Here is a 48,516-nt window from a genome sequence, read left to right as displayed (position 1 = left end):
AATGTCCGCGCAGCGCGCCGCTTCCAGCAGTGCTGCCGCATCCGCTGCATCGGTTTTATTGCGCACCCGATATCGGCGGACATAGTGCGCCGGCAGCAACCGCACCTCGATCCCCTGGGCGCTAATCTGTCTGGCCCAATGATGCGCGCTGCCACACGCCTCCATGACTACTAACGACGTCGCGCTGTTGTCGAAGCAGTGAGAAAACCGAGCTCGTGTCAGACGCTGCGTGCCACAGGGCTTCCAATCCGCATCGGCAAACGCCAGCTGGAACACGTTCTTTGCGAGATCCACAGCACAGGTTGTAGCATGCATGGCGGACTCCTCTTGGCGTACTGACCCTCAACATCAGTTGGCACAATGATGCCGAAGACCAGGGGGAGTCCATCCCATCATTTCCGCGGAAAAACGCTCGTTTCCGCAAAATCTTCTGAAGCTCATCAATGCGCCCCTCCGCCGCCGCGCCGTCGATCCACCGCGACGCTGCGTGAGCAACCTCGGCGTGCATGACACCGTCATCGTCATCCGAGGTACTGCAGTACCTCGGACAAGCAGCGGAGCATCGCGCGGACCTCCAGCAGGAGGGTGCGTACGCGTTCGATGGCCTCCTTCTAGAGTCGATGGCCTCTTCTAGAGTCTGTGGTGGTGGCAACGGCGGTGGCGCGGGGCCCAGTACCGCCTCGGCTGCGCGCATCTCTGCCGTGGGATTGGGTTGGTTGCGCCGTCTGCGCGCCACGACGCGCGGACTTGTTTTGAGCCAAGATGGAAATATCCTGCATGCCTTCCAAGCAGGACGTACGCACGTGAATGCACAGGTCGAAAGACGAGAGTCGTTGCCGGAGAACATGCTTGATGTTTCGGTCGCTCGCCGGGCCTGGAACGGCTTGAGCCTCGATGTCACCAAATTCCATTGTGCGGACGTGTCATTCACAAGCTGAGCGACGATACAGAGCCGAAACTCAGCGTCGTCCTCGAGCATGTGGGCGATGTCGAGCCGCGACTGCGCGAAGACCAGCCCTGCCCTATCGGCTACGTCCCCAAGCACATTGTGTACATCCCACCCGGTATGGAGGTGTGGGGCTTTGGTGGCGATGTTCGCTATGTGAAGGACGCGATGCTGACATTCGATATCGCAGACATGAGTGAGCGAATGGCGGCCAATTTCGACGCCACGATCATCTCTACTCCCAGGTTGCGATTCGCGGAGGACAGCGTATGGACGCTGGTCAAGCTGCTTGCGGAAGCGGTAAACAATCCAGATCCCTCGATGCAACTTTATGGCGATGGGTTGTCGGCAGCGATAGCGGCAAGGCTCTTCTCTCGCCGCGTGGAGGCAGCCAATGACGCAAAGGGTCTGGCTCCGTCGCAACTGCATCAGGTGGCGTGTCGCCGGAGGCTCACGACATGGCTGTGCGACGCATGGTTCTGCCTGCCGGCGCCAATCCGCATTGGCTACTGCCTGTCACTGACGGGCGGCCTATTGGGCCGCCCCGTCGAGCCGATCATCATCGAGCGGCAAGCAAGTGCGACCCCAGCAATCACGAAGAGGCCGCCGTGCTCGCCGCCTCTTCTGCACCCTGCTTCATGGCAGCTTCGATGCCTTGAATAAGCGCCGCTTCGCGCGGCGCGATTTCCCCGTCAGCTTCGGCTAGTGCCTTCAGGCAGGCGATCACCGTTTCGCGGTTCTCAACTGTCACGGAAGCACCGAATGCCCTCGCGAGCGGCATTGGATCGTAGTCTTCCGGCTGATGCGTGCAGACGTCACGAAGGTCGAGCGAGCGGAATCGACTGCCGAGCATCCGCTCGCAAATCTTCTCAGCTGCGAGTACTTCACTCGCTTCGATCTTGCCGTCCGCACGAATGACACATGCAATGAGATCGTAAACAGCGCGCGCTGTGTGATCTTTCTGCGACTCGTCTGGAATGACGACGTGACCGAATGCGACAAGGACTCGGTGGTGCAGCTCCGTGAGCGAGCATTCCAGCTCCTCACCACCGCTCTCGAACAGCTCGATCGCCGGCTGTGCAGGTAGAGACAAGCCGGCATCACGGACCTGAGCGACGGATACTTGAAGCGCATCGAGCCGCTGCGACACCGGCGGATGCGAATCGGTCGGGTGTGCCACCCGCACGTCCAGCACTTCCTCGAGTAGCTTATCCGCAGACGCGGCCTCGACGTCGTAGCGCGCACTGTCGGCGAATGCGCGACTCAGATTCCGGGTGATCTGCCCTTCCGCCAGCGCCGCGACGTTCTGACTTTGCACCTTGCCCCAGAGCTCCGAGTACACACAAATCTTGCATAGAGCGCTGGCAAGCGCGAGCGCAGAGCCCGCCTTCGCCCCAGACTGATCGGCCGCAAGCTCGCGCTCACGACTGACTCCGGCCTCACTTTCCTGAAAGAGACCATGCACGTATCCGAGCAGTGCAAGTGCCGGAAGTTTCGCCAGCCCCAGCGCCCCCTCGTCATCGGCGGTCGATACCGCCTGAAGCGAAGATCCCAGCCCGGCGTACACCGGTGCGAATCGCAAACTGTATGCGGTGTCCCGACCGCTGAAGTGACCGAGCTCGTGACCGATGACGGATGCCAGCTCCTCGCGATTCAAAATTCTGGCGAGCGGCGCTGAAATAAAGAGCGTCTCTCCCTGAAGAGGCACTTGCTCGCCGATCAGGTGAACCGTCGCGCTTGTCGCGAAGAAGGTGGTGTCGAGGCCTACCACCACGTTGTCTGGAATCCGAGCGCCGATCTGCCGAGCCGTGGCCTCGATCTCAGCAAACATCTGCGGCGCTTGATCCTGTGTAACGCGCTTTCCAAGGACCGGAAACGACACCGGCTTGGCGAAGGAAAATGCACTGGCAGCCAGCTGGAAAGCACCCAGAAGGCCGCCCAGCGCCACACAGCCAATGATGAAGAAATGCACGCGCCCGATGAGATAGCTTTCGCCCTCATAGGCTGCGAAAGCGAGCACGCCGGCCTCGACGAGCACCAGCCCCGCGAGAACCGCGACTGTGACCGCCACGAGTGGCCGAAACACGCTCGCCAGGCGGTCCCGGTTGTTTCCAGCGTACCTGGCTCCCAAGAACGCGAGCAGCGGCAAGGCGACACCTATGAGCGCACACCAGAGGCTCACTGTTCTGAGCATCTGGACCGAGGCTATTTCGTCACACGCCGAATTCAGATCGGCGTTGTTGATTTCGGCTCGCACCTCACAGAGCGCCTCGAACGTCTGCCCGCTGGCCCTCTGCGCATCGCCGTTCAAGTCCCACAAGATGCCTGCCGCAACAAGATATCCCACGACCGGAATCGCCAGCAGAAAGGCTAGCGTACGCACCAGATTCGACATGACTCACTCCCTTGTCGTGCCTGTTATGGTTACTATCGCGGGTGCTTCTCGAGGCCGCTTTGGCAGCTAGCCGGGAGCGTACTGCGGTAGCGTCGGCTAGACAACAAGAGATAAATAGAAGTTATTAAACAAACATGCCGCGCCAGGAAAGCCGAAACCTAATAATATAGCGGCGGCCCCTGCTCAGACGGACGCTACACATGGACCACGCAGGCAGGATTGAACGATCCCAAGTTGGGCGCACAGATGCATAGCTCGATTCGGCTGAAGGATCTCCGAGCGGAGCAGGAGCTCTTTGAGCAGCGGGCGATGATCGCCGCGATCATCATGACGCTCGCGCTCGGCGCGGTCATCGCGCGCTTGGTCTGGTTGCAGGTGGTCCGCTACGACTACTACGTCGGTGAGTCTCAGGGCAATCGGATCCGAGTGGAACCCATACCTGCGAACCGAGGCTTGATTCTGGACCGCAACGGTCTGCCACTGGCGACCAACACGCCCTCGTTCCAGCTCGAGGTGACACGAGAGCAGGTGCCGGATCTCGATGCCACGCTCGCGGGATTGGCTGAGATGAACTTGATCGATGGCGCCGACATTGCGCGCATTCGCAAGGACATTCGCGGCCGCCGCTCGTTCGACTCGGTACCAATCAAGCTACAGCTGACGGAGGTTGAACTGGCGCGTTTTGCCGCACGTCGGCACCACTTTCCGGGCGTCGAAATCGTGCCCCGCTTGACCCGCTACTACCCATTGGGCAGTAGCAGTGTTCACGCCCTCGGTTATGTGGCGGCGATAAGCGAAGAGGACGAGAAGAATCTGGACATGGCTCGCTATGCGGGCACGGCACTGACTGGCAAAAGCGGCGTCGAGCGCGCTTATGAGAGCGAATTGCACGGCTATCCGGGCGTCAGGCAGTTACTGGTCAACGCCCAGGGACGTCGCGTCGAGCGGATCGGGCGAGCCGACGCACCGCTAGAAACACGGCAACCCATTGCAGGGAACGATCTGATCCTGACACTGGATCTACGTGTCCAGCAAGCCGCCGAGGAGGCCTTGCGCGGACAGCGAGGCGCCGCCGTAGCTATTGATCCCACCAATGGCGATGTCTTGGCATTTGTGAGTACGCCGGCCTTCGATCCGAATCTGTTTGCGCGGGGTTTGACTCGCCCCCAGTATCTGGCACTGACGGAAGATCCTGCCCGACCGATGTATGACCGGGCGCTGCGGGGCGTTTACCCGCCAGGCTCAACGATCAAGCCGTTGTTCGCACTCGCGGCGCTCGAGTATGGAGTCGTCACGCCACATGACACTCGCTACTGCCGAGGAATGTGGTCGGCGCCGGGCTATGGCCGTGCGCGCCGTGACTGGAAAAAAGGCGGGCATGGCAGCGTCGATCTGGAGAAAGCCATCGCGACTTCGTGTGATGTGTACTTCTTCGATATCGCCAGATCGATGGGCATCGATCGGATGGCTGCATTCCTATCTCGATTTGGCGTGGGCAGTGCCACAGGCATCGACATCGAAGGCGAGCGATTGGGGATTTTGCCCTCGACCGAATGGAAAAAGCGCGCGTACAAGCGACCGGAGCTGCAGGTCTGGTTTCCAGGCGACACCATCAGTGTCGGAATCGGTCAAGGACAAATGTTGCTGACGCCGCTGCAGCTGGCCCATGCGACCGCAACCCTGTCCGCTCGAGGCGCAAGCTATAAGCCGCGAATGGTCCGAGCCATTCGGGACGTCCGCACGGGACAGAGCCGTGAGTTGCCGCCGGTTGCCTTGCCGCCGGTCGTAACAACAGATCCCGCGGCATGGGATTTCGCGATCGCCGGCATGGTTGATGTAGTCAATGCGCCCTTCGGCACCGCCCGGAACGCGCTCTCCCCCTTGCCTACCTACAAAATGGCGGGCAAGAGCGGCACCGCGCAGGTCTTCACGGTCGCGATCACCGAGCGCATGCGCAAGGTGCATGAGCTGGCAGAGCATCTGCGCGATCACGCACTTTTTGTGGCGTTCGCGCCGGCCGATGCGCCGAAGATTGCGGTTGCCGTCGTTGTCGAAAATGCGCCGGGCGCCGGCTCGGGGTTCGCTGGGCCCATCGCGCGCAGAATCTTAGATACATATTTGCTCACGCCAGCCCAGCTCGCCGAGCAAGATGCGAAGCGCAAGCCTTCCAAACCTGTCGCTCTTCCGGCCGAGCGGGAATAGGACGTTGGCGCGGTACCACCGTTATCTCCCCCTCCAACGCCGCAGCCCACGAGAAACCCGAGAAACGCGACACAACCCAAGATGTGACGAGTTCTTGCGATCTGCTACTTCCTAGCTTCTCGCATGCCTACGGCACCGTCACCCGACAAACGCCCGCGCCCGCCGTCCAGACAATATCCCGCGAGTTTGTTCCGAGCTGCGCAAACACCGTTTGACCAAAGCAACCAGTCACGGAGTACAGAGCACGCAGTTGATATGTCCGGGCATCGAAGACGCTCAACGTCTCGCGCGTCCTATTCAGCACGTACACAGTTGAACCATCCGGCGTCGGAATCTGCATTCCTTCGCCGGTGAAGCCCGCCAGCATCAAAGTTTGGGGATTCACGACGATGCCGCCGGAGAAATACATCAAGTCGTCGCCGGGGCCGAACATTCCGAACGTAGCGCCATCGAGCTCGTCATTGGCTCGTGTTCCGACGACGCGGGGAATTGGCTGCGTCAGATCGATGCGTTCGAGCCGCGATCCAGTCTGGTTGAGGAAGCCGTTCGTAATCGCCGTCGTTCGATCGGAAGAGATGAACAACTTCTGCCCTGGCGAGAAGCGCGCTGCACCGTCCGCGATACGCACCCCAGTACCCGTCAGAACGTCGAGGGTGGCCATCGTGACCAGCTCGCCGTTGCTTCGGGTCGTCATCAGCAGCTTGTCGTTCCCGATCCATTTTGCGTCCATCAGCCCGTAGCCCGTGCCGAACAGATCCGTTGGATACGCCAATGGCGCCAGCAGCGAATGGGTCAATGTGTTGACGACTTCGAGGCGATGGCCGTCGCCGTCCTGATTTACGTACAAACGATCGCCCGCGTCATTCAGGGCGAGACTCAGCGGTTCGCGAATCGACGGCAGCGGAATCGTCGCGATCGTCGACAGATCCGCGAGCGAGAGCACGGCCACTTCGCCCGCCATATTGCGTCTGCCGCCGAGATACAGCACGCCGCGTTGCCGATCGATTTCCGCCGCAAGGATCGTGGTGCCGCCCTGGTTCAGCGGCGTGAACACGACCTGCGTGGTCACCGGCAGGGAGACAGGCTGCAGTGGCACCGGCGGCGTAGGACTTCCTTCCTGGCCAGGCGGGTTGAGTCGATTGTTGATCGAGAGCGCGCAGATCTTGTTGTCGTACTTCGCGACCCACTGATCGTGTGCGGCCACATACACGATCTGCTTCGCCTGCGAGGACGATTGCACGCAGTCGGGCCAGAAGGTCCGCGTCGTGATGTACCTCTGGGCATCGTAAACGATCAGCGAATGACCGAAGAGCGCCACCATCTGCGAGCCGTCGTCGTTGAAGCCGATGGCGTCGTGGCCCTGCACGGTGGCCACCTGAGCGAAGTCGGTCGTGCGCAGCACCTCGCCGCTGGCAAGGACCAGCGTCTGGCCATCCGGGTTCAGTCTGAACTTCTCGTTGACCATGTACGTGAAGGTTCGCGAGGCGATGACTGGTGTGTTCGGCAGCGACATATCGCGCTTGACGAGCCGGGTGTCGTTGCCGTTGCGATCCAACGTAAAAACAGATAGCGACCGTCGATGGTCAACTCCATCGGCGCGCGCATTTCTGGCAACACTGACTCTGAAAGCCGCTCGACGACGTTCGTGTCGCGCGAGCCCCGCGCGTAGTAGCTCGGCGCCAGACCTTCACGGGTCCGCGAAGGAAATGAGGTCACGTACACCGTGTCGCCCGCCCCGAAAATGACTTCGGGAGCGCTGGAGTTGTTGGCGACCGCAGAGTCCATTCGATAGAAGTCGCCGGTCTCGGGATTCAAGCGCCCGACGGCACCGCCTCTATTCAATGTGACGAACAGCTCGGACCGGTCGGCGGGCAGATACAGCCCCTTCGGCGCCGAGCCGATCGGAATGCGATCAGTGACGTGATAGGTGGATGTTGAGACCGCTACGACTTCGTTGTCGAGCGGCGCACTGGCGTAGAGCATGTCGCGGCTCGAATCGACAACGATGTCCGCCAGCGGGTCGGTGTAGGGCTGCGATACCAGCGGGACTTCGCGGCCTCTCAGCACGTGAATGGTCGGCAGGTTCTCGGGCACCACGACACCCGGCCGGAAGCTGTCGAACAGGTCCATGTAGAAACCCGTGAGCCACAACAATGAGCCTCCCGCAGGCTCAAAAACACCATCGCCATCGAAATCGGCGACGATGCCCACCTCGGTCGATAAGGTTTCGCCGTTGACGCCCTCTTCCAGGCGCACGGCTGACTGGTCGCCGTAGAGGGTCCACGCGCCGGCTTCCGGATATCGGCCCAACTGACCAAGCAGCTCGCTGTCCGTATCGAAGCGGAATGTACCGCCAAGCCCTTCCGAAGCGACCTCGCCGCGCCAGCTGAGACGGTATTCGTAAGTCGTGTAGTCCTGCCTCAAATCGACCGTGAAGTTCTCGATCCGCTGCGGCTGCAGGGAGCCGCCCATCGCCAGGCGTGTGCCGGTGATGACGAAATGATCGGACCCCGGCGTGGCCGTCCAATGGTTATCGACACCGCCGGAGATCGTCGTCGTCTGCCCTCCGCCCTGCTGAGTGAACGACTCGATGGACAGTCGCAGGTCAATCAGCCTGCGTGCGCCTTCTATTCCCAGCGCCGGGATGTCGATATTGAAAACACCATTGGTCGTGAAGTCGCCCGAGAGGCAGTTCGAGTAGCGCATGACCAGCCGATCGCCCGAGCTGAGCTGCAGGTTGCCGTCATTGTCGACCAGGTCGATGCTGATCTGCCCGGACTCGCAATACGCCACGAACTGCGAATCGCGACTGTCCCGCACCTCGAATGCCACAGCGGCAAGCTGGCCTAGCCACATCGCCATATCGAGCAGCGAGCCGGCGGCCGCCACGGAGTACTGATACCCCTGGGGCAACAGCTTGATCGGCTGAAGAACGCCCGGTGGCGGCGGATCACCGCCGCCCGGCCCCGGAGGAGGTGGTGTCGATCCACCGCCTCCACCGCCTCCGCCTCCACCTCCACCCCCGCTTCCGCCGCCGCCCCCGCCGCACGCAGCAAGCAGGGCGGCGAGCAGCATCGCCGCTGCAACTCGGATTACATAGCTCATTATTTCTGTGCCCGCTTCACAGTCGCGAAGTTGGATGGGATTCGTATCGCGCCGCGCTGGTGGTGACGCTAACACACTGCCCGCTGCGTTCAAGAGCTCCCATTCGAGTAGTCGACGGGCGCCGTATACCTCCGTGCAGCAGCACGGTCCTACATCGCATCCGCCTCGGACGTCCTCACATTGCTGAAGGCGTGATTGTCCGACTCGAAAGCAGGTATAGACGTTCTGAATTCGATACGACTATAGGATCTCACGCCGAAGTAGATGTTTACGTAACTGCTGGGCAGACCAGCTCGAACGGCGCCGTGCGCAGAGATTAAACGTAGAACATCGCGACCGGTGATTGTGACGATGAGGCGGCCATCTTTGAAGAAACGCAGTTCGTTGTACTCATCGATCGTGCCCCAGTAGAGCCCGAAGTAATTGTAACTAACCCCAGGTTCCGCGACGAACGCAGCCGTAGTCGGCTTGACCGAGAAGTACGGCGTCTCGTCACCCTGAGGCTGCGTCGAACTGGGGAACGAACCCATCACAATTTGACCGGCACCCGCGTAGCGTTCGGCTCTGCGATCATCGAAAGTCACGACTCGCGCCCCCGAGATCGGCGTCGTCATTCCTTCACTCAGCTCGACACGTGGATCGGCGTAAGCGACAACCGAGCCGCACACCGCAACTGGAATCAGGAGAACCAGAGGTTTCATGTGGCGTCCAGATGTTCTCAGGCGCAAAAGACACGATCAAGCAATGCTTTCAGCACCTACTTGCCGAATGTCCGCTTCGGATCGAGAGCCGCTGTAGCCCTACTTCCCTTTCCGGCCTGGAGCTGACGGCAATGTTCACATTAGCAGCGCACAGCCAGGATACATCGGCGCCGCAACAGCAGGCGCGCGTCAACCAGGTTCCCACGCTGGTAGTTATCTTGGTCAAAGACTGTTAGGACAAAATCCTCGGCACAATTTAAGGTCAGCAATTTGCTACGCAGCCGCCGATGTCAAAACAGGACCGCCGCTTGCAGAAAGCTCTCCGGTCGACTTCTTGAAGTTCTTAGATTGCCTCCCAGTGCTGGCCATTCGAGCCCCGAGACACTTCCGCTGCTGAGCAGACAATGATTCGCATTGCGCGGCAAAGTTATACTCCTGGACCAAATTTAATTGGCGCGCACTATGGATCGCATAATTCTGGAGAAGGCATTTGGAGAGTTCCTTGATGAACGCGCACGCATTCCTACGCTACGCGACTTTCCGCTTCCCTACGATATCTGCGACAAAGTGCATATGGCGGAATGGCCGCACTTCATGGGGTTAGCCATTTCCGCCGACGTGCGAGAGACGATCAATTCCCTCAATGCATGGGGGCGGCACCTCACGGACTGGGCCGCCTGGTTGATCGTGTTTCCGAAGTATAAAGAGAATGATGCGATGACAATCCAGATGTACTGCGCCGAAGCGCCGGTGTTCTTCTGCATGGTGCAGCCGAGCGCGACGCGTGACCGCTTCATCAGAATCGCTACGACAGCCATCCACCAGATGAACATCCAGACGGACTCCGGCTACGCCGACAAACTCGATGAAGATAAAGAGTTTCTTACGCGCCGCAAGCGCGAGAAGCAGCTTGCGACCATTGGAACTCGATGGCAGAGCTACGCCGAATATCAACGTCGTTTCACTCTGATCGACGGTCATTCGTATCGCGAAACGACACGTGATTTCCGGAACCGCGCCAGCCACACTATTGCGCCGCGATTCGAACGCGGCATCACGAATCTTGTGACTCGCAAGATCGTATCGGCGACGGAGATGCAACTGCAAAGCGACGGGACATACAAGAGAGTCAAGATTCCCGGAAAGAAAGCTATTCAGTACGGTTTTGGTGGGACCGCTGCGTTGAAGCTCGAGGACATGCGCCAAGCCAATCTGAATGAATTTATGCTCGCGCAGAATACCATGCGCGCTTACGAAGCGCTTCTCGACGAACTGATCGCCGCATCACCAAAATCGAAATAGCCGTGGCCTGCGAAAAACGCCGCTATGCAGCGGCCGCCATTGGCTTCGCATGCAACCCGTGCAGATTGCCCACAGCACGTTGCACGTCCGCTTTGGGTCGAGGCCGTGTGAAAACTAGCGAACGGCGCGACGCGCGCTCGATGCAATGCGAGCCAGGCGGCTGTACGTTCAATTCTTTTCGTTCTCGGACCTCAAATCTAAAGCACCGCACGTACGCAAATCTCGCTTGGCGTATTCACACAGCCTCGGTCAGGAGCGGACATCGACCACGAAAAGAATCTCGACCGTCAATGATAAAGAGCACGCGCGCTGGATGACGAGCCCATCCACCTCGAAGCCGTCATAGGCTCAGATCGGCTTCAGTCCTTGCTATACGTCTTTACGCCGACAAAGACGCCCCAACCCAAGCGCGCGCCTTCGAATCTAAGAATTAGGGCTTCTCAGTTGCTTAACGGCCGCTGCGGCTACCTACTGCGCCGTCCGTGGCCGAAACCGTTCCTGAGCAAGGTTTGCCGTTCCAGTCCACTCAGGAGTTCACAAGCAAATGCGTAACATGAAAATGCCGGCGCATCTCCAAGTCCCCATCCTCCCAGTGACCGTCCCAAAAGACGCGCAATTTCCGTTCATCAGAGTCAGCTTCATTACCTCGCGCCTGCACCGTCACAATCAAATCTACTGGCATAGTCTCGTCAACCGCGTAACGCCACTGCAGATCGTTAGGCCTTATCTTGACGTGAAGCGTTAGAGACTTGTCTCGCGCAACACTGCAGAGGTCGGACTCTGCCCAAGTTCCCACGATTTTCTTCTCGCCGTTGCTGTCGGGCAGCTCATTTCGCCATACCATCGGAACATCACCCTTCCAGGTGGAATGATACTGCCCATCCTGCCCCCTACGCTCCACATGGAGAAGTGTGACACTGACACCATTTACCGCATCAGCCTTACGCCGAGGATTACTCACCTTCAAATGGTAATAGCGCGATTTCTCCGGTGCGAGTTCGGCTGGTACCACTTGCCCTGGCGGAATCAAGTGCGCGGTGATCGGCAATCCATTCTCACGCGCCAATTCCACATGGAGTTTTGGTGGCCGAATTATCGCTCGCAACTCTCGCAGGAAGAGCGCCACGATAACTGCCCCCATCGTTCCCGTGGCAGCGACGATGCTGATCCAAACGCGTGGATCACTCCAAACTGCAATCGATTCCTGCACGCTCTTCGCCCCTTTATCGATATTTTGCTTGAGCGATGGCCGCAGCTACCCAGCCCGACATGCTAGAGGCAATCCCCCGGTACGCATCGTAACCTGGGTCATAGCATTGAATCACGCTCGACAGTTTTTGTTGGCCATTGTTGATCGTAAAATTATCGAATGGATTGGCCCCTCTTATCGATGCGCCGTTGCGCGGATCCTTTAAGTTGTGGATGTAGACCCCGAATAGCCCCTTGCCGGAGTCATACGCCTTCTTTATCTCGTATCTGACCCATTTTCGACTAGCCGTTTCAGACCCGACAAGCACCACCACACAACGGCGATATGCCATGTTCTCGTCAATCCATTTCTTAATATTCAAATCTCCCTTACGCTTTATCTCTTCCCATTCATTGACAGATACAGGCGAGTTATCCTCAATGACCCCCATGTTTCTAACTTGCTGGACCCGGAAGACGTCATTGGCGAAGTGAAAACTATAGAACACCGGAATTTTTGCCGTAGAAGGCATATTCAACCCTTTAGCAAAATCATCACAATCACCATCGTCGCGATTAACGCGCCGTAATATAGCCGCAGCGTCGTAGACCAGAACGCGTGCCAGAATCCGTTTCTCACTTCGTTCTTGTATGGCTCGGTATTCATTGAAAAATCAATATCATGCTCCTCCGTCACGCGAACGTGATCGTATAGAGACCGAAATCGTCGCTCCTGCGAAAGAAAGTACGCATCTAGAAGCCAGAACATAAACGCGGGGATGTAAGCGATTAGTGCATACACAGGCTTTGCGTCCTTAGAAGCCAGCGCGAACAGGGCAGCAATAAGCGTGACAGTCCATCCCTTTAGAAGGAACAGATTCGAAGCCAGCCGATTGATCGCCTGCTGAATATAATCTAAGTGCTTAAGCTTCTTATCCATGGGCTCCCCAGCCCTCCACTTGTTTTTTTGTATTGCAGCCCATGCCTCTTGTTTGTAACTAATCAGATCACATGCTCCGAGCGGAAACAACCAGCATTTTTGAACTGCTGTAGCCCCTACCGACACTCCGACCAGGTGCTCTCGCGAACGCCTAGGCAAGGCTCGAGGCTTTTGCAGAGATCCAGTTCGTACTAGCCGGGGCCTCGTGCCGCACGCGCGCCATCGAGCTCCGCAAGTCCCGTCGATTCGAAAACAGAGTCGCGACGGATAGACATGGGTACGAACTTGCTCTGTGACTATCTATTTCTTGAGCTGCCCCCAGCGGGGGCCGCTTGTGGATTTACCATAGTTGTTATGTCCGTTTTGGGTCGGGACGGCCATGGGGCGCGCCCTGGAGCTCTCGCAGATCATTCCACGCAGCCTCAAGGCACCACGACCACTTGGCCCAATTCCACTGGCATATGGCGGGACTCGAAAGAGCCTTGCGTGCACAATGCTTGAAGTGCAAAGCGCACGGGTGACCACCCCGCTCGCCCAACCGCCGAGGGGCACACGCCACCAGAGGCAGGACTGCGACGCCGGCCGGTCGACACTCAGATACAAACCGCCCGCGTTGAATCGAAATTTCCGCGGTGAATTGGTAGACTCTCTTAGCTTCGGACTTGCCGAAACCGGCGCACCTCGGTGCACTGCGCGGCCGCGAGATCCACGCCCTACTTAAGACGTACTGGTGCGCTTAATGAAACGCAGCTGGAGCAAAGGCCGGGTGAAATGGGATCTGTTCATCAGCTATGCCAGCGAAGACCGAACTCCCTTTGTGGACGCCCTTGCCAATGGATTGATGTCACAAGGCTATAAAGTTTGGTACGACGAGATCGCTCTTGCGCCCGGCAACAGCCTTCGACGCTCCATCGATGAGGGACTGGCTCGATCCGGTGCGGGAATCGTCGTCTTGAGCCCCTCATTCTTTGAAAAGAACTGGCCGCAGATGGAGCTTGCGGCACTGACGGGGCAGGAAGTGACGGATGGAAAGTTGATAGTTCCAATCTGGCATAACATCGATCGCGATGCAGTGGCGGCATATTCACCGCTTATTTCAGACAAGATAGCGATTTCGTCGGCCCGAGGGATTCCTCACGCGATTGAAAAGATAAAACAGGCTTTGAATGCTCGAAGCGACCAGGACGCGAGCGTGGCGATCCAACAGTTCTTTGAGGAACGCGCCGATGTAAGATCGCTCACGTATCGATCCTTGATGAATTTCAGTCAGATCGCCGCGTACTTCAAAGCATTCGATTTGAAGATCCAGGAAGAAGTCAAAACGGACCCCAACCAAGACGACGACGATTTTGATGACGCAGCGTTCGAGCAGCGCATGCAGGCTTGGGGAGGGAACGCAAGGAAGCGCTTCGGGATACCCCCAGACACCTATATCTCTGTCGAAGGCCCGCTCACTGGCGAAGAAATTCGGGACTTCGAACGCAGACTGAAGAAATGGTCCAATGGAACTCTGGGACAGTTCGGGAGTGCGGCCCTATTCTATGATCTTGATTTCTGGCTGGATGCGGACTATCTGTACATCCTGTACTCGATCCCCAACTTCAGCGTCAGTCCTAGTGAAAGAGAGCACCTGGAGCGTGCCATAGTCACCATTGGCGCCCGTAAGTGTCGCGAGAAAGCCATCCCATGGAAAACACTCCTTGCGCGAGTAGTGGCGTCTACTCGCCCCGTGAAACCTGCCGCCGAAGCGTGGCTTCAGAGTCGCTAGCCCGATAAACAAGACTTACATACACAAGGCGGTTGGCGCAACCGTACGCTCCAGCAACATGGTGAAGGAAGAGTTCGGTGGCGACTCGCCGCAACAGCGGTGCGCGTCCGTTGGGTCGCTTACCGGCCCGAGAGCAGACACCCGCCAGCCAAGACTTTGGTGATCTGCGACTTACCGAAGTGCAGTCATTCTTACGATCGCGGCAGCAACAGAAAATCTACGACCAGCACGGCTGGTTTACCGTTGGCATCGACTCCCCAATACGCAGGATACCTCCCATCTCCCCAACCGGAATCCGCGATTGTAGTGTCGTTCGGTTGGATCAGCGTGAGCATCATGGAGTTGGGGCATTGGTCGGCACGCGCATAAACTTCGAATGCGCGCTCCTTATCTCGGGACTTCAGTGTCATGAGGGCCGCAAGGTCCATTACGGCGACGTTACCTGCATCCACTCCAACGCCGTGCCCACCGTCCCCCATGTCGGCCGGATGCCAAGCCACCACTCGATGCTCCGAGAATCGGACGCGCAACGCTGCATTACGCTCGAAAGCAACCGCTACTTCTGTGAGGTAACGGCCTGGCGGTACCCGTTGGCCTACAGGGGAAAGTACGCGGGGACTGTAGCCGAAGTCTCCCACGACCAGAACTCCCGTAGTGACGTTCAGAAAACCTACTTCTCTTACATCGATGGAGCTGACTTTTCCATCGAGCTCGACTGACTTGCCGGAGGCAAAGATCCGGTTTCCGTCGAAATCAGCATCTTCGGCGGAAAGCCGCTGCAGTGGATGCACTTGCGGATGTTCGAATCGCGGCATTTCTCTCTCCGTCATGAACGGAGCGTCCGCCGGATCCAGGAATTCACGAAGCCTCAGAATCTTCCAGTTGCCGACATCCACCTCACACAACTCGTACTCGAAGAACCTGGTCAGGTACTTTTCTTCGAGACGAGTTTCAACGAACACGCGATCTGCAATACGCTTGACGCTGACGATCGGCTCGCCCGCGAGCGTGTGCGGAGATTTACCGTGGATCACGCCGGCGAGCTCGCGCCCCTCATGATCGAGAAAATGCGCCTCGTCCAATTTCTCGACCAGCCGCTCCCAGCGCTCAAATTGCTCCTTGACTTCCTTTGTGCCGAGAAGAGAGTGCGCCCGATGATAGTCCGCAATGAACGCTCTCACGCGCGCTTCTGGTTGCAACGGCGCCCGTTCGATCGTGTACGTTTGCTCGCTGGAGTCGATCTGTGCGCCGTGTGAGCTCGCGGGCACACCTAAAATCGACCCAACAAGTGCAACGATTCTTCTCAGCATTGCGGTGGCTCGGCCGCTCCAGATAGTGTGTGGCCTGCGGAATACTATCATCCCGTGCGCGCACTCGAGCGTCGGCCTGTGTCGGCCAGCGACGATGATGGCCCTCTCTACCAAACTTGAGTCGACGTCCGCTCCGGGCCGAAACCGCCGTAACTATTAAGTCTGCTCCTGGCCGGAAGCGGCCGCTTGATAGGCTAGCGGCCGCCTACGATCACGAGAACCTTTGCGCCCTCCACCGAGGTGCGCAAGCCTAATCAGGGATCTCGATCAGGCACTGGCCGCTGGCGCCGCCTAGCTTGCGCGCAACGCCGTTGTCACCGGCATGCGAGCCGCCTTCAACGCGGGCAGCAAGCCGCCGACGAGACCCATGCCGAGTGCCCATGCGATGCCAAGCCCGGCGATCGGCGCTGTGACCGCGAGTTGAAAGCTGAAGCCAAATGGACTGGCGGTGAAGCCGTTAAAGAGCAACCAGGCGAGCCCCACGCCGATGAAGGCGCCGGGCAATGCCAGAAGAATGGATTCGGCCAGGATAGATGTGATGATTGGCCCTGGCGTGAATCCCAGGGCACACAAGGTCGCCAGCTCACGGCGGCGGCTATCGACGATTGCATATAACGAATTGGCAGCGCCAATGGTCGCCGCCACGGCCATGATGGCGCCGATGAAGTAAGCGACGAAATTGAGCATGCCGTTGAAACGTTTCATGTTCCGTTCGGCTACTTCGGCTTCGCGCTTGGCTTCGACCCGCAGGGTCGGATCTGCCTCGAGCGCGTCGGTGAGTTGGCTGAATGCTTCGGGGGACTGCAGTAACACAATGACCTGGTTGTAAGCGGCTATCCGAAATGCCGACAGGAGGGTTTCCGCATCGGCGATGACGACACACGCTCCCTCGCTGCTACCCAGATCGAAGTTCCCGACTACCAGCCACTCAGTGCCACGCATTGCTCGCTTATCGCCCACCGCGAAGTTCGAGAACTGACGAGCGCATTTGTTGCTGGCAATGAGCTCATGAAGACCTGACTGAAACATGCGGCCAGCGGTCAGATGTAACTCCGGTTGTACGTCGGCATGTCCGGCAGTCACGCCGGTGAGTGCAAAACCCATCGGGCCGCCAGTCTCTTTCTTGCGCGCCTGCGTGAACAATAGTGCCTGTGCAGCCGCCATCGGCCGGCCTGCTGCATTTCGACGTATGCCCGGCAGATCATAGATCAACGGCAGGAGGTCCTTTCCTATGCTGCTCTGGAGTGCACTTGGGGCGCCGATGCTCGTGAGAATGACCCGATCGGATCGCACATTTCCCATCGCCTCCCGCCTGGCCCCGACCCCCATCGCCAACATCGACACCAGCACTCCAACGGCACATGCAACGCCAATCACAATAGTGAGCACCAACCCGAGGCGTTGCGGGATGGCCGTCAAGTTCATGCGCAGCAGCGCCGAAAACTGTCTGGTGAAGTTCATGAGAGTTATCGGCCGGCTAATGCATCGACGATTCTCAATTTCGATGCCTGGAACGCAGACACGGAAGCACTCAGCAATGCGACTACTACTGCGCCCAGCACACCGACTGCAACCACGACCATCGGCATCGAGAGCCCAGGCACGAACTTCGCGGCATAAGGGAATACGACCATTGCGAGCCCGAGACCTATGATTGCCCCGGCAATGCAGACCGTTACTGCTTCGCCTACCAGCAACAGCAGAACCGCCCGCTCCGAGAAGCCCAACGTTTTGAGGACGGCCAATTCGGGCGTTCGCTCGCGAGTCGTCTGCATCATGATCGTGGCCAGTGAGAACAGCAGCGCCACGAGTCCCGCGCTGACGATGGAGCGGATCGCAAAATCGAGATCGCCGATCGCCTGCATCTCCTGTTGTGCCAGCTCCTTGAACGAAGCTGTTCTGGTCTCGTGCGGCGAATTCATGAAGGCGTTGTCGATCGCCTCAGTGACTACCGCCGCCTGCTTCGGATCGGCGGCGACGGCGTAGAAGTTGCGCACGGTGCCCTTGTTGAGCGCTCGCCCTTCATCCAGGTACTCATAGTTTCCGACGATGTAACCGCCCTGGCTGAGCTCGCGAGCACTGAACATTCCCACAATGTCGAACACCCAGGCGCCGGATCCATCGGTCTGCAGAGTTGTCGACGTGAGAGGGATGCGGTCGCCGACGCGCCATCCGTATTTCTTGGCGATATCGGCATTGATTAGCACGCCGGTGCGCGTGGCACGAAGAGCGTCGAGATCCTTTGGGCCGATGTAGAAGACCTCCGGGATGAGCGTCAACCACACGTCACTGCTTTCGACCGCCAGCACGTACACCGGCTGAGTAGGCTTCTGATATGTCCCGAGCAATCCGTCGGCGAACGCAACGGTCTTCACGCCGGGAATCGACTTGAGGCGCTCGACATCAGCCCGGCGCAGAGGCGCTCCGCCGAAAGCCGCTGGAGCCACGAAAAGCACATCACCCCGCGCTCTGGCGACGGCCTCCGACACGCCCGTTTTCATTCCCTGCAAGACCCCGAACAGGGCGAAGGCCACGACCACTTGCAGGACAGTGAGAATGGTTCGGCCGGGTTTGCGCCAGATCCCAGACCAGATGAGTGGCAGGAATTTCATGCAGACGTTGCCAGCAGGCCGTCCGTGAGTCGTTCTTCGTCTGCGGTGCAGCTGAACAGTTGCATACCCGTCGAGCTTTAGAGTTCCGCAAGCCTGTGCCACAGCCCCCCGGCTTACCGGGGGTCTCAAGTTAGATAGTCTGCACGACGACGCCGTTCAGATCGACAGTGCCGACGCGATAAGCAACCCCGGACATTCGGTACGGGCGCCGGTCGATCAAGTGACGATCACATCGGCTTCGCCCTTGATCTATTCAAGAGGCACGTCGGCTGCGGTTCATCTCTCCAACAATCCGCTTGATCACAGTATTCAGGGATACCTCATGAAAAGTCGCGGACTCATCGATCTCAACACGAAAGCGGCCGCCACGGGCCGGCCGCCGCTTGCGCACTTCCCGCTCGTACGTACGGACGGCCTTTGACCAACTCGTCTTGCGAGTAACGTTGGCTTTGTAGAACTGGTCCTCGCCAAAGCAGCAGGTGTCGCGACGGTTCAGCACTTGCACCTGCGAGCGGCCGGGCTCGTAAGAGCCGAGCAGGTAGAGATCGAGATATCCGGCAATCGAGTAGAAGCCGGGGACCAACTGCTCTGCGTCGCCGCTGGCAGACGGCGAACTCAGATAGCGAGGCAGCGACCCCGCAATGGGAACGCTTACCCGGATGCTCGGGTCGATGGCGGCGTAGACCGTGGTCGCCCAGCCACCACCGGAGAGGCCGGCCATGCCGAAGTCGGTGTACTTTGGAAATCCGTCATTCTGCCAATGCTGCCGCAGGTAATTGAGCGACACCGCAACCGGTTCGAGGAAAAACTGCAGCACACTGCCGCTCGCCGGTGAGAGCTTGGCGAACATCTGGTCGTGGCTGAGAATGCTGGGATTATTACGGAAGACGGAGTTCGCAACGACTCCGAGCTCCTTGGACGTGAAATATGCCATGTGGGGCATGTAGACGAGCAGGACCGAGTAGCCGTTGCGCAGTATCTCGTCGATCATTCGACCATCATGCGTCCCCTCGAAGTTATCGTCATGTCCCTCAGAATAAATGATCAGCTTTTTGTTCGGACGTTTCGGAGTCAGGTGGTGCGCGTATCCCTTTTCGCCGAGCGCCATCGTTATTTCCAGAGTATCGGCGCGCGCAAGGTGATGCAGACCTGACGTCGGCGGATTGTCGTTGAGGACGACGCGCGACGGCGGACCAGCGGGAAGACTGCTGGTGCCCCAGATGTATCGAATGAGCTGCGAACGGCGGGCGGCGACTTCCGCTGGCGACGTGATCGTCACTTTATGATCATAGTCTCCCGCTTGGGCAGATACGGAGCATGGCAGACACGCTCCCGCCAGAAGCAGGATTGTCGACAGGGTCCCGAATAGTTTTTGCCGACACCGGAAACTCATCAAATCCTACCTCATCTGATGCCAGCAGCCTCAGGCACGCAGGCGACCGACCTGACCGATTCGCGCGCGAAAGCTTGAAGCCCTGAATACGAGCGCTCATGTGGAGCTTCGATTGAGCAACCGGACGGCTAGAATAGCACTCGATATGAGCGGTGCGTTGCGACCTCACCCAGACTGCAAGAACAACCAACCCCTGCCGAAGTCGCCATGATCAAGACACTACGGTTGGCTACTCGCTTCGTCACCAGGCTCGAAAATCTCCTCAATCGGCTTTCCGAAAACGGCAGCGATCTTGAACGCCAGCGGCAGACTCGGATCGTACTTCCCGGTCTCCAGAGCGTTGATCGTTTGCCGCGAAACCTCGGTACGTGCAGCAAGGTCTGCCTGAGACCACTGCCGCTCGGCCCGTAAGACGCGCAACCGATTCTTCATCGGTGCCGGTATGCGACGATGAAAGAACCAATTGCCCAGCCGATGCCGAGCGGCGCTGTCGCAAATATCATCGACAAGTGCGGAGCACCCGCGCGCTCGAGCACCTGATAGCCCATGCAAAAAACAAAGCCCGCAGCGAAGCCGATTGCTATGCCCTGGAGCTGCACCTTTCGCATGAATTCATCGGCTTCGCGAATGAACCGAATGTTTGCGAGCAGCGCGGGAATGCTGAGAGCGATAGGAATGATGGCCAACAACCCGCCGAGCCAGGCTGGCAGCCGCGGAAACGCTTCGAGCGCAGTCGTCACGGCGACAACGCCGGCCAACCAGACCAAACACCACATCCATACGGACCGAATGTTTCGTTGCTCGGCCTTGGTCTGGCCGCGAATCATCAAGGCCGCCTGCCACCAGGTCGCCGTGTCGGCACTGGAATCCATTGAGCCGCTCATTGGGTAATCGCCCTCCGTGCGTTGTCAAGGTTGCTTTACATGGATCACTGTATGGCCGGGCTGACAAATTGTCAAGCTTGCTTGACATCAGTGCCATGGTACGGCCGCACGATACTTAGAGCCGTTTCGAAAGAAACACCGAGCTCGCCGGGCACAACGACGAGAACTCAGCCGTCCCCTTGATCGCCACCGGGGCATGCTCGCGAGACGCGGTGACATAGCCGCGAGCACGAAAGAATCGCTCCGCGGTCGTCGTTAGGATGTAGATGGCGACCGCACCGTGATCACGAGCGTATGTCTCAGCGTGCTCCACCAACTGAGTGCCGGCACCGCGAGAGCGACTCTCAGGCGCAACGACCAGCGACCGCAACAAGGCGTCCGAATCGTGGAATTCGACACCGACCAGCCCTACCGGCACCTTCGGCGGGCCGAGATAAAAGAAGTGGCGCATGTGTGTCTCGGTCAGATCCGAGATCGGCAGATCAGCGCTCCGTAGTAATTGAAGCGTCGCTTCGAAATCTGGACTCTGGTGGATCGTAGCCGCCTCATCCGCAGTGCCCATGCCGCCACCCTCCTCGCCTTGGGAGTTTCCGGGGCGATCGTAGCCAACAAGAACCCCTTCCAGCCAGCACTCGACCCGATAACGGGCACAGCACAAGCGGGCGGCACTAACGCCGCCCGCACAATCGCTCGGACATCATGGGCTCAGGCGATACTAGAACTCCATGCCCAGGGTCACCCCATACGTGCGCGGCGCACCCGGAGTCCCGTTATCGCCGGAGTTCGTGGCGCTGAGCTGAGTCCGATAGAACTCCTCGCTCAGATTGTTCCCCCACAGCCGCACATACATCCGTTGACTCACATCGCGCCACGTGACGGATGCATCAATCAGACTGTAACTACCCTGCGCAACGCGCTCGTCGGCGGTGGCGACGAAGCCGTCGTTGTAATAGTAGTTGGCCGCTAGCGTGAACGTGCCAATGCCCGTTGGAATCTCAAGGCTGCCGCCAAGGTTGGCGGTCAGCTCCGGCGTGTTCTGCAGCTTGTTTCCCGAGCCATCGCCGCGTATGAGACAGTTGCCGCCGAGCTGTGCGGCCGGACTTCCAAACGTGCCGAGGCAAGTTTGCCCTGGCGGAATCACGAAGCCGGCCGGCAATGGGTACGGAACCGAGATGATCGCATTGGTGAAGTTCGTGTAAGTGGCATCCGTCCAGCCGACGCCACCAAACAGGCGGAAGCGATGGGTGACCGACAGGATGAAGTCTGCGTCGGCGCCGTAGATCTCCGCACCGTCGGCATTGTAGACGCTGTTGACGCCCGCAATGACCTGCTGGACTTGCACATTGGTCTGGTCGTAGTAGTAGCCCGAGACGTTGAGGCGCAAGCGCTGATCGAGCAGATCGGATTTCAAACCGATCTCGTAGCCGTCGATCTGCTCTGGCTCGAGCGCGATCACGGGCGACGCCTGAGGCACGAACGTGCCGCTGCGGAAGCCGCGGTTGTAGCTGGCGTAGACCATCAGCTCGGGCGAGAAGCGGTGATCGATCGACAGCTTCCAGCTCGGATCGCCGAATGTTCGACCGTCACGAATGGTCGGGCTGATCGCCAGGACGTTGGTGTTGCCGTTGAAGGTCACCGTCTTCGCTTCGAACTCGCGCTCGTCGTTGGTGTAGCGAATGCCCGCTGTCAGATTGGTTGCATCGGTCAACGCATACGTGCCCTCGGCGAAGCCGGAAATGGACTTGAGCCGAACGTCGGTGATGGTATCGCTGTAGCCATTGCCGCCGAAGGTTGTGAGGCCGGTGGTTCGGCCCGGATCCTGGCCGGCGGAGTTCCACATATAGAACGCGCCGATGGTCCATTTGAACGGGCCATCGTCGGCGGAGATCAGATCGATCTCCTGCGTGAACTGTTCGTCGAAGTTGTCGTTGAAGATCCTGAGGCGCGCCTGCGTCGTGCCATCGGGATCGAAGTAAGTGCTCAGGCTCGTGTCGCGATACGCAGTGACGCTCTTGAGCGAGAAGCCGCCGAAGTCGTGCTCGAACACCACACTCGCACCGCTCTGGCGAGCGCGCAGCTCGGGATCGACGTCGCTAAAGATATCGTAGTTGGGATCGCCGCCCGCATCCCTGATGAGCGTGTTGACGTTCTGCCCGAGCGCGTTGAGCTCGAAATTGCGGAAGCTTGGATCGGCACCGTCGCGACCATTGGTGTCGACGGAAACCCGCAGGTTCGTGTCCTCGCCGATTTTCCACAGCAGTTTGACGCGGCCTGCCCAGCTCTCCGAGGTCATCACCTCGTTGCCAGTGAAGCGATTGACGCCGTAGCCCTTGTCGCGATTGTCGTACTGTGCCGAGACGCTCATCGCGACCGAATCGCTCAGGCCGCCGGTCAAAAAGAAACCGCCATTGGCGGTGTCGTAGTTGCCATAGCCGACCTGCACCTTGCCCGCCAGATCGAACTCGGGATCACGCGTGCGGATCTGAATCAGACCGCCCGTGGTGTTCCGACCGTACAGCGTGCCCTGCGGACCTTTGGAAACGACGACCTGCGCGGTATCGAACAGCGACTGCATGTTGCCAAAGGTGGCGCCGTAATAGACATCGTCAATGTAGACCGCCACCGGATTCTCGATGCCGGGTCCCTGCCCCGAGGCGCCGATGCCGCGAAGACGAGGCATACCGAAGCCGGCGACGCCGGTCGTAATGTTGAGAGAAGGAACGACCGATTTCAGATCGACCGTGCTCGTCGTGCCGGCCGCGGCGAGATCGCCGGCGCTGAGCGCGGTAATCGCAATTGGCACGTCCTGTGCGTTCTGCTCGCGCTTCTGCGCAGTGACGATGACTTCCTCGAGACCGCCTTCCGGCTGAGTCGATGCTTGCTGTGCCTGCGCGAACGTCGTCACAAGAAACGAGCTGGCAAGCATCGCCGCACCGTGGCGTGCTGCATTCCAAGTCTTCATTGTGCCCCCCTGATTTTTGGCTATCGCCTAATAGTCTTCACATGCTATGTGCTGTGCTTGCGGACACAACGGCGTGCACGGAAAACTGATCGGGCGCGACCGATTTCTTTTCACTGCCCTGACGTTGACTTATTTTCTCGGCGTCAGGAACTTCGCCGGAATGTATAGCGGCATCGAATCTTCCCACGGGCTGTCGGTCAGCGCGCGCTTGCCGGTGCCGTCGGCATTCATCGCCCAGTTCTGACCGTACGGTTGGAATGTGCGATCGTAGAGCGACGCTTCATCTCGGAAGCCGTACTCACCGGTGTTCCACAGGATCTGTTTGCCAGCCGCGGTCCACACCGCGTGCCCGTCGTTGGCGCCTGAAGTCGTCAACCGTTTCAGGTCGGTGCCATCCGGTCGGATGGTGAAGACATCGAAGTTCACCGCATCCACCCGACGCGTGAACACAATGGCACTGCCATCTGGCGACCAGCCCGGCAGATTGTCAGGCTCGTTCGTCAGCACGCGGACCTTGCGAGTGTCCAGATCGAGAATGCGCAGGCCCATCTCTTTCTCGCTGTACACGCGGAACACGACCTGCTTGCCATCGCTGGAGTAGCTCGGAAAACCGGAGTGAACCGTACCGTCAGTGAGCTCTTCGAGGCCCGTGCCATCGCGGCGCACGCGCATGATCTTCGCGGTGCCATGGCGACGCTCCTGGAACCACTGCCCCAGGCCAAACACGATCCACTGACCATCCGGCGACCACGCCGGCTGGAACGCACCAGCCAGACCGCGCGAGGTCTGCGTCGAATCCAGACCGCTCGTCGACACTTCGAAAACGACCTTGCGATTCGAGCCGTCTGGATCGGTGACCACGATCGATGAGTTGCGATGCTTCTCGCTGTACACCAGCTTGCCGTCGTTCGACAGCGCGGGGAACACATCGGTGTACTGATACTCCCACTCCGGATCCCAGCTGTAGAGCGGCAGGTTCTGCGCGCGCGGCTTGAAGTCCACCTTCTCATAAAGAACCTGCGAGCCATTCGCCGACCACACCGGCGAGCGCAACTGCGCCTTCACCGTCGCCGAGCCAGACGTGTTGTACAGCCCCTCCAGCGGACCGCCCTTGATGTGATACGCGACGTCTTTGTTGTTCACGAACTGCGGCGCGACTTTGAAGCCGGGGCCCGACGTATGTTCGATGCGCTTGCCGGTCTTGATATCGACCGACACGATCTGCGACGACACCTTCGCAATCCCTTCCGGCCGACGCGCACCCCAGGTTTCCTCGGTGGTCGTTTCATAGAACACCACGCGCTTGCTGTCCGGCGACCACTTCGGCGAGCCGAGGGCATAGCCGGGCTTTGTCGCCAGCTTGCGCAGGCCTTTGCCGTCCGCGCCTACCACGTAGATGCTCAACTCTTGCGTGTGCTCCCAACCGTGAGGCGCATCGTGTCCACGCCACTCAGTGCCGCGATCCGACGAGAACGCAATCCACTTGCCATCGGGCGACCAGGACGGCCGGAAGAAGCCATCCGGCTTGCCCGAGTCCTGTTGAGTCCGCGCGGTCGCCGTGAGATTGCGCAGTTGCCCCGACTTGATGTCGAGCGTCCAGATGTTGGCTTTCAGACTGCCGCGAGTGGACATGAAAGCGATGCGCGAGCCATCGGGCGACAGTGTTGCCTGGTCATCGACAGCGGGATCCTTCGTCAACTGCTCGAGGCCCGTGCCGTCGGCACGCACGCGATAAATGTCAGCCTGCCCGAGGCCGCCGCGCTCGGACGTGAACACGATCCACTTGCCGTCCGCAGAGTACGACGGGTGATAGTCAAATACGGAATCCTGCAGCAGCTTGCGCTCGCCGGTACCGTCGGCGCTGGCGATGTAGAGCTCGGACGAGGTCGGCCCGATTCGATTCATCAACATGACGCCCTGTTTCGCAACGTCGGCCTGGGCGGTGGCGGGGACAGCACAGTGCAGGGACAAGATCGCGGCGGCGATGCCAGTCGTCAGGAGTCTTCGCTTCATTGCTCTCGCTCTGGATTCTGCGGTCCAGTTGACCACTCCTGATTCTTGCATCGGGTGGTAGCCAGCGAGTATTGGATTCGCGCCGGCGGCTATAGATTTGGAGCGTAGCGCTACGCCTTCCGGTAACTGACCAGCGCCGGCTCGATCACTGCCGCCTCCAGGCCGCCGGTCTTCGCAAACAATGCCCACAAGGCCCGGACTTTCTGAGCACTGGCGTGCACCTCAGGCCACTCGAGACCTGCGATCAAGTCCGCGTCCTGCCAGATCTGCTCGTCACCGAACAGCAGCGGCAGATCGATGGCATGGGTCGCACCCAGCTGGTTCGTCTTGGATCCCCAGTGGATTTTATAAGTGTAGGCACGGCCGCCCGCTTGGGCGTGACGCTTCGCGAAGCGATCGGCCGCAGTCGCGTAGACCTTGCGCGTGATCGTGCTGACAACCAAGCGGCGGACTGCACTGCCGAGCACCGGCACGGTCGCGAGATTTTTCAGCGGCTCCATGAGCGGAATGAAGAACGAGCCCTCTTCCGCCGTCCAACCAATGAGCACGTCGAATCGACTCGCACATCGCGACCAAGCGGAGTCGACGTGTTCCTCGGGCGGCAATGGATGATGTCCGTACTGCGTGCCGAATGGCATGCTCGCCGGCCAGCCAAATCCTTGCGAGGCCGTGACGACCGACGCCTGCGCGGCGATCACGTCGTCGGCGGACGCATCGTGAGCAACCTGCGCGGCGATCTTCATCATCGCTTCGGACATCTTGCGACGACCGAGGCTGATACCCAGCGGCGCGCTTTGAATAATGGCGCGCCGGAACAGATCCTGTGCGCCGTCCGCGATCATCAAGTGAGCGATCGCATCACCGCCTGCGGACTGACCGAACAAAGTGACGTTGTCCGCATCGCCACCGAATGCCGCGATGTTTGCCTGCACCCAACGGAGTGCTTCGATGATGTCGAGCAGCCCCACGTTCGCGGCGCGGCCGCCGGCACCCCCGAGAAATCCGAGCAATCCCAGACGATAGGTAACCGAAACGACAATGACGTTTTGCTCCTCCACCAGGGCACGAGCGTCGTAGATCGCCGCGTCACCGGCGCCGAACACATAAGAGCCGCCGTGGATCCACACCATCACGGGGCGACGATCGCCGGGCGCAATGGAGTCCGGCAGCGTGATAGATAGGCGTAGACAATCTTCGGTCGATGCGAGGGTGCGTACCGATGATTTCATCAGCCCCATGCCGAACGGATGGTCGGCTTGCGCGCAAGCAGGCGCCCACTCGGTCGCTTGAATACTGGTCGTCGAAGCGGGCTCCGGTGTCGGCGGCTGAAAGCGCGTGGCACGTGCATAACGGATACCCGTCGCACGGATCACACGCCCATCGCGCCAGCCGATGATTCGACCTGCCGGTGCGTCGAAAGAGGGAGAAGTCATCGCGGCACTATAGCCGATGTGGTTGGGTCAGCTGGATGGCCTCAGGGGCAAGAGCTGGTCGTAAACGTATCCCTTGGCGCGTTGACAAGCGGATTCCAGGGTTGCCCCCGCCGCCATCAGCGCTGCAATGGCCGAACTGAGGGCGCATCCGGTGCCGCGCATGGTTACGTTCAGGCGCGGAGCTCGCAGGAAAACCGGCGGCCCGGCTTGCGTTAAGAGCACGTCCACAGAATCGGCATCTGTTCCGTGTCCGCCCTTGAGAAGAACGCCCTCCGAGCCGAAGCGAAGTAAGGCTTGCGCCTGTTCGGCCTGCTCAGCGTTGGTTCGCGCAATCGGCTCACCCAGCAACGCACCGGCTTCAAAAAAGTTCGGAGTCATCAGCGTGCATCGCGACAGCAGCTGATCTCGGACCAGCTGCACGCCCTCCGGATCGAGCAGTGCCGCGCCAGAGGAGGAACACAGCACGGGGTCTACGATGATCGGGGCGCGAGATCGGTCAGGCAACTCATCGAGTACCGCACGCACGATGGCGCCGTTGCCAAGCATGCCGATCTTGATCGCGCGGATGTCGTGCGAACGCAGAGCCGCGCTCAGCTGTTGCCTCACCAACTCTGGCGAAAGCACGCATGAGGCCTCAACGCGGAGATTTGTTTGCGCCGTTACGGCAGTGACCACACACGATACGCGAGCGCCAAGTTCGGTGATGACCTGAACGTCTCGGACCAAGCCGGCGCCGCCGCTAGAGTCGGTACCAGCGATGACGAGCACGTGCGGCGCATCGCTCAAAGCGCTGCCTCGCGCGTGGCCGCAATCCATTCACTGGCCCTGACTTCCGGCGTCGCGTGCCGCAGAACATCCGAAACCACGGCGGCACTATCAGCCCCGGCTTTGAAAACACCCGGCAGCCGCTCGACCGTAACCCCACCGATGGCGACCAGCGGGATCGGCGCGATCCGACGTTTCCACTCCGCGATCCGCTCGAGGCCCTGCGGCGCCCAGGGCATCACTTTCAATGTCGTCGGATAGATCGGCCCGAGCGCTATGTAGTCAGGACTGAACGTGAGCGCCCGCTCCAGCTCCTCGTGACTATGAGTGCTGATGCCGATGCGCACCCCTGCCCGCTTCAATGCCGGCACATCAGCCTCATCCAGATCCGCCTGCCCGAGATGCACGAAATCACACCCCTCATCGAGCGCGATCCGCCAGTAGTCATTGACGATCAAGCACGCCCCTGCCCGCGCGCACAGCCCCTTGGCCGTGACCACTTGCTCTCGAATGTCCTCGTCCGACCGATCTTTGATCCGCAGTTGAACCAGCTTCACGCCCACGGGCAGCAATCGACTCAGCCACGACACATCGTCGACGATCAGATAGAACGGATGAAGCTTCATACGAGGTGCGCCAAGCCAATCTCCGGCGTCGAAGGAACTGCAACGTCACTTGGCAGCATGGGCTGAGCGACGAACGCCGCATGGCCCGCTTTGACGGCATCTGCAAATGCTCGCGCCATCTCGACCGGATCGCCTGCTCTCGCAACGGCCGTGTTGATCAGTACACCATCCATACCCAACTCCAGCGCCCGCGCCGCATGCGATGGCACACCGATGCCGGCATCCACGATCAACGGCACATCGGAAAATCGGGCGCGCATCGCGCGCAAGCCAGGAACGTTGTTCAATCCCTGCCCCGACCCGATAGGCGCACCCCACGGCATCAGTACGCGACAGCCCGCATCGAGCAGCTTGTCTGCAACCACCAAATCTTCGGTTGTGTACGGAAAGACTTGGAAGCCGTCATCGCACAGAATTTTCGCCGCCTCCACCAGCCCGAATACATCGGGCTGCAGCGTGGTGCGATCGCCGATGACTTCGAGTTTGATCCAGGCGGTTCCGAACATTTCGCGCGCCATGTGCGCCGTCGTCACGGCCTCTTTCACGGAGTGACAGCCAGCCGTGTTCGGCAGCACGCGCACCCCAAGTGAGCGAATGATCGAAAAGAATCCTTGCCCGGAACGCTCGCTGCTCGACTCGCGTCGCAAAGACACAGTGACGACTTCGGTGCCCGACGCTTTGACCGCCTCGGTCAGTACGGCCGGCGACGGATATCTCGACGTTCCGAGCAACAATCTCGATCGCAACTGCGTGTCGTAAACAAGCACGTCACCCTCCTTGCATCGGGGCCACGACCTCGATGCGATCGCCCTCATTGAGGACGATGCCTACCCGCTGAGTCTTTGGAATGAACTCGCCGTTCACCGCGGTCGCGATGGGGCCAGCGCAATAGCCCAGCTCCACCAGCGCCTCCACCAGGCTGCTTTCGGTAATTTCGCGTTCGACGCCGTTAAGCGTGATCTTCATGAGCCACCTGCGGACAGGATTCGCCGGTCAATACGGCGTCCGCTGCCATCTGCGCAAACGCGGGCGCGAGCAGGAATCCATGCCGGAAGAAACCATTGATATAAATTCGATCGCGTCGCCAGACGATGCGAGGCATGTTGTCCGGAAAAGCCGGACGCACTTGCGTCCCCATCTCCAGCACCTCCGCCTCCGCGAACGCGGGATGTAACGAACACGCCGCGCTCAGCAACTCCAATACCGAGCGTGCAGTGATGCGAGTGGCATCATCGCTCTCGATCATGGTGGCACCGATCATGAACACGCCGTTCTGACGCGGCACGATGTACGCGGGGGTTCGAGGATCGAGCAGTCGCACGGGGCGATGGAGCGTGAGCTCGCTCGATCGCAGCACCAGCATTTCCCCTTTGACCCCGCGAAGCTCCCGCAGAGCCTCCCTAGCAGCGAGTCCGCTGCAGTCGATGACGAGATGATCGCCATCGGATTGGGCGGTACTCGCGACGCCGAAGTGAATTCGACCACCGAGCGAGACGAACCTGTCCGCGAGACAGCGCAGTGCCTCGCGCGGATCGAGGTGAGCTTCGTCCTTGAAGAACAATCCCTTGGGGAAACGATGCGCAAGCGCTGGCTCTAACTCAGCGATGCCGCTCGCGTCCAACCATTCATAGCGAGTCGTTCGGCGACCGAGCGCGACCAGTTCGGAAATGTGGCGGCCGTGCGCAACCAACAAACTGCCCCGCTGCACCAACGTCGGCATCCGCTTCGTCCACCAAGCAAGGCTTTGCTCGCCAAACGCCGATACGAGATCGGCCGAGTGATCGCATTCACACCACGGCGCGAGCATGCCGCCCGCAAACCATGAGCAGCTTTGCGAACCAAAGCTGTCCCCCTGCTCAAAGACTTCCGTGGGAACACCCCGCTCGGCGAATTCGACGGCGCAGGTCAGCCCTGCGACGCCGGCACCAATGATCGACACACGCATCTGCTCAGCCCGTGGTCGGTCGAACGTAGATCTCGCCTTGCTCGCGAAACTTCAATGCCATCTCGTTCATGCCCGACTCACGCGCCGCCGCTTGAACTTCGTGCGAGATGCGCATGGAACAGAACTTCGGCCCGCACATCGAGCAGAAATGTGCGAGCTTGTGCGCCTCGCGCGGCATGGTCTCGTCGTGGAATGAGCACGCGGTGTCCGGGTCCAGCGAGAGATTGAACTGATCTTCCCAGCGGAAATCGAAGCGCGCGCGTGACAGGGCATCGTCACGATCACGCGCCCCTGGATGACCTTTGGCCAGATCGGCCGCATGCGCCGCGATTTTGTAGGTGATGACGCCGGTTTTGACGTCGTCGCGATTGGGCAAACCCAAATGTTCCTTCGGCGTCACGTAGCAAAGCATGGCGGTCCCGAACCAGCCGATCATCGCTGCACCGATTGCGGAGGTGATGTGATCGTAGCCCGGTGCGATGTCGGTCGCGAGCGGTCCGAGCGTGTAGAACGGCGCTTCGGCACAATGCTTCAGCTGCTCGTCCATGTTCTCTTTGATCTTGTGCATCGGGACGTGGCCCGGCCCCTCGATCATCACCTGGCAGTCATGCTTCCAGGCAATGCGAGTCAGCTCGCCGAGGGTTCGCAGCTCCGCGAACTGCGCGGCATCGTTTGCGTCCGCAATCGAGCCGGGGCGCAAGCCGTCGCCGAGCGAGAAGCTCACGTCGTAGGCCCGGCAGATCTCGCAAATCTCTTCGAAGTGCTCGTACAGGAAGCTCTCGCGGTGATGGGCGAGACACCACTTCGCCATGATGGAGCCGCCGCGCGACACGATGCCGGTGACCCTGTTCGCCGTCAGCGGGATGTACTGCAGCCTCACTCCCGCATGGATTGTGAAGTAGTCGACGCCTTGCTCGGCCTGTTCGATGAGCGTGTCTCGGAAGATCTCCCAAGTCAGCGCTTCAGCGACGCCGTCGACTTTCTCCAGCGCCTGATAGATCGGCACAGTGCCAATGGGCACGGGTGAATTGCGCAGAATCCATTCGCGGATGTTGTGAATGTTCTTGCCGGTGGACAGATCCATGACGGTGTCCGCGCCCCAGCGGATCGCCCATACCATCTTGTCGACCTCCTCCGACATGCTGGACGTCACCGCGGAATTGCCGATGTTTGCATTGATCTTCACCAGAAAATTGCGGCCGATGATCATCGGCTCGGACTCGGGGTGATTGATGTTTGCAGGGATGATTGCGCGACCCGCCGCAATTTCGTCGCGCACGAACTCAGGCGTCACGTATTCGGGAAGGTTGGCCCCCCATGAATTGCCGTCGCGGTTACTCGCTGCTCTGAGCCTGGCGCGGCCGACGTTTTCGCGAATCGCCACGTATTCCATCTCGGGCGTGATGATGCCCGCGCGTGCGTATGCGAGCTGAGTGACGGCCGCACCGCCTTTGGCACGCAACGGCAGTTGCTTGAGCGGAAAGTCATTGGTGAGCGTACCAATGTGGCGATCCACATCGTTACGAGCAAGGATCCAAGGCTCGCGGATGCGTGTCAGTCCCCGCTCGATTTGAATATTGGCGCGCGGATCGGTGTAGGGCCCGGAGGAATCGTAGACGAATACGTCGGGCTCGTTGGCCGACGGATGCAGCTTGATGGCTCGCATCGGCACCTGGATGTGCGGATGTAAGACGCCGGATTCGTAGACCTTGCGAGAGGCAGGCAGCGCGGCTGTACTGACGGGGACGGTGGTGGCGTTCATCTGTTTCTCCTGGTGGAGATCCAGCGCCGTCCCGGGGTACGAAGTACGGCAGAACACGAAGTCCCAAAGATTGTTGTTATAGGGACAATCGCGCCGCGCTGACACTTTCCTACGCCAGTATGACCTGGATCAGGTGTAAGGGTCGTCATACTGCGCACCTGCGCCAATGACCTCTCAGCCCCTATAGGGACTCCCCTAGCGAGTGCGACGTTACCTTTTGCGAGTGACGCTAGTCAACCGCCTCGGGGAAGTCCTGAACCCCGCCGTGCTCGCTTGCTCCTTTCCCTTCACCGCGTCCGCTTTGCGACGTATCTCTCACAATCCACTACGAGTTGACCGTAATTTTTCAGTCGGGCCTGCCGATGCAGGACCACAGACGACGGATTACGCACAGGCAGCGCGAGACCGCTGCCCAGACGCCATGCTGAAAAAAATCGCTATATCTGAAGTTCGAACCGGGATGTTCGTGGCTTCGGTCGAGGGACCGTGGCTCAAACATTCGTTCTGGAAAACCCGCTTCCTGGTGGACGCGGACTCGTTGGCGCGCCTGAAAGGCTCGGGCCTCGCCGAGTGCTGGATCGACACGTCCAAGGGCCTGGACGTCGCACGCGCCAAAACGGTCGAGACTCCAATCATCGAAGTGGTGCCAACGCCCCCGCCGGCGCAAGCGCCGAAACCCAAGGTTCGCCGCACCATGGCGGATGAGCTGCACAACGCATCCAATGTGTTGAAGCGCTCCAAAGAGACCGTGAATGCTTTGTTCGCCGAGGCGCGCATGGGCAACGCCGTCAACACGAGCGAGTGCGCGCCGTTGGTGAATGACATTGTCGACTCCGTCGACAGCAACTCGCACGCGCTGGTGAGTCTGTGTCGTCTGAAGATGGCCGACGAATACACCTATATGCATTCGGTATCGGTGTGCGCGTTGATGGTCTCGCTCGGCAAGCAGCTGGGACTCGACGAAGCCATGCTCCGTGACGCCGGCATGGCCGGACTGCTGCACGATCTCGGCAAGGCAGTGATGCCTCAGGACATCATCAACAAGCCCGGCAAGCTCACCGACGAAGAGTTCACCATCATCAAATCGCATCCGGTGCGCGGCCACGAGATGCTGCTGGAGAGCGGCGTCGACAACGAGCGCGTGCTCGACGTAGCTCGTCACCATCATGAGCGCATCGACGGCAAGGGTTATCCCGATGCTCTGGCTGCCGACAAGATTTCTTTGATCGCGCGCATGAGCGCGGTCTGCGACGTTTACGACGCTATCACTTCAGACCGGCCCTACAAGCGGGGCTGGGACCCGGCCGAATCGGTGGCACGCATGGCCTCGTGGGAAGGTCACTTCGATTCGATCGTGCTGCAGACGTTCATCAAGACCATCGGCATCTACCCGGTCGGCTCGCTGGTGCGCATGGCCTCCGGCAAATTGGGCGTGGTCGTGGAACAGAACACCAAGCTCACCGCGCCGAAAGTGAAACTGTTCTTCTCCACCAAGTCGGGCATGCCATTCGAGCCCAAGACGGTGGATCTGATGGACCCGCGCGTCACCGACAAGATCGTGGCGCGCGAGCCGCTGGAGAACTGGAGCTTCGGCTACCTCAACGATCTGTGGGCAACTCACGTCGCTTGAGCGGCGCATCGGGCAACCAGATCGCGAGCACGCCGAGCAACGGCAACCACGCGCTGATCTTGTACACCAGCGCGATGCCGTAGACGTCCGCCAGATGTCCGAACGACGCCGCGGCCAGGCCGCCGACGCCGAACGAGAAACCAAACATCATTCCCGACACCATGCCGACGCGCGTCGGCAGCAGTTCCTGTGCGAACACGACGATGGCCGGGAACGCGGACGCGATGGTGAGTCCGATCAGCACGGTAAGCACTTCGGTCCATTGCAAGCTCACATACGGCAACATGATCGTGAGCGGCAACGCGCCCAGCACGGAAAAGCGGATCACCGCCTTGCGAGTGAAACGATCGCCAAAGTAGCCGCCGAGCAGCGTGCCGGTCGCGACCGAGCCCAGGAATAGGAACAAATGCACCTGCGCTTCCGCCACGCTCATGTGGAAGCGCTCGATGAGATAGAACGTGTAGTAGTTGGTCAGGCTCGACGCATAGGCGAACTTGGAGAAGATCAGGATCAACAGGATCGTCATGCCGCGCACGACCGTGGCGCGAGGAATCGGTGACTCCTGTTTTCGCGGCGCATGCGCTCGTTGCAAACGAGGCAAGCCGTGGTGCTTGTACCAGACGCTTATATTCCAAAGGATGGCGGTCGACACCAGCGTCAGCAGTGCGAATGCCGCCAGGCTCGACTGCCCCCATTGCACGACCACCAGTGCCGCGAGCAACGGACCGATCGCCTGGCCCGCATTGCCACCCAGCTGAAACAGCGATTGCGCCAGCGAATGACGATCGCCCGCCGCCATGCGCGCCACACGCGATGCCTCGGGATGAAATACCGATGAGCCCATGCCAAGCATGGCCGCACCGGCCAGCAACCATTCGAAGTTGCTGGCAAGCGAAATCACCAGCAGACCCAGTGCGGTAAACAACGTGCCCGCCGGCAATGAAAATGGCGCCGGCCGACGATCGGCGACATAGCCGACCACCGGCTGCAACATCGACGCAGTCATCTGATACGCCAGCGAAATCCAGCCCAGCTCCGCGAACGTCAGATGATGGCTGGCCTTGAGCGCGGGGTACGAGGCCTGCATCAGCGACTGCATCGTGTCGTTCAACAGGTGGCAGCAGCTGATCGCAACGATCACGGGAAATACGGTCTCGTCCCGCCAGCTGGCAGGATCACGAGCCTCGGCCGAAGAATTCAACGGGATGCTCCCCACAGGAAACGCACGGACGGCACTGTCCGGCGAGGTCGGAAGCAAGTGTAAGGAGTCCGAGACGCGCCGTCTCTAACAAGATCGTCACCTTGATCGGAGCTCCGACCAGGCGAATGGAGCGTTACTCGCCCAACAGATGCAGGACGATTTCCCGCTGATGCGGTCGCTGGCGATGCTCGAACAGGTAAATGCCCTGCCAGGTGCCGAGCGCCGGCTCACCATCGAGCACCGGGATGGACAACTGCACTTGGGTCAACGCCGTGCGCAGATGGGCCGGCATGTCATCGGGCCCTTCATCGTCGTGCTCATAACGTTCCGGATCTTCGGGAGCGATCTGCTCGAAAAATGCCTCGAGATCGCTGCGAACTTCGCGCGCCGCGTTCTCCTGGATCAACAGCGACGCCGACGTGTGCTTACAGAAGACCGTGAGCAATCCGGTCGTCACCTTCTGAGCGGCCACCCACGCTCGCACTTCTCGGGTGAACTCCACCAGGCCCCGCCGAGGCGTGGGAATCGAAAGAACTTGGGTGAACTGACGCATGACTTTAGGAAATCTTTGCACCGACGGCCCGTAAACAGAACGCTACGATGCCCTCGACCAGTTCCGTCCGCGCGTCACGCTTGCCCCGGGGAGCGATCGGCCGGATCAGCGCTTCAGTGAATGCACCGACAATGCACGCCGCGCCGATGTCGATGGACTGATCCGGAAACTCCCCCTTGTCGATGCCCTCGATCAACAACGACTTGAACACCTCGCCGAAGCGAATGCGACCCAGCAGACGGGCCTCATCGACTTCCTGCTCGGCCGGCTCGGCGATGAAGGCATACGCCAGGTACGGGCCTTCGAGCGCGCGATTCGCAAACGACTCCACACAGGCGCGCAAACGAGCGGTCACATCGCCTTCGCCCTTCACGATCTCGTGCAGGATCGCGATCTCGTGATCGATGGCGCTGGTCAGCACTTCGACGAACAGCGCCGACTTGGAGGGAAAATAACGATAGATGGCCCCGGCCGACAGGCCGGCGCTCGCGGCCACCGCGGCGATGGCGGCCTGATTGAACCCGCCCTCGGCGACCAGGGCGCGCGCCGCCTTGAGGATGCGCTGCCGGTTATCGGCCAGACGCTCCTCCATGAGGAAGGATCGCTTGTAGCTCATGGGCCGGATCCTAGCATGAAGTGAATCTCGGTTTTTTTTGTGAATCACCATTCACTTCTTTCCCCACCCCTCCTACAATGCCGCCGGGTCAGCGAATCCGCGCGGCCAACAGGGGTTGCATGAACGTCATTACTTCCAAGCTGCGAACCAGCAGCGACGAATACCGCGCCAACAGCGCCGCCCTGCGCGCGCTCGTCGATGAGTTGCGCGACCGGACCGCCACCGTCGCTTTGGGCGGATCCGAAAGTGCCCGGCAGAAACACACTGCTCGCGGCAAGCTGCTGGTCCGCGATCGTATCGACCTGTTGCTCGATCCTGGCACACCGTTCCTCGAGCTGTCACCGCTGGCGGCGTTCGGCATGTATAACGGCGAAGTCGCAAGCTCGGGCGCGGTCGCAGGCGTCGGCAGGGTCAATGGTCGGGAATGCGTGATCGTCGCCAACGACGCGACCGTCAAGGGCGGCACCTACTATCCGATCACCGTAAAGAAACATTTGCGCGCGCAAGAGATCGCGCGTGAGAACCGCCTGCCCTGCGTGTATCTGGTCGACTCCGGTGGCGCGTTCCTGCCCATGCAGGATGAAGTGTTCCCCGATAAGGAACATTTCGGCCGGATCTTCTACAACCAGGCGAACCTGTCCTCTGCGGGCATTCCGCAGATCGCCTGCGTGATGGGCTCGTGCACCGCTGGCGGCGCGTATGTGCCGGCGATGAGCGACGAAGCCGTGATCGTTCGCAATCAAGGCACGATCTTCCTCGGCGGCCCGCCGCTGGTGAAAGCTGCGACGGGTGAAGTCGTGAGCGCCGAAGACTTGGGCGGCGGCGATGTGCACACTCGCATTTCCGGTGTCGCCGATCATCTCGCCGAGAACGATCATCACGCGTTGGCGCTGGTCCGCCGCATCGTCGGCAACCTCGGCCCTCGCGCCAGCGTGTTTCAGCCGCAGGCCGTCGAGGAGCCGCTGTACGATCCCGAAGAACTGTACGGCGTCATCCCCGCCGACACTCGTAAGCCCTTCGATGTTCGCGAAGTCATTGCTCGCATCGTCGACGGCTCACGCTTCGATGAGTTCAAAGCGCGCTTCGGCACCACGCTCGTCACCGGCTTCGCGCACGTGTACGGCTACCCTGTCGGCATCATCGCCAACAACGGCGTGCTGTTCTCCGAGTCGGCTCAGAAGGCCGCGCACTTCATCGAGCTGTGCTGTCAGCGTCGCATTCCGCTGGTGTTCCTGCAGAACATCACGGGCTTCATGGTCGGCCGCAAATACGAGAACGAAGGTATCGCTCGCCACGGCGCCAAGATGGTGACCGCGGTCGCGACGGCACAAGTGCCGAAGTTCACCGTGTTGATCGGCGGCTCCTACGGCGCCGGCAATTACGGCATGTGCGGTCGCGCCTACTCGCCTCGCTTCCTGTGGACCTGGCCGAATTCGAAGATCTCGGTGATGGGCGGCGAACAAGCTGCGAACGTGCTCGCCACGGTGCGCCGTGATGCGCTCGAAGCTCAGGGCAAACAGTGGAGCACCGCCGACGAAGAAGCCTTCAAAGCGCCGACCAAGGCGCAATTCGATGCGCAAGGCAGTGCCTACTACGCCACCGCGCGTCTCTGGGACGACGGCATCGTCGATCCGGCACAAACACGGCGCACCTTGGGGTTGGGCCTGGCCGCCGCGGCGAATGCGCCGGTGAGCGATACGCGCTTTGGCGTGTTCCGCATGTAAGCAAGGATTAAGAAACATGTTCACAAAAATCCTGATCGCCAATCGCGGCGAGATTGCATGCCGGGTCATCGCCACTTGTCGCAAGCTCGGCATTCGTACGGTCGCGGTTTACTCTGAAGCCGACGCTGGCGCACGTCACGTGCGCCTTGCTGACGAAGCCTACTGCGTCGGCCCGGCGGCATCGCGCGAGAGCTATCTCCGCGCCGACCGCATCATCGAAGTTTGCAAACAGTCCGGCGCCCAAGCCGTGCACCCGGGCTACGGATTCCTGTCCGAGAACGAAGGCTTCGCGAATGCGTGCGAAGAGAACGGCATCGTGTTCATCGGCCCACCGGTGAAGAGCATCCGCGCGATGGGCCTCAAGTCCGCCGCCAAGGCGCTCATGCAACAGGCCAAGGTGCCGCTCGTTCCGGGCTATCACGGCGCCGATCAGGATCCGGCGTTGTTACAGCGCGAAGCGGATCGCATCGGCTACCCCGTGCTAATCAAGGCATCCGCAGGCGGTGGCGGTAAGGGCATGCGCGTCGTCAACGCGCCGAATGAATTCGCTGCGGCGCTGGCCTCTTGTCAGCGCGAAGCACGCACCTCGTTCGGTGACGACAACGTCCTCATCGAGAAATATCTGCTTCAGCCGCGCCACATCGAGATCCAGGTGTTCGCCGACCAAGCCGGCAACACGATCAGCCTCAACGAGCGCGACTGCTCGGCGCAGCGTCGACACCAGAAGGTCGTCGAGGAAGCGCCCGCCCCCAGCGTGGATGCCACCCAGCGCGCGGCGATGGGCAAAGCCGCGTGTGACGCCGCACGGGCCGTCGGCTACGTCGGCGCCGGCACTGTCGAGTTCATCGCGGACTCGCAGGGCAATTTCTATTTCATGGAAATGAATACGCGCCTGCAGGTCGAGCATCCGGTCACTGAAATGATCACCGGCCTCGATCTGGTCGAATGGCAGCTGCGCATCGCCGCGGGCGAGAATCTGCCGTTGACGCAGGAGCAAGTGCCGCTCAACGGCCACTCCATCGAAGTCCGTATCTACGCCGAAGAGCCCGAAAAAGGCTTCCTGCCTTCAGTCGGCCGCCTGGCTTATTTCAAGACACCCGCGCCTTCCGCTCACGTGCGGCTCGACACCGGCGTCGAGCAAGGCGATGAAATCACGCCGCACTACGACCCGATGATCGCCAAGCTCATCGTTTGGGATCGCACGCGTGAAGCGGCCATCGAGCGCATGCTCGGTGCGTTGGCCGAGACGCGCATCGTCGGCGTCGGACACAACGTGAACTTCCTGTCGCGCCTCGTCGGCCATCCGGCGTTCCGCGAAGGTCGCGTCGATACGGGCCTGATCGAACGCGAGCGCGCTACGTTGATTCCCACCGCATCCGAGTTGCCGAAGGAAATCTTCGAGGTCGCCGCACTTGCGCAGGTTGCAGCTGAGCGCGAACAGGTGGCCCAGTCGAGCTCTCCCTGGAGCGTCGCCGATGGCTGGCGCATCAACGGCACACAGAATCGATCGCTGCAGTTCGCCGCCGGCGAACAGAGCGCGACCGTTTCGTTGCGCTACACGTCAACCGGCTATCTCGTCGGCGACGAGCCGGCACGTGTACAACGCACGTCGGATGCCGATCTGCGTATCACGATCGGCCAGCGTCACATCAACACGGCCGTCGTGAAGTCCGGCGAGCAGATGAACGTGTTCCTGCGCGGCCAACAGCACGTGCTGACCTACGTCGATCCGTTGGTGCACGCCGGCGAGACCGAGGAAGCCCAGGGCGGACTGACCGCGCCGATGCCTGGCAAGATCATTGCCCTGCTCGCCGAGCCCGGCGCGCAGGTCGACAAGGGTGCACCGCTGCTCGTCATGGAAGCGATGAAGATGGAGCTGACCGTGTTCGCTCCGAGCAAGGGCAAGCTGGTGGGCTATCTGTGCAATGCCGGCGATCAGGTCAAAGAAGGCGTGCCGCTGGTGGACTTTCAAGCCAGCACCTAGCGCTCACGATGCGCACGTATCCATGAAAATGCTACGTGCCATCGGTGACACTGGAACCTAAGCGCGGGCCTCGCGTTCCACGAGTCTCGCGTCGGCTCGGAGAGTGTCATGGCAAAGGTACTGGTTCTGTACTACTCCTCGTATGGCCATATCGAACAGATGGCCAACGCGGTCGCCGAAGGTGCCCGCTCCGCTGGCGCACAGGTAGACGTCAAACGAGTCCCCGAGACGGTGCCCGAAGATCTGGCACGCAAATCCGGCTTCAAACTGGACCAACCCGCGCCGATCGCCAAGGTCGAGGAGCTGTCCCAGTACGATGCCATCATCTTCGGCACCGGCACCCGATTCGGGAACATGACGGCGCAGATGAAGTCCTTCATCGACCAGGCCGGCTCGCTGTGGATGAGCGGTGCACTGGTCGGCAAGGTCGGCTCGGTGTTCTCCTCCTCGAACACCCAGCACGGCGGTCAAGAATCCACCATCCTCACGTTTCATCCGGTGCTGCTGCACCTGGGCTTCATCATCGTCGGCCTGCCCTACTCGTTCCAAGGCCAGATGGGCACCAGCGAAGTGATGGGCAATTCACCCTACGGCGCGTCGACGATCGCCGGCAACGATGGCAGCCGCCAACCGTCGAAGGTCGAGCTCGACGGTGCGCGCTATCAAGGCAAGCACGTCGCGGAGATCGCGGCGAAGGTTGCCGGGCGCTAGGCGTCGGGAGGTCCGCTGACGCGACATTGCTGGGACGAGCAGCCTCGGTGTCGCCAGCGTTTCAGGTCGTGCGATCATGCGCGGTAAGCGGGGAAAACCTGAACGACACTCAGGTCATTGAAACTCTTCCTCCCCCATCCTTCCATTGACAACTCCCAGCGGCCTGCTGAGTATTGCTTGGTCTGACTCACGCGCGCCCTGCCGCTGAACTAATTCATCCAAATCTGCAGAGAAATGGCGCCGCGATCGTGCAGCGGTACGTCTCGCTCTTCATATCCCAACTTATGACTTCGTCCTCGATGCCTGCGCCAATGGCCGGCAGCTGAAGTGCCCGACGGCCCTCAAACAAACCCATTCACGATCGAGCTGGCACAGCGATCGTGGCCTACCCGTTCGCAATCCAACAACAGCAAGTACTCCCATTGAGCAAGCTTCTCGTTCTGATCCTATGCCTTGTATCACCGCTTGCAACAGCCGCGCCGCCACCTACGTTCGAACATGCCAAAACCCAACTGCGGCAGAACGTCTATCACGACCAGAACCACAATGGGCAAATCGGCACGTTTTATTGCGGCTGTGACTGGGAGTGGCTCGGGAAATCCGGCGGTCGCGTCGACCCAGCGCGCTGTGGCTTCAAAGTGCGCGCACAGGAAAATCGGGGTGGGAGGATCGAATGGGAGCACATCGTCCCAGCTCATTCGTTCGGCCAACAGCGACAGTGTTGGCAGAACGGCGGCCGCAAGCACTGCCTCGAGAACGACCCAGTGTTTCGCACCATAGAGGCCGACATGCACAATCTCGCGCCAGCCGTGGGTGAGCTGAATGCAGATCGTTCGAACTTCCGTTTTGGCGTTCTGCCCACAACACCCAAGCAGCATGGCGCGTGTGAGTTCAGGGTTGACTTCAAGGGCCGAGTTGTCGAGCCCCGTGATGAGGTCAAGGGCGCAATTGCGCGCGCCTACTTCTACATGTACGACCGCTACAACCTTCGTATGTCGGATCAGCAGCAGCGTTTATTCATGGCCTGGGACAAGCAGTTCGCCGTAAGCGCATGGGAGCTCGAGCGTGATCGGCGTATTGCCCGCGTGATGGGGCACTCGAATCAATTCGTGACCGGCGAGCGGCAATGGTCGCGCGGCCACAAGAACAGCGGCGAGGGTCTTGTAGATCACGAAAGCAATAAGCAGTCGCGAGCGTCCTCTGGCGCAAAGGATCTGAGGGCTACAGCTGGCGACGGCGCTGTGATCATAGGAAACCGCAACTCCAAGGTGTATCACCTACCCAAAGGTTGCCCGAGCTACGCACAGGTGTCGTCCACGAGCAGGGTCCAGTTCGCGACAGAGGCCGAGGCGCAGACCGCCGGGTACCGACGGGCGGGGAACTGCCGCTGATTGACACCGGACAAACCAATTCGTATCGCCACCGCCACCTTCCACGAACCTGCGCGTGGCGGATTGCCAGCTAAGCGGAAGTGTAGTTGTACTGTCGTGCTGTTCAGCCGATCACAATGCGCCTCCCATCCAAAACTTAGCATTCACACCGACAACGAACGCAAGCGAGAACACAAAGCAAACAAATATCACCGCTGATAGGAGCGCCAACGGCTTCCGGCTGACGTTGCGCCAGTGGATCAGTACTGTTGCCACCGCAAACAAAGCGGTAAGTGAGTAGAACGCCAGAGAGCCAAACAAAGGACCGAAAGCACGGACCTCTAGCAAGATGGCCACCAGCACAGAAACCAAGTATAAGGCGCCTGCGATAGAGCTCAGACGCAACGCTATTCTAAGACCAGTAGCCACTACCGCCTCCCGGGCCTAAAACCCCGACAGAGATTGCCACCGTAAAGCAGGCAATCCATATCCCCAGGCGAACATCGCCCACACACATCATCATCTTGGCAACCAAGGCCGCTGCATGGTGCACCCAGGCGCCCGCCAGGCGCTCCAGGGGTTGTCAGTCCAGCTGACTTGATGCAGTCATTCGCTGCATTGTGACAGTCGTTAACGCCGGGAAACCACAACCCGTTATTCGCGCTCTTCTTACAGCAACTCATCACGGGCTCTTCGAGACCATCCCTACATTCAACCTTAGTGCAGTTATCCGCCGATGGTCCTTTTTCTTTATCTCCGACTGGCCCGAATCCGAATGATCCTTGCATTCCGCAGGAGGAGTTGGATTTGTCATCCCACAGATAAGAATGATTTCCGAAGCCGGGGAAGCCACTAACCTTTCGGTTGCAGATCCAAATCGCGAGACCCAATGGGTCCGTCCACCGCAAGGGATTGCCTTTGACATACGCGTAAGTGTTAAGACCGCCCTTCAGGCCAATGGGGTCGGATTCCACGTAACGACCCATCGCCGGGTCGTAATTTCTGTGATAGTTGTAATTCAGCCCCGTCTCCGCCACGTAGATCTGCCCCGGAAACCGCAGCTGGAAATCGAACGCACCCGCGCCCGACGGGTTGTTGTTCACCGTGCCAACACCAAACGGCTCGGCATCCCAGCGCCAGCGAATGCCAGGATTGACCGACCCCGTGATCAATCGCGGCGTGTTCAGATGATCGGTGTGGATGTTGTAGATGTTGACCCCCCCCGCCGACCTTGGGTCGCAGGGAAATGATCGGGATCTCACCCAACCAAACGATCTCCTCAACCAAGGCGCCGCTGCCATTCGTAGTAGATGCAACAGCGCATGAGAAAACTAAGTCTTGTAGATGCCAACGTAGCTCAGCTTGCTTCCAGGTCGACCCAAGACATAGATGCTGCATGGCGCAGTGTTGCAGACTGATCCGTCACCCAAGGAGCGCTCCGATCGATACAAGACATACCCATCTAACGCTTCGCCAGAGCCGAACGCGTCGACAACGAGTTGTTTAAAGTACCTGAGATCGTCTTCATCCGCCTTTGCAAACTCGGCCTTAGAGGCGATCTTCTCGCTTAGATCGCTCCTGCTTCGAACTGACCAGACGCCGGAGACGTCGGTTACTGAATCTCCAAAGTGCTCCCGTTCTACTTCGTAGTCGGAGTCCAGATCTTCTTTGAGGGCGTTGACTGAACTGTCGAGTGCCGTTCGATCACTCAGCCTGAGAGAAACAGCAGCGGCAATCATCACCACTGCAGCGATTGCAACGACTGCGACTACTTTCGGAGAAATCTTAATAGCCACCGCAACACCCTTTCCGTTTAGAGGCCAGTTTGCCATGCGAACACATCGCTCCGTAAAACCCGGAATCCGATTGTCGCAAGTATTCTCCAGCACATGGGAAGACGCCTTCATGATACGTTGATCAAAAAGCGCCTTCGCTCCCGCCGTCGACCTCGGAAAGTCTTTTCTCAAGGAGCGTCGTGTAGTCGCGACTGGCCGTTCCACGGTTTCCTCCGGGATTCCATTGATTGCCAAGCCCCAGAGAGGCTTGCAGACCAAACTCATCAACAAATGAGATCGGATCGCCTCCAACGAACGCGTAGGTGTTGGTACCGCCAACGATTCCAATCGGATCGCTCTGATGTATCCGCCCGTCGCCGGTCATAGTCCCTGAAGCAATTGTAGTTTGTTGGGCGCCTCGTCGTACATCGGCGGCGCGAATCATAGCTACATCACTTAGGTACCTCCCTGCCGGAACCACAGCTCCACGCACCTCTCGACGCGCCAATCACCAGAACGCAGTCATAAGTGAGCCCGTACCCAGACAGCTCCGCACGATCGGTACAGCGAAACTTCTCCGCGTTTCTCGCTATTTCTGTGGCAGCACGTGACCACCACTGAGGCCCCTGGACGGCATCGACATCAATTGTGGCGTCCAGAGTGCAGTTAGGCATGGTTAGAGCCTGTGGCCCAACGAAACTGAAGGTCAGCCATCGCCACTGCGTATCAGTGTTGACCTGGAAAGTGATATCGGTCGCGCTTTCCGGCAAAACCCCCTCCGGAATTTCCAGACCATCGCCAATGGCTCCCTGCTGGCGCACCTCATTTGTGTTGGCAAAATGCATTTTTTCATTCGATTCCATGTAATAAAAGATAAGCAGCCCAACTGGAATCGCAAGCAAGGCCAGCACGACGATTAGCAATGTCTTTGCCATTTTCTTCATATTTTGCAGTTAGAACTGAGCCGGCATGTTTGGCGATCGATACCGCTCGCAAATAATCCTGCATGAGGCCGAGGGCTGAGCTACAGCGCCGTCGCGACCGTGACGATTCGCCTCCTGGTCTTTGCGTGAATCCTCTGGATCGTCGCCTTGCACACTGTTGGTCCACTCTTTGAAATCCGATATTTCGCAAGCCGCATCGGAGCCGCCTGGTCCGCATTTTGCGGACTCACAGTTAAATTTGCAGTGAAAGTACTTATCCTTGTCCCGAACTTCCCAATTCACTTGACGCTCCTGTCGATAGATTCCCTGAAGGACCCACAGCGCACATGCTCGCTGACCCATTCTCCTCACGAACTGGGGGTCCAAAAACATTCGCCCATCGGGATCATAGAATGTGAGAGGGTTGCTGCGCACATAGGCATAGGTGTTCAAGCCTCCTGCAAGCCCGATGGGATCCGACTCTATGTATCGACCCGTCGCTGGGTCATAGTCCCTGAAATAGTTGTAATTCAGCCCCGTCTCCGCCACGTAGATCTGCCCCGGGAATCGCAGATGGAAATCGAACGTCCCCGCGCCCGACGGATTGTTATTCACCGTGCCGCTACCAAACGGCTCGGCATCCCAGCGCCAGCGAATGCCCGGATTGACCGACCCCGTAATCAATCGCGGCGCGTTCAGGTGATCGGTGTGGATATTGTAGATGTTGATCCCGCCGCCGATCTTGGGTCGCAGCGAGATGATCGGAATATCACCCAGCCAAACGATCTCCTCAACCAAGGCGCCGCTGCCATTCGTAGTAGATGCAACAGCGCATGAGAAAACTAAGTCTTGTAGATGCCAACGTAGCTCAGCCTGCTTCCAGGTCGAACCAAGACATAGATGCTGCATGGCGCAGTGTCGCAGACTGTTCCTTCACCCAAGGAGCGCCTCCTTGATCCACCTACACACTTTCTCTCGCGCAATAGGCCCCTCGCCTGGATGCTCGGACGTCCCGAACGATGAGAGCACCTCCGAAAGCTGATTTGCGCTCAACATTACGAAGCTCCAGCGGCGGCTCCGCCTAGCACCACCCCAGGACTGCATATCTCAGGGAAAGCAATGCAGGCAGCTCCACCTAACATGAGTGCACCGATCCCGATTCCGGCCCAAGGACTGCCCTCAGACGGAGGACAGCTCGACTTGCACTTCTGATTGTGAATTTGCTGGCAATTCCCATATGCGCGCCAGAGGTCAGAAATCTCCTTTGCATGACGACTACCGCCGCGAGGCCTCGACATCTTATGATCCCATCCGATGTGGGATGCAATCATTCGCAAAGGCTGACTCATCTTCGCTTCGAGTTGCGGACAACCATCGCTTTGCTTGCAGCTCAGGCTCACCCTTTCCGGCGGATGCCACGGTCCTTTTGGTTCCAGCCCTAACCGGTCGGAGAAGGCCAGGGAATTGTTCAGCACGCACGCGTAAGTATTAATCCCTGCCTCAAGTCCGATCGGATCTGATTGCACGTATCGCCCTGTCGCCGAGTCATAGCCGGATAGTAATTGTAGACTATCGACATTGGCGTCATAGACGCAGCAGCACCTGCTACGGGGACGCAGCAGCACCTGCTACGGGCCACTTCCGGGGTTCCGTCGCGACTGGCGAGCCGCTCGATTCGCTTCTAGCTCGGCGACCAGCTCGTCGAACTCAAAGACTGATGTTTCCAATAAATCTTCTGTAAGTCGGCACTGTGGTGGTTCATGCTCCCCCACCCGATAGAACAAAAACAGCGCCTCTCCTGACGCTTTGTCTGTAACCTCATCCTTGAAACGAAGTGTTTCGATCACTGGTATGGTGAGATTACGATCTTCGTAGGTAACGAAGAAGTAGTACGCCCCAACTTTCAATCTGTCTCTTGATATCACGACAGTACCCGTCCTTCATGGAGTAGCAATCAACACACCGCCGACTGGGGCTGCAGGAGTGAACAGCAAGCCAGCGCCAACGCACTTCTTGATGATCATAAACGCTAAAACCCCGGTACCGACAGTAGCTAATCCGGTCTTGCAGTTCTCGCCGCAGGTCTCTCCGGCCGGAGGGGGTGGCGGCGGGGGCGGTGGTTGGCAACTGCAGCTGAGACCAGTAGGAACGGTGTAGTAGTCAATCGCCGCAATGTTCATTCGAAAGCCCACTCGCGCCATGCAGCTTTCATACGGGCGTCCGATTACGGCCGGACACCAGTTCTTGCAAAACTCTTTCTCTTTCGCATTGCAGGTCCGCCAACGCCACTTAACCAAGCCTTGCGGATCGATGCTATCAATCGGGCTGTTTTCTACGTAAGCATAGGTGTTAACGCCGCCTTTCAACCCAATTGGGTCCGACTCAACATAGCGTCCGGATGCCGGATCATAGTCCCTGAAGTAGTTGTAATTCAGCCCCGTCTCCGCCACATAGATCTGCCCCGGAAATCGCAGATGGAAATCGAACGTGCCCGCGCCCGACGGATTGTTGTTCACCGTGCCGCTACCAAACGGCTCGGCATCCCAGCGCCAGCGAATGCCCGGATTGACCGACCCCGTAATCAATCGCGGCGCGTTCAGGTGATCGGTGTGGATGTTGTAGATGTTGATCCCGCCGCCGACCTTGGGTCGCAGCGAGATGATCGGAATATCCCCCAGCCAAACGATCTCCTCGACCAACGCGCCGCTGCCAGTGTAGGTGCCAAGAACGTGGCCGGCCTCGTCATAGTAATAGAGGGTGTTCGTGCCCTTCTGGATCAGCTGCCCGAGCGCATTATAGATGTAGCTCGTGGTCACGCCGCTCTTGGTGGAGGAACTCATCCGCCCCCGGTTGTTGTAGGTGAAGGTCAGCCCGGTGAAGCTCGTGGTGTTGCCGGCATTGTCGTAGCCATAGGTGCGTGTGAGCGCACCGGACGTGCTCGAGAGGCGATTGCTGTTGGCAGCCATGGTGAACGTCGACGCAGCGGTGCCCGTCTGCGTCAAGCGGTTGCCATTGGCATCGTAGGTGTAGCCGAGCGTGGTGCCGGTGTTCGCCGCGCTGGTGAGACGGTCGAGATCGTCGTACCCGTACGTCCAGCTCAACGCTGCGCTGCTTGCGTCGGTGATGCCCGTGATGCGGAACGCATCGTCGTAGCTGTAGGTCTTCAAGACTTCGCTGTCGATCTGCGTCACCTTGCCGTCTTGATCGAACGTACGCACCGCCAGGGCGCCGTTGGCCCAGGTCCATTGCCGCACGGGACCGAACGGCTCGTACAGGATGCCTGACACCAGCAGCGTGCCGTTCACGCTGACGCTGGTGATCTTGCCGTTCGTGTACCCGTAAGTGATCACTTGGCCCGAGGGCGTCGTCATGCTCTGGCGCAAGCCGTTGGCGTACGAGTAGCTGATGGTCTTGCTGACCGACCCGACGGCCTGCCCCGCCGTTACCACCCGACCTTGCGCATCGTAGGTCCACGACAGCGCATGATGGCTGTCGGCAACGCCGGTCAGGCGACCTTGGCCATGCGTCCCCGTATCGTAGGTATAGGTGAGGACCGGATCGACATTGGCGCCCGTCGCAAACGACGCCGTCGTTACGCGATTCAACGCATCGTACGTGTACGTAGAGACCGCGCCGCGCGCATCGGTACTCGTGGCGAGGTTGCCGCCGGAATCGTAGGTGTTGGTGGTGACGCCCGTGTCCGGACTGGTCTGAGTTCTCAGATCGCCGAGCGCGTTATAGGTGTACGAGCTGTCTCTTATACACATCTGACGCTGC

At 59.7% G+C, this 48,516-nt stretch carries 42 protein-coding genes, 2 pseudogenes and 1 riboswitch; of the genes and pseudogenes, 9 read left to right on the top strand and 35 right to left on the bottom strand.

Features of this window, described 5'->3' with window-relative positions; genetic code table 11:
• Positions 1-315 (bottom strand): annotated as a pseudogene (locus D0550_RS15000) (IS110 family transposase); the annotation flags it as partial.
• A gap of 1,047 nt (positions 316-1,362) precedes the next feature.
• On the opposite strand from D0550_RS15000, the pseudogene D0550_RS36850 reads away from it, so the two are divergent.
• Positions 1,363-1,455 (top strand): annotated as a pseudogene (locus tag D0550_RS36850) (hydrolase); the annotation flags it as partial.
• A gap of 83 nt (positions 1,456-1,538) precedes the next feature.
• Here D0550_RS36850 and D0550_RS14985 read toward each other — a convergent pair.
• Complete coding sequence (locus D0550_RS14985) at positions 1,539-3,341, bottom strand: M48 family metalloprotease (protein WP_116810005.1); 1,803 nt, start codon at positions 3,339-3,341, stop codon at positions 1,539-1,541.
• A gap of 246 nt (positions 3,342-3,587) precedes the next feature.
• Between D0550_RS14985 and mrdA the strand changes: the two genes are divergently transcribed.
• Positions 3,588-5,543, top strand: a complete 1,956-nt coding sequence (gene mrdA, locus D0550_RS14980; RefSeq protein ID WP_116810004.1) for a penicillin-binding protein 2 — start codon at positions 3,588-3,590, stop codon at positions 5,541-5,543.
• A 127-nt stretch (positions 5,544-5,670) separates the two neighbouring features.
• Here the strand turns inward: mrdA and D0550_RS14975 are convergent, their stop codons facing one another.
• The 3 genes from D0550_RS14975 to D0550_RS14965 form a co-directional block, all read right to left on the bottom strand.
• Positions 5,671-7,056, bottom strand: coding sequence for a YncE family protein (locus tag D0550_RS14975; RefSeq protein WP_153067180.1), 1,386 nt, complete (start codon positions 7,054-7,056; stop codon positions 5,671-5,673).
• A complete protein-coding gene (locus D0550_RS14970) occupies positions 6,984-8,648 on the bottom strand; it encodes a YncE family protein (RefSeq protein ID WP_116810002.1) in 1,665 nt (554 codons plus the stop codon). The genes D0550_RS14975 and D0550_RS14970 overlap by 73 nt, the downstream gene beginning before the upstream one ends.
• Before the next feature lie 149 nt (positions 8,649-8,797).
• Positions 8,798-9,349, bottom strand: a complete 552-nt coding sequence (locus D0550_RS14965; RefSeq protein WP_116810001.1) for an Npun_F0296 family exosortase-dependent surface protein — start codon at positions 9,347-9,349, stop codon at positions 8,798-8,800.
• A 462-nt stretch (positions 9,350-9,811) separates the two neighbouring features.
• On the opposite strand from D0550_RS14965, the gene D0550_RS14955 reads away from it, so the two are divergent.
• Positions 9,812-10,651 (top strand): hypothetical protein, encoded by an 840-nt coding sequence (locus D0550_RS14955; protein WP_116809999.1) that lies wholly within the window; start codon positions 9,812-9,814, stop codon positions 10,649-10,651.
• A gap of 526 nt (positions 10,652-11,177) precedes the next feature.
• On the opposite strand, the gene D0550_RS14950 is transcribed toward D0550_RS14955, so the two are convergent.
• The 3 genes from D0550_RS14950 to D0550_RS14940 are packed head-to-tail and all read right to left on the bottom strand — an operon-like array spanning position 11,178 to position 12,779.
• The gene (locus D0550_RS14950; RefSeq protein WP_116809998.1) at positions 11,178-11,861 is read right to left on the bottom strand and encodes a hypothetical protein; all 684 of its coding nucleotides are present in this window, start codon (positions 11,859-11,861) and stop codon (positions 11,178-11,180) included.
• A gap of 13 nt (positions 11,862-11,874) precedes the next feature.
• The gene (locus tag D0550_RS14945; RefSeq protein ID WP_116809997.1) at positions 11,875-12,372 is read right to left on the bottom strand and encodes a TIR domain-containing protein; all 498 of its coding nucleotides are present in this window, start codon (positions 12,370-12,372) and stop codon (positions 11,875-11,877) included.
• A gap of 2 nt (positions 12,373-12,374) precedes the next feature.
• Positions 12,375-12,779 (bottom strand): hypothetical protein, encoded by a 405-nt coding sequence (locus D0550_RS14940; RefSeq protein ID WP_116810010.1) that lies wholly within the window; start codon positions 12,777-12,779, stop codon positions 12,375-12,377.
• Between the two features lie 739 nt (positions 12,780-13,518).
• Between D0550_RS14940 and D0550_RS14935 the strand changes: the two genes are divergently transcribed.
• The gene (locus D0550_RS14935; protein WP_116809996.1) at positions 13,519-14,547 is read left to right on the top strand and encodes a toll/interleukin-1 receptor domain-containing protein; all 1,029 of its coding nucleotides are present in this window, start codon (positions 13,519-13,521) and stop codon (positions 14,545-14,547) included.
• A 191-nt stretch (positions 14,548-14,738) separates the two neighbouring features.
• On the opposite strand, the gene D0550_RS14930 is transcribed toward D0550_RS14935, so the two are convergent.
• The 16 genes from D0550_RS14930 to thiC form a co-directional block, all read right to left on the bottom strand.
• Entirely contained in the window at positions 14,739-15,857 is a 1,119-nt protein-coding gene (locus D0550_RS14930; protein ID WP_161965837.1) for a DUF4241 domain-containing protein, read from the bottom strand.
• Positions 15,858-16,148: 291 nt separating this feature from the next.
• On the bottom strand, positions 16,149-17,318 hold the full coding sequence (locus D0550_RS14925; protein ID WP_116809994.1) for an ABC transporter permease: 1,170 nt from the start codon (positions 17,316-17,318) through the stop codon (positions 16,149-16,151).
• Positions 17,319-17,323: 5 nt separating this feature from the next.
• The gene (locus tag D0550_RS14920) at positions 17,324-18,469 is read right to left on the bottom strand and encodes an ABC transporter permease (RefSeq protein WP_116809993.1); all 1,146 of its coding nucleotides are present in this window, start codon (positions 18,467-18,469) and stop codon (positions 17,324-17,326) included.
• A 253-nt stretch (positions 18,470-18,722) separates the two neighbouring features.
• Positions 18,723-19,862, bottom strand: coding sequence for a hypothetical protein (locus D0550_RS14915; protein WP_153067179.1), 1,140 nt, complete (start codon positions 19,860-19,862; stop codon positions 18,723-18,725).
• Between the two features lie 219 nt (positions 19,863-20,081).
• Positions 20,082-20,294 (bottom strand): helix-turn-helix transcriptional regulator, encoded by a 213-nt coding sequence (locus D0550_RS14910; RefSeq protein WP_116809991.1) that lies wholly within the window; start codon positions 20,292-20,294, stop codon positions 20,082-20,084.
• The gene (locus D0550_RS14905; protein ID WP_153067178.1) at positions 20,291-20,734 is read right to left on the bottom strand and encodes a hypothetical protein; all 444 of its coding nucleotides are present in this window, start codon (positions 20,732-20,734) and stop codon (positions 20,291-20,293) included. Before D0550_RS14905 ends, D0550_RS14910 begins: the two co-directional genes overlap by 4 nt.
• A gap of 127 nt (positions 20,735-20,861) precedes the next feature.
• Positions 20,862-21,308 (bottom strand): arsenic resistance N-acetyltransferase ArsN2, encoded by a 447-nt coding sequence (arsN2, locus tag D0550_RS14900; protein ID WP_116809989.1) that lies wholly within the window; start codon positions 21,306-21,308, stop codon positions 20,862-20,864.
• A 153-nt stretch (positions 21,309-21,461) separates the two neighbouring features.
• Positions 21,462-23,708 (bottom strand): TonB-dependent receptor, encoded by a 2,247-nt coding sequence (locus tag D0550_RS14895; RefSeq protein WP_116809988.1) that lies wholly within the window; start codon positions 23,706-23,708, stop codon positions 21,462-21,464.
• A gap of 129 nt (positions 23,709-23,837) precedes the next feature.
• On the bottom strand, positions 23,838-25,721 hold the full coding sequence (locus D0550_RS14890) for a PD40 domain-containing protein (protein WP_116809987.1): 1,884 nt from the start codon (positions 25,719-25,721) through the stop codon (positions 23,838-23,840).
• A 110-nt stretch (positions 25,722-25,831) separates the two neighbouring features.
• Complete coding sequence (locus tag D0550_RS14885) at positions 25,832-27,154, bottom strand: carboxylesterase family protein (protein ID WP_116809986.1); 1,323 nt, start codon at positions 27,152-27,154, stop codon at positions 25,832-25,834.
• A 27-nt stretch (positions 27,155-27,181) separates the two neighbouring features.
• Positions 27,182-27,940: a hydroxymethylpyrimidine/phosphomethylpyrimidine kinase gene (locus D0550_RS14880; RefSeq protein ID WP_161965836.1), complete on the bottom strand. Its 759-nt coding sequence runs from the start codon at positions 27,938-27,940 to the stop codon at positions 27,182-27,184.
• The gene (locus D0550_RS14875; RefSeq protein ID WP_116809984.1) at positions 27,937-28,545 is read right to left on the bottom strand and encodes a thiamine phosphate synthase; all 609 of its coding nucleotides are present in this window, start codon (positions 28,543-28,545) and stop codon (positions 27,937-27,939) included. Before D0550_RS14875 ends, D0550_RS14880 begins: the two co-directional genes overlap by 4 nt.
• Complete coding sequence (locus D0550_RS14870) at positions 28,542-29,360, bottom strand: thiazole synthase (RefSeq protein WP_174842497.1); 819 nt, start codon at positions 29,358-29,360, stop codon at positions 28,542-28,544. The genes D0550_RS14875 and D0550_RS14870 overlap by 4 nt, the downstream gene beginning before the upstream one ends.
• Positions 29,314-29,511, bottom strand: coding sequence for a sulfur carrier protein ThiS (thiS, locus tag D0550_RS14865; RefSeq protein WP_116809982.1), 198 nt, complete (start codon positions 29,509-29,511; stop codon positions 29,314-29,316). Before thiS ends, D0550_RS14870 begins: the two co-directional genes overlap by 47 nt.
• Positions 29,495-30,490, bottom strand: a complete 996-nt coding sequence (gene thiO, locus D0550_RS14860; RefSeq protein ID WP_116809981.1) for a glycine oxidase ThiO — start codon at positions 30,488-30,490, stop codon at positions 29,495-29,497. The genes thiS and thiO overlap by 17 nt, the downstream gene beginning before the upstream one ends.
• Before the next feature lie 4 nt (positions 30,491-30,494).
• Entirely contained in the window at positions 30,495-32,252 is a 1,758-nt protein-coding gene (gene thiC, locus D0550_RS14855; RefSeq protein WP_116810009.1) for a phosphomethylpyrimidine synthase ThiC, read from the bottom strand.
• A gap of 89 nt (positions 32,253-32,341) precedes the next feature.
• Positions 32,342-32,459: riboswitch (TPP riboswitch) on the bottom strand.
• 253 nt (positions 32,460-32,712) lie between these two features.
• Between thiC and D0550_RS14850 the strand changes: the two genes are divergently transcribed.
• Positions 32,713-33,882, top strand: coding sequence for an HD-GYP domain-containing protein (locus D0550_RS14850; RefSeq protein ID WP_241520811.1), 1,170 nt, complete (start codon positions 32,713-32,715; stop codon positions 33,880-33,882).
• Here the strand turns inward: D0550_RS14850 and D0550_RS14845 are convergent.
• The 3 genes from D0550_RS14845 to D0550_RS14835 form a co-directional block, all read right to left on the bottom strand.
• Positions 33,851-35,083 (bottom strand): MFS transporter, encoded by a 1,233-nt coding sequence (locus D0550_RS14845; protein ID WP_241520810.1) that lies wholly within the window; start codon positions 35,081-35,083, stop codon positions 33,851-33,853. The genes D0550_RS14850 and D0550_RS14845 overlap by 32 nt on opposite strands.
• 133 nt (positions 35,084-35,216) lie before the next feature.
• Positions 35,217-35,636 carry a secondary thiamine-phosphate synthase enzyme YjbQ gene (locus D0550_RS14840; protein ID WP_116809978.1) on the bottom strand — a complete coding sequence of 140 codons (420 nt, stop codon included), beginning with the start codon at positions 35,634-35,636 and terminating at the stop codon, positions 35,217-35,219.
• 4 nt (positions 35,637-35,640) lie between these two features.
• The gene (locus tag D0550_RS14835; RefSeq protein WP_116809977.1) at positions 35,641-36,252 is read right to left on the bottom strand and encodes a TetR/AcrR family transcriptional regulator; all 612 of its coding nucleotides are present in this window, start codon (positions 36,250-36,252) and stop codon (positions 35,641-35,643) included.
• Between the two features lie 119 nt (positions 36,253-36,371).
• Between D0550_RS14835 and D0550_RS14830 the strand changes: the two genes are divergently transcribed.
• The 4 genes from D0550_RS14830 to D0550_RS14815 all read left to right on the top strand — a co-directional run bounded on the left by D0550_RS14830 (position 36,372) and on the right by D0550_RS14815 (position 42,062).
• The gene (locus D0550_RS14830) at positions 36,372-37,976 is read left to right on the top strand and encodes a carboxyl transferase domain-containing protein (RefSeq protein WP_116810008.1); all 1,605 of its coding nucleotides are present in this window, start codon (positions 36,372-36,374) and stop codon (positions 37,974-37,976) included.
• Positions 37,977-37,992: 16 nt separating this feature from the next.
• Complete coding sequence (locus D0550_RS14825) at positions 37,993-39,960, top strand: acetyl/propionyl/methylcrotonyl-CoA carboxylase subunit alpha (protein WP_116809976.1); 1,968 nt, start codon at positions 37,993-37,995, stop codon at positions 39,958-39,960.
• A 108-nt stretch (positions 39,961-40,068) separates the two neighbouring features.
• On the top strand, positions 40,069-40,671 hold the full coding sequence (gene wrbA / locus D0550_RS14820; protein WP_116809975.1) for an NAD(P)H:quinone oxidoreductase: 603 nt from the start codon (positions 40,069-40,071) through the stop codon (positions 40,669-40,671).
• Between the two features lie 422 nt (positions 40,672-41,093).
• Positions 41,094-42,062 (top strand): endonuclease, encoded by a 969-nt coding sequence (locus D0550_RS14815; RefSeq protein WP_116810007.1) that lies wholly within the window; start codon positions 41,094-41,096, stop codon positions 42,060-42,062.
• A gap of 111 nt (positions 42,063-42,173) precedes the next feature.
• On the opposite strand, the gene D0550_RS14810 is transcribed toward D0550_RS14815, so the two are convergent.
• The 8 genes from D0550_RS14810 to D0550_RS36380 all read right to left on the bottom strand — a co-directional run.
• Complete coding sequence (locus D0550_RS14810) at positions 42,174-42,470, bottom strand: hypothetical protein (protein ID WP_116809974.1); 297 nt, start codon at positions 42,468-42,470, stop codon at positions 42,174-42,176.
• Positions 42,470-43,342 carry an RHS repeat domain-containing protein gene (locus tag D0550_RS36845; protein ID WP_116809973.1) on the bottom strand — a complete coding sequence of 291 codons (873 nt, stop codon included), beginning with the start codon at positions 43,340-43,342 and terminating at the stop codon, positions 42,470-42,472. The genes D0550_RS14810 and D0550_RS36845 overlap by 1 nt, the downstream gene beginning before the upstream one ends.
• A 30-nt stretch (positions 43,343-43,372) precedes the next feature.
• A complete protein-coding gene (locus tag D0550_RS14800; protein WP_153067177.1) occupies positions 43,373-43,873 on the bottom strand; it encodes a hypothetical protein in 501 nt (166 codons plus the stop codon).
• Between the two features lie 85 nt (positions 43,874-43,958).
• Positions 43,959-44,261 (bottom strand): RHS repeat-associated core domain-containing protein, encoded by a 303-nt coding sequence (locus tag D0550_RS35280; RefSeq protein ID WP_174842496.1) that lies wholly within the window; start codon positions 44,259-44,261, stop codon positions 43,959-43,961.
• Positions 44,262-44,268: 7 nt separating this feature from the next.
• Positions 44,269-44,760, bottom strand: coding sequence for a YbbD-related protein (locus D0550_RS14790; RefSeq protein ID WP_116809971.1), 492 nt, complete (start codon positions 44,758-44,760; stop codon positions 44,269-44,271).
• A gap of 9 nt (positions 44,761-44,769) precedes the next feature.
• Complete coding sequence (locus D0550_RS14785; RefSeq protein WP_206606299.1) at positions 44,770-45,537, bottom strand: RHS repeat-associated core domain-containing protein; 768 nt, start codon at positions 45,535-45,537, stop codon at positions 44,770-44,772.
• Positions 45,538-45,794: 257 nt separating this feature from the next.
• A complete protein-coding gene (locus D0550_RS37145; protein WP_116809969.1) occupies positions 45,795-46,364 on the bottom strand; it encodes an RHS repeat domain-containing protein in 570 nt (189 codons plus the stop codon).
• Between the two features lie 315 nt (positions 46,365-46,679).
• The coding region (locus D0550_RS36380; protein ID WP_161965834.1) for an RHS repeat-associated core domain-containing protein at positions 46,680-48,516 on the bottom strand (1,837 nt) is incomplete at its 5' end.

The sequence above is a fragment of the Steroidobacter cummioxidans genome, from assembly GCF_003104955.1.
The sequence above is the reverse complement of the archived record's forward strand: the minus strand, read 5'-3'. Positions and strand labels throughout refer to the sequence as shown.

What these genes read in the sequence shown, in the direction of transcription:
- D0550_RS35280 (WP_174842496.1), bottom strand. Translation starts at nt 44,261, where the DNA reads ATGATTCGCGCCGCCGATGTACGACGAGGCGCCCAACAAACTACAATT.
- D0550_RS14975 (WP_153067180.1), bottom strand. Translation starts at nt 7,056, where the DNA reads ATGTCGCTGCCGAACACACCAGTCATCGCCTCGCGAACCTTCACGTAC.
- arsN2 (WP_116809989.1), bottom strand. Translation starts at nt 21,308, where the DNA reads ATGGGCACTGCGGATGAGGCGGCTACGATCCACCAGAGTCCAGATTTC.
- thiS (WP_116809982.1), bottom strand. Translation starts at nt 29,511, where the DNA reads ATGAAGATCACGCTTAACGGCGTCGAACGCGAAATTACCGAAAGCAGC.
- D0550_RS14870 (WP_174842497.1), bottom strand. Translation starts at nt 29,360, where the DNA reads ATGAGGGCGATCGCATCGAGGTCGTGGCCCCGATGCAAGGAGGGTGAC.
- D0550_RS14925 (WP_116809994.1), bottom strand. Translation starts at nt 17,318, where the DNA reads ATGAACTTCACCAGACAGTTTTCGGCGCTGCTGCGCATGAACTTGACG.
- D0550_RS14875 (WP_116809984.1), bottom strand. Translation starts at nt 28,545, where the DNA reads ATGAAGCTTCATCCGTTCTATCTGATCGTCGACGATGTGTCGTGGCTG.
- D0550_RS14790 (WP_116809971.1), bottom strand. Translation starts at nt 44,760, where the DNA reads ATGAAGAAAATGGCAAAGACATTGCTAATCGTCGTGCTGGCCTTGCTT.
- D0550_RS14830 (WP_116810008.1), top strand. Translation starts at nt 36,372, where the DNA reads ATGAACGTCATTACTTCCAAGCTGCGAACCAGCAGCGACGAATACCGC.
- D0550_RS14930 (WP_161965837.1), bottom strand. Translation starts at nt 15,857, where the DNA reads ATGCTGAGAAGAATCGTTGCACTTGTTGGGTCGATTTTAGGTGTGCCC.
- thiO (WP_116809981.1), bottom strand. Translation starts at nt 30,490, where the DNA reads ATGCGTGTGTCGATCATTGGTGCCGGCGTCGCAGGGCTGACCTGCGCC.
- D0550_RS14890 (WP_116809987.1), bottom strand. Translation starts at nt 25,721, where the DNA reads ATGAAGCGAAGACTCCTGACGACTGGCATCGCCGCCGCGATCTTGTCC.
- D0550_RS14955 (WP_116809999.1), top strand. Translation starts at nt 9,812, where the DNA reads ATGGATCGCATAATTCTGGAGAAGGCATTTGGAGAGTTCCTTGATGAA.
- D0550_RS14910 (WP_116809991.1), bottom strand. Translation starts at nt 20,294, where the DNA reads ATGAAGAATCGGTTGCGCGTCTTACGGGCCGAGCGGCAGTGGTCTCAG.
- D0550_RS14945 (WP_116809997.1), bottom strand. Translation starts at nt 12,372, where the DNA reads ATGCCTTCTACGGCAAAAATTCCGGTGTTCTATAGTTTTCACTTCGCC.
- D0550_RS14800 (WP_153067177.1), bottom strand. Translation starts at nt 43,873, where the DNA reads ATGGCAAACTGGCCTCTAAACGGAAAGGGTGTTGCGGTGGCTATTAAG.
- D0550_RS14970 (WP_116810002.1), bottom strand. Translation starts at nt 8,648, where the DNA reads ATGAGCTATGTAATCCGAGTTGCAGCGGCGATGCTGCTCGCCGCCCTG.
- D0550_RS14940 (WP_116810010.1), bottom strand. Translation starts at nt 12,779, where the DNA reads ATGGATAAGAAGCTTAAGCACTTAGATTATATTCAGCAGGCGATCAAT.
- D0550_RS14850 (WP_241520811.1), top strand. Translation starts at nt 32,713, where the DNA reads ATGTTCGTGGCTTCGGTCGAGGGACCGTGGCTCAAACATTCGTTCTGG.
- D0550_RS14915 (WP_153067179.1), bottom strand. Translation starts at nt 19,862, where the DNA reads ATGAGTTTCCGGTGTCGGCAAAAACTATTCGGGACCCTGTCGACAATC.
- wrbA (WP_116809975.1), top strand. Translation starts at nt 40,069, where the DNA reads ATGGCAAAGGTACTGGTTCTGTACTACTCCTCGTATGGCCATATCGAA.
- D0550_RS14825 (WP_116809976.1), top strand. Translation starts at nt 37,993, where the DNA reads ATGTTCACAAAAATCCTGATCGCCAATCGCGGCGAGATTGCATGCCGG.
- D0550_RS36845 (WP_116809973.1), bottom strand. Translation starts at nt 43,342, where the DNA reads ATGGCAGCGGCGCCTTGGTTGAGGAGATCGTTTGGTTGGGTGAGATCC.
- D0550_RS14935 (WP_116809996.1), top strand. Translation starts at nt 13,519, where the DNA reads ATGAAACGCAGCTGGAGCAAAGGCCGGGTGAAATGGGATCTGTTCATC.
- D0550_RS14885 (WP_116809986.1), bottom strand. Translation starts at nt 27,154, where the DNA reads ATGACTTCTCCCTCTTTCGACGCACCGGCAGGTCGAATCATCGGCTGG.
- D0550_RS14920 (WP_116809993.1), bottom strand. Translation starts at nt 18,469, where the DNA reads ATGAAATTCCTGCCACTCATCTGGTCTGGGATCTGGCGCAAACCCGGC.
- D0550_RS14895 (WP_116809988.1), bottom strand. Translation starts at nt 23,708, where the DNA reads ATGAAGACTTGGAATGCAGCACGCCACGGTGCGGCGATGCTTGCCAGC.
- D0550_RS14835 (WP_116809977.1), bottom strand. Translation starts at nt 36,252, where the DNA reads ATGAGCTACAAGCGATCCTTCCTCATGGAGGAGCGTCTGGCCGATAAC.
- thiC (WP_116810009.1), bottom strand. Translation starts at nt 32,252, where the DNA reads ATGAACGCCACCACCGTCCCCGTCAGTACAGCCGCGCTGCCTGCCTCT.
- D0550_RS14965 (WP_116810001.1), bottom strand. Translation starts at nt 9,349, where the DNA reads ATGAAACCTCTGGTTCTCCTGATTCCAGTTGCGGTGTGCGGCTCGGTT.
- D0550_RS14985 (WP_116810005.1), bottom strand. Translation starts at nt 3,341, where the DNA reads ATGTCGAATCTGGTGCGTACGCTAGCCTTTCTGCTGGCGATTCCGGTC.
- D0550_RS14840 (WP_116809978.1), bottom strand. Translation starts at nt 35,636, where the DNA reads ATGCGTCAGTTCACCCAAGTTCTTTCGATTCCCACGCCTCGGCGGGGC.
- D0550_RS14905 (WP_153067178.1), bottom strand. Translation starts at nt 20,734, where the DNA reads ATGGATTCCAGTGCCGACACGGCGACCTGGTGGCAGGCGGCCTTGATG.
- mrdA (WP_116810004.1), top strand. Translation starts at nt 3,588, where the DNA reads ATGCATAGCTCGATTCGGCTGAAGGATCTCCGAGCGGAGCAGGAGCTC.